Source organism: Amycolatopsis sp. NPDC005003 (genome assembly GCF_053600695.1).
Genome location: NZ_JBSGAI010000005.1, coordinates 280,774 through 326,525, shown reverse-complemented (window position 1 = coordinate 326,525; position 45,752 = coordinate 280,774). Strand labels below are relative to the sequence as shown.

The following is a 45,752-nucleotide window of genomic DNA, read 5'->3' as shown; positions in this document are numbered from 1 at the left end:
GCGTTCCTCATCGCTCAACATCAACGGTGGCAGCGTCGGGCTTGGCATCACCGCATCCTAAACGCTGGCCACGAAATTCAGACTCAGGACACTAGCCTGCCTGGGCCAGCAAGGCGGCGTGGTGGACCAACGCCGCCCGGAAGGACGCGTGGACGGTGGTGCCCAGCACCGGGTCGACCTCCACCACGTGCCCGGCCGACAGCAGCAGCACCGCGGGTTCGCTGAGGAGCACCACGCCGTTCTCGGCGCGCAGGTCCGCCGTGCCGAGCAGGCGCGGGAAGACGACGTCGGCGGGGAGGCCGTCGCAGGTGCGGAGGAATTCGCGGTGGTCGGCGGGCAGTTCGACGCCGAGCCGCAGCTCCGCCGAGCGGATCGCCGCCTCCGACGCCGGGGGTGGGAGGGTGGTCCGGCCGCGCAGCATCGGGGCGGCCCGCTCCTGCGCGGCCGCATTGCCGTGCGGGGGAGCGAGGTCCGGTCCAGCGCCGCCGCGCAGGCGCATGATCTCCCTGATCAGCTCCGGCCAGCCGCCCAGGTCGGGCGGGTACCGCTCGTGCAGCGCCGCGACCAGCGCGCCCGCGCAGACCGGCGCCCACTCGCGCAGGCCGAGCGGGTCCGCGCCCGCCGCCAGCGCCGGAGCCACCGCGCGGGTCGCGGCCAGCGTTGCCACGTCCGGGTTCGGCCCGGCCAGGCGAGCCCACAGCTCGAGATCCCCCTCGGCGAGCGCAGTGCGGACCCGGTCCGGGCGTGCCGGCGCCACCTGCTTGACCACCTCGGCGATCGGCCCCGGCGGGAGGACACCTTCGAGGTCGGACACCGGACGACGCAAGGAAGCCGCGTGCAGGCGTTCCTCAAGATCCAGATCGAGCGGGGGCAAGCCCTCCGCCCAATCCGGACGCGTCCCCCGGGCCTCGAAAAGCATCGCCCACGCGCGCGCCCGCACCGGGTCGGCGGCCAGCGCGGCCACCGGCCGTTCCGTCCGGGCCCGCCACTGCGTGACCAGCCGGTCGGCTTCGTCGAGGGCGCCGGTGGTCGCGAGCAGCAGGGCCGCGTAACCGATCTGGTCGTCGACGCGCGCCTCGGGCGCCGTCAGGACGTCGCGGACCGCCGCTTCGAGGTAGTCCTGCACCCCACCGACCCTAGCCGAGGGCCTGCTTCGCCCCCGGGTGCAGCGGGACCGGGTCGGTCTTCGTCGCCAGCTGCTTCGAAATCTCCTTCGCCGCCGGGTGCACCTTGGCCAGCTCCGCCTGCTTGTCGAAGATCAGCTTCGTGATCGCGCACGCGTTGCCCGCCGGGAAGTCCTCGCGCACCAGCAGCAGGTTCGGCACCACGACCGTCGGCACCTCCGCGGGCTGTCCGTACGCCGCCGCGGGGATCACCGCCTGGTCGTAGACCGGGTTGACCTTCTTCAGCGCCGGCAGCAACGGCGTGACGTCGAGGAACTTCACCTTGTCCTTCAACGCCGTGGTGATGTCGGTGATCTGCGCGGTCGGCAGCCCGCCGGACCAGACGAGCCCGTCGAGCGTCCCGGCCTTCATGCCGTCCGCGGTCTTGGCCAGGTCGAGCCGCTGCGCCTGGACGTCGGTGTCCGGCTTGAGCCCGGCCGCCTGCAGGAGGCGGTTCGCGATCACCTCGGTGCCGGACTTCGGCGAGCCCGTCGAGATCCGCTTGCCCTTCATGTCCTCGACGCTGTCGATCCCGGCGTCCGTGCGCACCAGCACCTGCGTCGAGTTCGGGTAGATCCGGGACAGCGCCTGGATCTTCTGCGGCTTGCCGTCGAAGGAACCCTTGCCGTTCACCGCGTCCGCCGCGGTGTCGGCCAGCGAGAACGCGACGTCGTAGTTGCCGGCCACCAGCTGCTGGATGTTCTGCACCGACGCGCCGGTTTCCGCGGCCGTCGCACGCAGCTTCGTGTTGCTGCTGACGAGCTGGGCGAGGCCGCCGCCCAGCACGTAGTACACGCCGCCGCTGTTGCCGGTGGCGATGGTGATCCGGCCCTCGCCCGCTTCGCACGATTGCGTCCCGCCGGGTGCGGCCTGGTCGGTCTGCTGCTTCCCGCCGCAGCCGGCAGCGGCCAGAGCGAGCACCGCGACGGCGGCGATTGCGCGTTTCATGCTGTCCTCCTCTTGATCACGGCGTGCGTTCCCAAGGCGGCGGCGCCGCACGCGGCACCGATCGCGATCGGCACCGGCTCCAGGTAGAGCAGGCAGAGGGCGGTGGGGACGAACAGCAGCCGCACCGGCAGGCCGACCGGCCCGAAGAGCCAGCCGCCGGTCACCACGGCCAGCGCGGCGACGGCGACCGCGGACACCGCCGTCACCCACAGCACGGTGAGCACGTCGGACTCCAGCAGCAGCGCGGCGCCGTTGTCGGTGAGCACGAAGGCGATCGGCACCAGGAACGCCGGGAGCGTGTACTTCCAGCACTGCCACATGGTGCCGAGCACCGAGCCGCCGGTGATCGCCGCCGACGCCACCGCGGCGAGCGCCGTCGGCGGCGTGACCTCCGACAGCACGGCGTAGTAGAAGATGAACATCGCGCGCTCGGCGTCGGCGACGCCGAGCGTCTCCAGCGCCGGGCCGATGACGACCCAGGCGATGATGAAGCTCGCGGTGACCGGCACGGCCAGCCCCAGCACGCCGACGGCGATCGCGGAGAGCAGCACGGTCAGGACGAGGATCAGCGTGCCGTTGTCGGTGAGCGCGCCGGCCAGTTCCACCAGTGCGTCGGCGAGTTCGAGACCCAGCCCGGTCTTGGTGATGGTCGAGGTGATCACGCCGGCCGCCGCGCACACCGCGATCACCGGCAGCGCGCCGCGGACGCCCGCCGACAGCGCGTCGACCATGTCCTTCGCCCACCCGCGCACGTCGTGGCGCCGGGCGAGCAACGCGAACAGCGCGGCGACGCCGGTGGCGTACACGACCGCGGCGAACGGCGGGATGTCCAAGGCGAGGAACACGACGATGATCGCCAGCGACAGGAAGTGATAACCGCCGCGCCGCAACAACTTCCCGGGATTCTCGTGCGGCACGTCGACGGCTTCGGCCTGGAAGCGCCGCGCGTCCGCCTCCATCGCGAACACGATGCCGAGGTAGTAGAGCAGCGTCGGGACGGTCGCCCAGATCAGCACCTTCAGGTACGACGTCTGCAGGTACTCCGCGATGATGAACGCCGCCGCGCCCAGCGTCGGCGGCGAGAGGATGGCGCCGATCCCGGACGCGGCGAGCAACCCGCCCGCGTTTTCCTTGGGGTACCGGGCTTTCTTCAGGATCGGCCAGGTGATCGAGCCCAGGCTGACCGCGGTGGCCGTGCCCGAACCCGACACCGTGCCGAGCAGGAAGCCCGACAGCACGGTGGTCCGGCCGGGCGCGGTCCGCGACCGGCGGAACGCGGCGAAGGAGATGTCCACGAAGAACTGCCCGGCGCCGGAGGCGTTGAGCACCGCGCCGTAGAGGGTGAACAGCACGATGTAGCTCGCCGCGACGTCCAGGGGAGTGCCGTAGAAGCCGCTGGCGTCGTTGAAGAGCGCGTTGACGATCTGGCTGAAGTCGATGCCCGCGTGGGCGATGCCCCAGTTCTGCGGGAGGAAGCCGCCGTAGTAGGCGTAGGCCAGGAAGAGCAGGCAGACGATCGGCAGCACCAGCCCGGTGGTGCGGCGGGTGGCTTCGAGGATCAGCACCAGCAGCAGGGCCCCGGCCACGATGTCCAGCGGGGACAGGATGCCCTGGCGATCGAGGAAGTCGTCGTAGCCGACGAGGACCGGGTACAGGCCGACGGCGAGGGCGAGGGTGGCGAACGCCCAGTCGACCCAGCCGGGGTCGTCGCGGCCGCCCAACCGCGGGCGGTAGCAGAGGAAGACCAGCGGGAGCGTCACGCCCAGGAAGAGCACGAGGTAGAACTGGTTGCCCTTGGCGAACGGGAAGAACACCTGCTTGAGCACCAGGACCGCGACCGCGAGGGCGACGAAGTAGACGACGCGGTCCGGAACGCGGGAGAGCTTCCGCGCCGGGCGTTCTTCGTCGTGCTCGGCGGCGATTTCGGCGGGGGAGTCGCGTTCCACCGGCTCGGTCGTCACCCGGTCACCGTACGGTGTCCCGGATCACACCGAAAGCGGCAAAAGGATCACTTCGGCTCACCGCGGTCGTGAGGGGTAATTCGGGTTCTAACCCGAATTACCCCTCACGACCGGCTGCGGGAGACGGCTCAGCCGTTGGCGGCGATGTCCGCGAGCACCGCGGCGATCGAGCGCACCGGGACGCCGGTGCCGCCCTTGCCGGTGTAGCCCCACGGGGAGCCGGTGTTGAACGACGGGCCCGCGATGTCGATGTGGACCCAGTCGAGGCCGTCGGCGACGAACTCGCGCAGGAAGATCCCGGCCGCGAGCATGCCGCCCCAGCGGTGGCCGGTCACGTTGGCCAGGTCGGCCAGCCGCGAGTCGAGGTCGGCGCGCAGTTCCTCCGGCAGCGGCATCGGCCAGCCGTTTTCGCCGGTGGCCTGCATGATCGCGGCGACCCGGTCGCGGAAGTCCTCCGACCCCATCACACCGGCCGTGCGGTTGCCGAGCGAGACGACCTGGGCGCCGGTCAGCGTCGAGGTCTCGATCAGGTAGTCCGGGTTCTCCTCGGCCGCGCGCACCATGGCGTCGACCAGGATCAGCCGGCCTTCGGCGTCGGTGTTGAGCACCTCGACGGTCTTGCCGCCGTACATGGTCAGCACGTCACCCGGGCGGTACGACGTCCCGGACGGCAGGTTCTCCGCCAGCGGGATGTGCGCGACGACCTCCAGGGGGTACTTCAGCTTCGCGGCCAGCACGACCGACGCGAGCACGCCGGCCGCACCGGACATGTCCGAGGTCATGTGGTCCATGTTCGCGGCAGGCTTGAGCGAGATGCCGCCCGAGTCGAAGGTGATGCCCTTGCCGACCAGCGCGACCTTCTTGGCCGCCTTGGCGGGCTTGTAGCCGATGCGCACCAGGCGCGGCGGGCGGGACGAGCCGCCGCCGACGCCGAGGATGCCGCCGAAGCCCTTGCGCTTCAACGCCTTCTCGTCCAGCACCTCGAACTCGAGGCCGTTGTCCTCGGCCAGCTTCTTCGCGCGATCGGCGAAGGAGGCCGGGTACAGGTCGTTCGGCGGGGTGTTGATCAGGTCGCGGGCGACGAGGACGGCCTCGGCGATGGTGCCGGCCGCCTTCAGCGTCGCCTTGTGCTCGCGGGCGGTGCCCTCGGCCGGGCTGGTGAAGTCCGCCTTCGCCAGCGGGGCGTCGCCCTTCTCCGAGCGGTAGGCGGTGAAGACGTAGGAGCCGAGGACGATGCCCTCGACGGCGGCCTGCAGGTCGAGCTCGGACAGCGTGACCAGCGCGCGGTCGGTGCCGGCCAGCGCGCGGCCGGCGGCGCCCGCGGCCCGGCGGACCTGCTCTGGGGTGACGGTGCCGCCCGCCTTGCCCAGGCCGACGGCGAGCACCACGCCGGCCGGGAGCTTGCCCAGTGTCGGGACCTTCACGACCTCTTCGGCCTTGCCGCTCGCCCCGAGCGTGGCCAGCAGGCCGGCGAGCCGGCCGTCGAACGCGGCGTCCACGGCGGCGGCGCCGGGGGCGAGCACGGGACCGTCCTCGCCCTGCAGGGTGCCGATGACGACAACGTCGGCGCGCGTCTTGGCCAGTGCCTCCCCGGTGTTGTCGGACAGGGCGAGCTTAGGCACGGTCACTTCTGGCTCCTCGCGCGTTCTCGTGTGGCACCGGGCACCGGCCCGGCCAGGATCGTGAGCCATGCTAATGACGACCTGACCACGGGTGAACAGAGGGCGAGGGAGGGCCGCGTGCGGCTGGGCGGTGGGCTGCTGGTGACGCTGGCGGCGGCAGCGGCGGGTGCGGGCTGGTGGCTGCTCGCCGGCCTGGTGCTGGCCGCGGTGGCCGCCGGCGTGACGGCGCGGGTGCCGGAACCGGGGGATGCCCTGGTGGACCGGGTCGTCGTCGCCGTGGCGAGGCTGTCGGAGGTGGCGGTCTACGCGATCGCGTTCGGCGCTTACGTCGTCCCGGCGCACCGCGAACTCACGGCCGCGGCGTTCGTGGTGGTGGTCGCCGGCGCCGGGTTCGCCGGCCTGAAGATCCCGACGATCGTCGTGCGGATCACCGGCGCGCTGCTGCTCGCCGCGGGGCTCGTGCTGGTTGCGGTGTGCGTGGCCGTGCCGCCGGTGGGGACGGCGGACGCCCTGCGGCCCCCGGACTTCGCGGGCGTGCTCGTCGCCGCGGTGGTCTTCCTCCCGTTCCTGCGCGCCTGGCGACGCGAGAACGCCGGGTGGCGGGCGCTGCTGCTCGGTGCGGTCGCCGTGCTGGTGGCCTTCGCCGCGCTCTACCAGCTCGGCGCGGTGCGGCTCGGGCTGTCGCTCACCTCGCTGCGGGACCTGCTGTCCGCCGCCGACGCGGACGCGCTGCAGCCGGTGCTCACGGTGGTCGCCGTGGTCGCCACCGTGGTGCCCGCGCTCGCTGCCGGAACCGAGGTCCGGGCGCGGCTCGGGGTGCCGGGGATCGCCGGGCTCGTCGTCGCCGCGGCGGCCGCCTGCCTGCTGCCGGTGCTGCCCGTGCTCGTCCTCGCGGGGCCGGCGGCCGTGTTCGAACTGCTACTGGGTGTACGCGCGCGCCGGTACAGTGGGGCGCGTGAGTGATCGACGCTGGCGGCCGGGGCAGACCGTGGTCGAACGGTTCCACCGCCCGGACGGCTCGATCGGCCAGGTGCACCCGCTGCGCGTCCTCGAAGACGACGGCCGCGTCCTGCTCGCCTGGCTCCCGGCGGGCACGCCGATCGTCGGCAGCAGGCTCGCCGACGGCCGCCTGATGCGCGACGCCCCCCTGGACCAGCGGTTCCGCATCCCGCGGGTGCCGGTTCCGGACTTCTGGCACGGCGCCTCGACGCTGCGCCGGATTCCCGAAGACGAGTGGTCTTCGGTCTGGTGGTTCTTCGACCTCGACGGCCGGTTCAAGAACTGGTACGTCAACCTGGAGATCCCGCTGGGCCGCACCGCGGGCGCGGTCGACCGGATCGACGGTGTGCTCGACGTCGTCGTCGAGCGCGACGGCAGCTGGCGCTGGGACGACGAGGACGAGGCCGAGGCCGCCCTCGAGGTCGGCCGCCTGACGCTCGAGCAGTTCGACCGGCTGCGCGCGGAGGGCGAGCGGATCGGCGCGCTGGCCGAACGCGGCGCCTACCCGTTCGACGGGACCGACACCGACTTCCGGCCGGACGCGGGCTGGCCGGCGCCGGAGCTGCCGGCCGGGCTCAACCCGCGGTCAGGAGAAGGATCAGCGCCAGCACGGCGTTGACGACCGCGAGGATGACGACCGACTTGGTCGGCAGCACCGGCGGGAACGCCTTGCCGTGGATCTTCCGCCACCACACGACGCCGAAGACCCCGCCGACCAGGCCGAGGAAGCCGCCGAACCCGCTGTCCAGCACGGCCCAGCCGACCATGCCGAGCAGGCCGACGCCGAAGGTCAGCAGCACCGCGGCGACGAACGTCTTGACGTCGGCGCCGGTGGTCTTGGGCCGGGGGACCGGCTCAGTGGAGTGGTAGGTCACGGCGTCATCCTAGAGCCGTTGCGCCGGGAGCGCGGGAAACCCCGGAACAGATGGACATCCGACTAACGCGCGTCCGAGCAAGCGGTATCGTCTAGCCATGACGACCACGACACAGTTCGCCCATCTCCCGCACCCGAGTCCTGCGAGCGCGGACCGTGTCGCGGAGGTACTCGAAGCGCCCGGGTTCGGGCTGTACTTCACCGACCACATGGTCACCGTCAAGTGGTCGAAGGCCGAAGGCTGGCACGAGGCCCAGGTCGGCCCCTACGCCCCCTTCACCCTCGACCCGGCGACGTCGGTGCTGCACTACGGCCAGGCCATCTTCGAGGGGCTCAAGGCGTACCGCCAGCCGGACGGCACGATCGCGTCGTTCCGCCCGGACGCCAACGCCGCGCGGTTCCGCCAGTCGGCCGAGCGGCTCGCCATGCCGCAGCTGCCCGAAGAGGTCTTCGTGGACTCGCTGCGGGAGCTCATCGCCGTCGACGGGCGGTGGGTGCCCACCCGGCAGGGTGATTCGCTGTACCTGCGGCCGTTCATGATATCGACGTCCACCGGGCTCGGCGTCAACAGCCCGGCCGCGGACTACGTGTACACGGTCATCGCCTCCCCGGCGGGCTCGTACTTCTCGGGCGGCGTGAAGCCGGTCAGCGTCTGGCTGTCCACCGAGTACGTCCGGGCGGCTCCCGGCGGCACCGGGGCGGCCAAGTGCGCGGGCAACTACGCGGCGTCGTTCGTGGCGCAGGCGCAGGCCGTCGAGAAGGGCTGCGACCAGGTGGTGTGGCTCGACGCGGTCGAGCGGCGCTGGGTCGAGGAGATGGGCGGGATGAACCTGTTCTTCGTCTTCGGCTCCGGCGAGAACACCCGGCTGGTGACCCCGGAGCTGACCGGTTCGCTGCTGCCCGGCGTCACCCGCAAGTCGCTGCTGCAGCTGGCTTCGCGGCTCGGGTACAAGATCGAAGAGCGCCGCATCTCCACCGACGAGTGGGAGAAGGCGGCGGCCTCCGGCGAGCTGACCGAGACGTTCGCCTGCGGCACCGCGGCGGTGATCACGCCGGTCGGGCACGTGAAGCACGCGGGTGGCGAGTTCACCATCGCCGACGGGCAGCCGGGTTCCCTCACGATGAAGCTGCGTGAAGAGCTGACCGGGATCCAGGAGGGCACCCGCCCCGACCCGGACCACTGGATGGTCAAGCTCGGTTGATGCTTCGGGAAAGCGGCCCCCGGTTTTGCCGGGGGCCGCTTTCGCCGTTCAGGACGCGGGCGCGGTGATCAGCGGGCCGGAGACGCCGGCCTGCTCGTGCGTGGCCGTTTCGGCGAGGACGCGGGCGGCCATCATCAGCAGCGGCAGGGCGGTCACCGCGCCGGTCCCTTCGCCGAGCCGGACGTCCAGCTCCAGCAGGGGGCCCAGGTCCAGGTGCTCCAGCGCCAGGGCGTGCGCCGGTTCGGCCGTCCGCTGGCCCGCCACCCACCAGCGGCGCGCGCCCGGGGCGAGGTCTTCGGCGACCAGCGCCGCGGCGCAGGCGACCAGGCCGTCGAGCACCACCGGCGTCCGGCGGACCGCGGCCTGGGCCAGGAACCCGGCCATCGCGGCGATGTCCGCGCCCGCCGTGGTGCGCAGCAGGTCGACCGGGTCGGCCAGCACCGCGCGCGCCCGGCGCAGGGCGTCGCGCACGGCGGCGGCCTTGCGCATCCACGCGTCGTCGTCGATGCCCGAGCCGCGGCCTACGACGGCGACCGGCTCGCTGCCGGTCAGGGCCGCCACCAGCACCGACGCCGGCGTGCTGTTGCCGATCCCGAGGTCGCCGGGGATGAGCAGGTCGGCCCCGCCGTCGACCTCGGCGTCGGCGATCGCGATCCCGGCGCGGATCGCCTTCTTCGCCTCGTCGGCGGTCAGCGCGTCTTCGACGTCGATCGAGCCGGAGCCGCGGCGGACCTTGAACTCGCCGATCGAGCGGGTCGCGGGCGCCTCGGTGTCGACGGCCAGGTCGACCACGCGGACGCTCGCGCCCGCGGCGGCGGCCAGCACGTTGATCGCGGCGCCGCCGGTGAGCATGGTGCCCAGCAGCTGCGCGGTGACCTCGGCGGGATAGGCGGAGACGCCCTTGGCGGCGATGCCGTGGTCACCGGCGAAGACGACCACGCGAGGCCGGGTGAACGGCCGCGGCGGGGACTGTCCCTGGCAGGCGGCGATCCACACACCCAGCTCTTCGAGCCGCCCGAGCGAACCGGCGGGCTTGACGAGCTTGTCGTGCAGGGCGATCGCCGCGGACCGGGCGTGGTCGTCGGGCGGGGTGATCTCGGGGAACTCGATGTTTTCCGGCTCCACACCAGGCCCTTCCTGCTTCCGTGGCAACGCTGTGGCCAACCTACCGGGAAGGGCGGGCCGGTAGTCTCGCGGCTCGTGGAGACGACGGCGGCCGCGGTGGTGCTGGCCAGTGGCGCGGGGACCCGCGTCGGCGCGAAGCTGAACAAGGTCTACCTGCCCCTGGCCGGGCGGCGGGTGGTGGCCTGGTCGCTCGACGCCTTCCGGAACGTCCCGGGCATCGGCGTGCTCGTGCTGGTGATCCGGCCGCAGGACCGCGAACTGGCCGAGGAGGTGGCCGGTGACGGCGTCGAGATCGTGCCCGGCGGCGACACCCGCCAGGCCTCCGAACTCAACGCCCTGCGCCACCTCGCCCCGAGAATTGCGGGCGGCCGGGTCGACGCCGTGCTGCTGCACGACGCGGCCCGGCCGCTGGTCCACCCCGAACTGGTCGGTGCGGTGTTGGCCCGGACACGCGAGGACGGGGGGGGCTGTGCCGGGCCTGGCCGCGGACGACGTCGTCGAGGTGGATGCCGGGCACCTGGTCGCCCAGGTGCCCGGCGCGATCCGCGTCCAGACGCCTCAGGGCTTCCGGGCCGGACCGCTGCTCGAGGCCTACGAGAAGGCCGAGCGCGAAGGCTTCGTGGGTACGGACACTTCGTCGTGCATGGAGCGGTTCTCCTCCCTGCCGATCCGCTGGGTCCCGGGGGCTCCCGAGAACCTCAAGATCACCTATCCCCACGACCTCGTCGTCGCGGAGCGGCTGCTGGCCCGCCGAGCCTGAAAACCGCTAGGCGCACGCGGGCGGGCCACCGCCGTCGTCTCCCTCCGTGGGCGTCCCGGTCGGCCGGATCGTGACGTCCTGCCGCAGTTCCGGCGGGATCCGGCAGTCCGGCTGTGGCCGGAGTGCCTGCAGCGGTGCGCCCGGGGTGCCGGGCTCCGCCAGGGTGAGCACCGCCCGCAGCGTCCACACCGGGGTGGCGTGGTACTGCCAGGTGACGACCCGCGGGCTGAACACGTCCGTGCCCGGGAAGGTCGGCACCCGGTAGGCGCTGGCCCGGTGTTCGTCGCGGAGGATGATGACGTCCGCGCAGGTCGGCCAGCGGTGTACGGCCGCGTAGATCTCCGGCGCCTCGCGGCCGCCGAAGAGGTGCAGCACCCATTTGCGGCGCCGGAGCTCCTCGAGGAGTTCCTCGAGGCCCGGGCCGCCGGAACCGGAGTGCGGTGTGGGCGGGGACACACTTTCGAGGGTAACTTGTGCACTAGAGCACGGTCCAGTGCGTGTACTAGTACACCTGGGTGGTTCTGAACAGGTCTTTGAGGGACACCCCCCGGCGTGCTAGAACACTTGTGCGTGATTTCCGGCGTGAGGAGCCGCCTTGCCCACCCTCGACCGCCCTGAGCCGCCGTACCTGCAGATCGCCGGCCGGATCCGTGACGACATCCTGTCCGGCCGGCTGCAGGAGGGCGACGCGGTGCCGTCCGCCCGCGAGATCGCGCGCACCTGGACCGTCGCCATGGCGACGGCCACCAAGGTGCTGGCCACGCTCCGCTCGCAAGGGCTGGTGCGGCCCGTGCGCGGCGTCGGCACGGTCGTCGACCGCGGCGGCCTGCACCGCACGGCCCGCGACCGCACCGCCGCCTCGGTGCGGACGGGCCGGATCTACCCGCCCGGGCACTACGCGGTGATCCGCTCGGCCGGCCTCGAGCCGGCGTCCGAGCGCGCCGCGGCCGCACTCGGCCTGGAGCAGGGCGCCCCGGTGATCCGGCGGCGGCGAACCACCTACGGCCCCGACTCGCGGCCGCTCTCGACGTCGACGTCGTGGTTCGACGGCGCGCTGTCGGCGAAGGCGCCGGCGCTGCTGGTGGCGGAGCGGATCGTCGAGGGCACCGCGGCCCACGCGGCCACCCGGCTGGGCACGAAGATCGCGACGACGCAGGAACGGCACGCGGCGGGCCGCGCGGACGAGGAGGAGGCGGCCGAGCTGGAGCTGCCCGCCGGGTCGCCGGTGCTGCTCGGCCGGAGCACCTTCCTGGCGGCCGACGGGACGGTCGTCGAGTACGGTGAGTCCGCCGCCTTGCCCGACCACTGGGTTTTCTACGAGTACACGACTGAGGACGGCGAATGAAGCACATCCACGCGGGCAAGGTCCGTGACCTGTACGAACTCGACGGCGGGGACATCCTGCTGGTCGCGTCCGACCGCGTCTCGGTCTACGACGTCTCGCTGCCGACGCCGATCCCGGACAAGGGCAAGCTGCTCAACCAGCTGTCGGCCTGGTGGTTCGACCGGATGACCGACGTCGTCCCGAACCACGTCGTGTCGACCACCGACGTGCCGGAGCAGTTCGCCGGCCGGGCGATGCGCTGCAAGCCGCTGAAGATGGTCCAGGTCGAGTGCATCGCGCGGGGCTACCTGGCAGGCCTCGGCCTGCGCGAGTACCAGCGCGACGGCAAGATCTCCGGCGTCGCGCTGCCGCCGGGCCTGGTCGAGGGCGACAAGCTGCCGGAGCCGATCTTCACGCCGACGACGAAGATCTCCGACACCGGCCACGACGAGTTCATGACCTTCGACGAGGTCCTGAACGAGATCGGCGAAGACACCGCGAAGCGGCTTCGCGAGCTGACGCTGGAGATTTACACGAAGGGCGCCGAACACGCGGCCGCCCAGGGCGTCATCATCGCCGACACGAAGCTGGAGTTCGGTTTCGACGCCGAGGGCACGCTGACCCTCGGCGACGAGGTCCTGACCTCGGACTCGTCGCGGTTCTGGCCGGCCGACGAATGGGAGCCGGGCCGCCCGCAGCACGCGTTCGACAAGCAGTTCGTCCGCGACTGGTCGCGGTCGACGGGCTGGGACCAGACCCCACCCGGGCCGGAGATCCCCGCGGAGATCGTCGAGCAGACGAGGCAGCGCTACACCGAGGTCTACGAGCGGATCACGGGGAAGACCTGGGTCCGTGGGTGAGTACGACCCGTACCGGCTGATCGACGACGTCGAAAGCCTGCTCGTCTCGCGCGGTCTCGCGCCTTCGCGCGTGCCCGGCCGCGGCGGCGACCGGCTGGCGGGGGCCGGCCGCCTGCTGCGCGGGTTCGGCCTGGAGCCCCGGATGGCCCCCGAGGACGCGTTCGACCTCGGGGTGCCGTTCCAGGGGCGGATCAACCAGGATTAAGGGCTCTTGGTCAGGCTGGCGTCGCGCTCGACGACGTCGCCGAGGACGTCGTCGATGGCGGTCAGCAGGTCGGCGTCGAGCTTCTTGCCGGCGGCCTTGACGTTCTCGTGCACCTGCTCCGGCCGCGAAGCCCCGATGATCGCGGAGGCGACGTTCGGGTTCTGCAGCACCCAGGCGACGGCCAGCTGGGCGAGGCTGAGGCCGGCCTGCCCGGCGAGCGGTTCGAGCTGGGCGACGCGCTTGAGGACGTCTTCGTCGAGGAAGCGGGCGACCATGTCGGCACCGCCCTTTTCGTCGGTGGCGCGCGAGCCTTCGGGGTAGGCCTGGCCGGGCTTGTACTTGCCGGTGAGCACGCCCTGCGCGATCGGCGACCAGACGATCTGGCTCAGGCCCTCGCGCTCGGAGGTGGGGATGACCTGCTCCTCGATGACCCGCCAGAGCATGTTGTACTGCGGCTGGTTCGACACGAGCGGGACGTGCAGCTCGCGGGCGAGGGCGGCGCCGCGGGAGATCTGTTCGGCGGTCCATTCGGAGACGCCGACGTAGAGCACCTTGCCCTGGCGCACGAGGTCGGCGAAGGCGACCATGGTCTCTTCGAGCGGGGTGTGCCGGTCGAACCGGTGCGCCTGGTAGAGGTCGACGTAGTCGGTGCCGAGCCGGCGGAGCGACGCGTGCGCCGACTCCATGATGTGCTTGCGGGACAGGCCCTTGTCGTTGGGGCCCTTGGGGCCGGTGGGCCAGAAGACCTTGGTGAAGATCTCGAGGCTTTCCCGGCGCTGGCCCTTGAGCCCCCGCCCGAGCACGGCCTCGGCCGCGGTATTGGCGTACGCATCGGCTGTGTCGAACGTGGTGATCCCGGCGTCGAGCGCGGCCTGGATGCAGGCGCGGGCCTGGTCCTCCTCGACCTGGGAACCGTGGGTGAGCCAGTTGCCGTACGAGATCTCACTGACGTTGAGGCCACTGCGGCCGAGACGACGAAACTCCATGGGCCGAGCTTAGGCGGTAATCGTTTGCTTGGCTAACGACCTGGCGTGACTCCGGCCACGTGGACAGCGAGAAGCCGGGTGGAGGCTCGCTCCACCCGGCTTCTCGGAAATCGCTCAGTTCGGGATCGGGTCCCCGGGCTTCAACCGCGGCTTCGGCATCCGCAGGCGCCGGATCTGGGAGGCCCGGACGAACGCGTACCAGCCGATCGACCGGCCGTTCACCGCTTCCTTCGGGAACTTCTCCCGCACCAGCTTCGCGATCTTCCGCCCGTTCACGAAGCCCTCGATCGCCATCACCAGCAGCATCGCCGTGCACAGCAGCGTGATGTACGACTGCACCTGGGGCAGCGGCACCAGCAGCGCCAGGAACACCACGATGGCCAGCGGCATGAACAGGCCGAGCAGGTTGCGCCGGCTGTCGACCAGGTCGCGGACGTACCGCTTGACCGGCCCCTTGTCGCGCGGGAGCAGGGCGCTGTCGTCGCCGCGCATCATCGCGTCGCGGCGGGCCTTGGCGGCCGCGCGGCGGTCTTCCTTGGTCTGGGGGTTGGCCTTGCGCAGTTCCTTGTTGCGCTTCATCGCCTCACGCATGGTGGTGGGCGGCGGCGCCACCGGGCCGCGGCGCTTCGCCTCTGCCTCGCGGCGCTTCGGCGTAGCCTTGCCCTTACCGGGCGTGTACGCCTTACCGGCGACGTCGACGGCTTCGGTCGTCTCCGGCTCGTCGGCGGCGGTGTCTGTGGTGCTTCGGCGCAGGAACCTCACCTCACCAGGGTATTGCAGGCGTCACGCCGCCGGTAACCAGGGCGATCCATGTGCGACGATGGTGGGGGAACAGATCGGACGTCCCCGGTGTTGAGTACGTCAGCACGAGGAGTATCCGCAGCGAGTTCGACTTTGATGAGGAGTGCCATGACGACCGCTGAGCACGCCGGCGCGACGCAGGCCGAGACCGCCGAGGAGACCCACGGCGTCACGTTGACCGACGCCGCGGCTTCCAAGGCGAAGGCCCTGCTCGAGCAGGAGGGCCGCGACGACATGCACCTGCGCATCGCCGTCCAGCCGGGTGGTTGCGCGGGCCTGCGCTACCAGCTGTTCTTCGACGAGCGCACGCTCGACGGTGACCTGTTCCGCGACTTCGGTGGCATCCGCGTCGCTGTCGACCGGATGAGCGCCCCGTACGTGTCGGAAGCCGTCATCGACTTCGTGGACACGATCGAGAAGCAGGGCTTCACGATCGACAACCCGAACGCCACCGGCTCCTGCGCCTGCGGCGACTCGTTCCACTGAGCCGTTCGCCGGAAGAGGCAGAACACGCGAGAAGGCCCCGTCTCCCGGAAGGGAGGCGGGGCCTTCTCCGTTTGCTGGGACCTACACGTACGCGTCGAGCTCGGCCACCTGGGCGTGGCACGCCTCGTCGACCTGCCACGGCTTGGCCGTGACGCGGGGCAGCGGCAGGCTCTCGGCCTGGAGCGTCGCCGGGATGAGCGCGCAGTCGGCGATCAGCTCGGACAGGGTCTCGGGTTCGGTGACGGCGTTCACGATTCGTAACGCTATTGATCCGCGCTCGACTGGAGAAGGAGTACCAGCCGGTAGTGTCGGCTGGGCACGCGCGAATTACCCGGATGGGGCACGACCCGGGGGTAACTTCGCGCCTTTTGCCGTGAGGTCGAACACGAAGGAGCAGCCGGTGGCAGACAGGGCCAGGATCGCGGTGTCCGGCAGTATCGCGACCGACCACCTCATGCATTTCCCGGGCAGGTTCGCCGAACAGCTGGTCGCCGAGCAGCTGCACCGGGTCTCGCTGAGCTTCCTCGCCGACGACCTGGTGGTCCGGCGCGGCGGCATCGGCGCGAACATCGCCTTCGGCCTCGGGGTGCTCGGCGTCCAGCCGGTCCTCGTGGGCGCCGTCGGTGCCGACTTCGCCGACTACCGCTCGTGGCTGGAGCGGCACGGCGTGGACACCTCGGGCGTGCACGTGTCCGAGGTCGCGCACACCGCGCGGTTCGTCTGCACCACCGACGAGGACCTCTGCCAGATCGCGACGTTCTACGCCGGCGCGATGGCCGAGTCCCGCAACATCGAGCTGCAGCCGATCGCCGAGCGCACCGGCGGGCTGGGCCTGGTGCTGATCAGCCCGGACGACCCGGAGGGCATGATCCGCCACGCCGAGGAGTGCCGGCAGCGCGGGTACGCCTTCGCGGTCGACCCGTCGCAGCAGCTGGCCCGGATGTCCGGCGAGCAGGCGCGCGCGTTCGTCGCCGGCGCGAAGTACCTGTTCAGCAACGACTACGAGTGGGAGCTGCTGCTCCAGAAGACCGGCTGGACCGAGGCCGACGTCCTCGAGCAGGTCGGCCTGCGGATCACGACGCTGGGGGAGAAGGGCGTCGAGATCGTCGGCGCCGACGGCGTCGCCCTGCAGATCGGCGCGGTCCCCGAGCGGGCGAAGGCCGACCCGACGGGCGTCGGCGACGGTTTCCGCGCGGGCTTCCTGGCCGGCCTCGACGGCGGCCTGAACGTGGAACGCGCCGCCCAGCTCGGCTCGCTGATCGCGGTGCTGGTCCTGGAGACGGTCGGCACCCAGGAGTGGACGTTCGACCGCGCGGAGGCCCTGGCCCGCATCGGCGAGGCGTTCGGCCCGGACGCGGCCGAGGAGATCTCGGCGGTCCTGCCCGCCGCCTGACGTACGCCCTCGTGAGTGGTAATTCGGGTTCTAACCCGAATTACCACTCACGAGAGCTGCGGCAGACTTCAGAGCTTGACCGGGTACACCGGCTCCGGGATCTCGGGCTTGATCCGGTGCTCGACGAAGATCCCGTGCCACAGCATGAACACGATCAGCGCCCACAGCTGGCGGCTGCGGTCCAGCTGGCCCGCCTTGTGCTCCTCCAGCAGCGCCAGGATCGCCTTCTTGTCCAGCAGCTCCTCGGTCTTCGAGTCGCTGATGATGCCCTTGGCCCAGTCGTACATCTCGTTGCGCAGCCACAGCCGGATCGGAACCGGGAAGCCGAGCTTGCGGCGGTTGAGCACGTGCGCCGGGATGATCTTGGCCAGGGCCTGGCGCAGCGCGTACTTCGTCGTCCCGTGGGCGAGCTTCTGGTCCAGCGGGATCGACGCCGCGACCTTGAACACCTCGGCGTCCAGGAACGGCACCCGCAGCTCCAGCGAGTTCGCCATGGTCACCTTGTCGGCCTTGACCAGGATGTCGCCGCGCAGCCACGTGTAGAGGTCGACGTGCTGCATGCGGGCCACCGGGTCCCAGCCGCGCGAGACGTCGTACCAAGGCGCCGTGACGTCCTTGAAGCCGACGCCCTCCTGGTAGGTGCGAAGAACGTTGCGCAGCTGGTCGTCGCGGAAGTTGCGGGCGTTGCCGTAGTAGCGGTCCTCCAGCGGGAGCGCGCCGCGGCGGAGCAGGTCCTTGCCGCGGGTGCCCTCGGGGATCTTCGTCGAGACCTTGCCGATGAGCTTCCGCATGCCGCCGGGGATCTTCTCGAACGGCGCCAGCGAGATCGGCTCGTTGTAGATCGTGTAGCCGCCGAACAGCTCGTCCGCGCCTTCGCCCGACAGCACCGCCTTGACGTGCTTGCGGGCCTCGCGGGCGATGAACCACAGCGGGACCAGCGCCGGGTCGGCCACCGGGTCGTCGAGGTACCAGACGATGAGCGGCAGCGCCTCCATCATCTCGTCCGCCGACACCGTGCGGACCACGTGCTTGACGCCGATCGCGGCGGCCGACTCGGCGGCGACGTCGACCTCGGAGTAGCCCTCGCGCTCGAACCCGGTGGTGAACGCGATCAGGTTCGGGTTGTGCTCCTTGGCCAGCGTGGCGGTGGCCGTGGAGTCGATGCCGCCGGAGAGGAACGCGCCGACCGTGACGTCCGGGTCGGAGATCATGTGCTTGCCGACCGAGTCGCGCATCACATCGGCGATCCGCTGGTACAGCTCCTCCGCCTCGGCGGGCCCGTTGACCGGCTTCGCGCCGAACTGCGGGTGGAAGTAGCGGGTGAACTTCACCTCACCGCCGGGCACGACCTCGAACGACGTCCCGGACTCCACGCGCCGGATCGCCGTGTGCAGCGACTCGGGCTCCGGCACGTACTGCAGCACCAGGTAGTGCTGGAGGGCCTTCCGGTCCAGCTCCTGGGCGACGCCGAGGACGTCCGACAGCTCCAGCAGGCTCTTCTTCTCGCTGGAGAACGCCACGCCGTCGGGGCCGGCCGAGTAGAACAGCGGCTTGATCCCGAACGGGTCGCGCGCGCCGAAGACCCGCTTCTCCTGCGAGTCCCAGATCATGAAGGCGAACATGCCGCGCAGGCGCTTGACCCAGTCCGCGCCGAGGTAGTGGAAGCCGGCGACGATCGCCTCGCCGTCACCCTCGGTCTCGAACTTGGCGCCGTGCTGCTCGGCGAGCTCCGCCCGCAGCTCCAGGTAGTTGTAGATCTCCCCGTTGAAGTTCATGGTGTAGCGGCCGGGCGCCTCGGGCGGGCCCCAGACCAGCGGCTGGTGCGCGTGCTCGACGTCGATGAAGGCGAGCCGGTTGAAGCCGTAGACGACCTCGGCGTCGGCCCAGGTGTCCTGCTCGTCGGGGCCGCGGTGCCGCTGGCAGCGCATGGCCGCGCCGACGGCGTCACGCGCGTTCGCCGCGCCGGTCTCGGTCGCGCAGATCAGTCCAAGCAGGCCGCACACGGGTACTCACACACCTTCGGGGTCTTCCGGGCTGGGGAAGGCCCCAGTATGCCGGGACGCTGGTGGCGAGTAACACGCGCGTCGTGGGTTACCCCTTGGTCAGCAGGATGGGCCAACTCGGCTAGAGTCCGGCTGTCACAAAGATCGGTCGTAGGAGGCTCTGGGTGAAAGGGCGAGGCGCAGTGGGACAACCCGAGCGCACCCTGGGGAAGCGCACCGTGCAGGTCGCCGCGCTGGCCGTGCTGGTCGCGCTGACCGCGACGGGCTGCTCCGGCGACGAGATCCTGCGGTTCGGCTGGCCGGTCGGTGTCACCGAGCAGGCGAACCAGATGCGGAACCTCTGGACCTGGACCGTGGTCGCGGCGCTGGTCGTCGGCGTCATCGTGTGGGCCCTGATCTTCTGGACCGCGACGTTCCACCGCAAGAAGAAGACGGCCGACGGCGAGCCGGAGGAGCTGCCCCGGCAGTTCCAGTACAACATCCCGCTCGAGCTGTTCACCGTCGTCGTCCCGACGATCATGGTCTGCGTCCTGTTCTTCTTCACCGCGACGACGGAGTCGAAGGTCCTCGAGAAGGTCCCCAACCCGGACGTCAAGGTCCAGGTCGTGGCGTTCCAGTGGAACTGGGAGTTCAAGTACGAGGACCCGTCCGCGAAGAAGGCGGACGGCCAGCAGGTCAGCACCGTCGGCTCGTCCGGCGAGATCCCGCTCCTGGTGCTCCCGGTCGGCAAGACCATCCAGTACGACCTGGTCTCCACCGACGTCATCCACTCCTTCTGGGTGCCGGAGTTCCACTTCAAGCGGGACGTCATGCCGAACCCGGAGAAGAACAACCAGGACAGCTCCTTCCAGAACAAGATCGACCGCGAAGGCTCCTTCGTCGGCCGGTGCGCGGAGCTGTGCGGCACCTACCACTCGGTGATGAACTTCGAGGTCCGCGCGCTGTCCGCCGACAAGTACGACCAGTACATCGGGCTGCGGAAGCAGACGAACCCGTCGACCGGCCAGGGGTACACGGCGGCCGAGGCGCTGGCGAAGATGAACTGCGGCGAGCTGTGCACCCCGCACGCGGTCACGACCCAGCCGTTCAACACCGACCGCACGGCGCGCACCGCGTCGAACTGACGCCGCCGAGACGGTGACATCCGGGGCTTCGCCCCGGGCCGGGGGCTCCGCCACCCGGGGCCCCCGAAGCGCACAATAGGAGTAGGACAGACCCATGAAGGTCGAAGCCCGCATCTTCTTCATCGTGGCGATCTTCGCCGTGTTCATGGCGGCCGTGTACTGGGTGTGGACCGCGCTGGCCGCGACCCACGGCGCCGAGCCGGTGGGCATCGTCGCGCTGTTCCTCACCGGTGGCCTGGCCTTCCTGGCCGGCAGCTACATGCAGTTCGTCGCCCGCCGCATCGAACCGCGCCCGGAGGACCGCGAAGACGCCGAGATCAGCGACGGCGCAGGCGAGCTGGGCTTCTTCAGCCCGGGCAGCTACTGGCCGATCGGCATGGCGGCCACCGCGGCGCTCGGTGCCGTGGCGTTGGCGTTCTTCCACATCTGGCTGCTGGTCATCGCCTTGGTCGCGCTGCTCATCACGATCGGCGGCCTGGTGTTCGAGTACCACACGGGCCCGTCGCACGACTGAGTTTTCACCTTCGGACCGGCCGCCGCGTACCTGCGTGGCGGCCGGTTTCGTGTTCAGCCGCGGAACGCCGTCCGGTACGACGACGGGCTCGTGCCCCGCAGCCGGCTGAACTGGTGCCGCAGGGCGGCGGCCGAGGCGTAGCCGCACGCCGTCGCGATGTCCTCCACCGACAGGCCGCCCTCCTCCAGCAGGGCCTGGGCGCGGTCCAGCCGCCGCTCGGTCAGCCAGCGGTGCGGGGTGGTGCCCGTCGCCGCCGAGAAGCGGCGCAGGAAGGTCCGCTCGCCCAAGCCGCTGCGGCGGGCCAGCTCCGCCACCGTGAACGGCTGGTCCAGCCGCCGCTCCACCCACTCCAGGGCCTCCGCGACCACGGCGTCGTCGCCCGCCGCGGTGGCCGGGACGGGCGCCTGGACGAACTGCGCCTGGCCGCCCGCGCGGTGCGGGGCCGCCACCATCCGCCGGGCCAGCGCGGTGGCCGCGGCGACGCCGCGCAGCCGGCGGACCAGGTGCAGGCACAGGTCCACGGCCGCGACGGTGCCCGCGCTGGTCAGGATGCCGCCGTCGTCGGCGTAGAGCGCCTGCGGGTCCACCTCCGCGGCCGGGAACCGCTGCCGGAACTCCGCCTCGTACACCCAGTGGACCGTGCAGCGGCGGCCGTCGAGCAGCCCCGCGTAACCCAGCGAGAACACGCCCGCGCAGAACCCCGCCACCCACGCGCCCCGCCCGGCCGCGTCGCGCAGGACGTCCAGGACCGGTTCCGGCGGCGGCGCGGTCCGCGGCGCGCACGTCGGCACGATCAGCAGGTCCGCCGACGTCGCGAAGTCCATGTCCCGCAGGCGGGACAGCCCGAACCCGGACCAGCTCTCCACCTCGGCCCCGCCCGGCGAGCAGACGGCGAAGTCCCAGCCCTCGATACCGTCGGCGCTGCGGTCGGTGCCGAACACCTCGCACGCGACACCCAGCTCGAACGGCGAAACGCGGTCGGCGAGCACCACGGCGACCCGGTTGACGTCCATGGCGGCCAGTGTGTCACAAGTTTTGCGGCCGTTGTCATCTCTGACACTGGTCGATGGTCGCCGGCGCGACGAACCTGGTCGGCATGATGAATTCGGAAACCCGCCCGCTGCTCCAGTGGTCCGCGGCGATGGCGATGTCCGGCACGATCGGCGCCGTCGTCCTCGAGAGCGGCGCGGCCGCCCCCGCCGTCGCCTTCGCCCGCTGCTTCGTCGGCGGTGCGCTGCTCGTGCTCTGGTGCCTCTCCCGCGGCTGGCTGCAGGCCTGGCGGCCGTCGCGCCGCGACCTCGGCCTCGCCGTGCTGGGCGGGCTGTTCCTGATCGGCAACTGGGTGCTGCTGTTCGCCTCGTACGCGCTGTCGTCGATCTCGGTCAGCACGGTCGTCTACCACACCCAGCCGCTGATCCTGGTCGGCCTGGCCGCGGCCTTCCTCGGCGAGAAGGTCGCCAAGAGCCACCTGGCCCGGGCCGGGATCGCGTTCGGTGGGGTGGCGTTGATCTCGCTGTCCGCCCACGGCGAGGACGGCAAGCCGGTGCAGCTCGCGGGCATCGCGCTGGCGCTCGGCGCGGCGCTCCTCTACGCCGGAGCGTCCTTCGTCGCGAAGCAGCTGAAGCACATCCGGCCGCACCTGCTGGCCGCCGTGCAGACGACCGTCGGCGCGCTGGTGCTGGCGCCCGCGCTGCTGATCACGCCGCTGCCGTCGACGACGTCGGGACTGCTCTGGCTGGTGCTGCTGGGCACGGTGCACACGGCCCTGATGTACGTGCTGATCTACGCGAGCATCGGCAAGCTGCCGACCACGACGGTGGCGCTGCTGTCCTACGTCTACCCGGTGGTCGCGGTGCTGGTGGACATCGCGTTCTACGGCCACCGCCCGAGCTGGCTCGAAGGGCTGGGCATGCTCGCGGTCCTGGCCGCCGCGCTGGCACCCCAGCGCGGCCGCAAACCGACCCCGGTACCCCGCCGCCTCACGCCCGAACCGGCCTGCCGGTCGTGATCAGAACCGTAACTCGCGTGATCAGGGACGTAACTGACGTGATCGGGGCCGGAACTCGCGAGTTCCGGCCCCGATCACGCGAGTTCCGGCTTCGATCACGCGAGTTCCGGGTTGGCGCACGTGAGGTTCGGTCAGCTGAAGGCGATCCAGCGGTCCAGCAAGGCCGCCGCGGCTCCCGAGTCGATGGCATCCGCCGCTCGCGTCAGACCCGCCCGGAGGTCGTCCTCCAGGGACGCCGAGAAGCCCGTGAAGGCGGTCAGCGCGGCTGCCGCGTTGAGGAGGACGGCGTCGCGGACCGGGCCCGGCTTGCCGCCCACCAGGTCGCGGACCACCTCGGCGTTCGCCGCCGCGTCGCCGCCGCGCAGGTCCTCCGCCGTCGCGCGGGCGATGCCCACCGATGCCGGGTCGAAGCTGCGCTCGGTGACCGTGCCTTCGGAAACCACCCACACGGTCGACGTCGTCGTCGTGGTGATCTCGTCGAGGCCGTCGTCGCCGCGGACCACCAGGGCGCGCGTGCCGCGGCGGGCGAACGTCTCCGCCAGCACCCTCGTCTTGTCCGCGTACGCGCAGCCGATCAGCGCCGCGCCCGGCTGGGCCGGGTTGGTCAGCGGGCCGAGCAGGTTGAACGTCGTCGGGATGCCGAGCTCGCTGCGCACCGGGCCCGCGTGCCGCAGCGCCGGGTGGAACGCCGAGGCCAGGAAGAACCCGATGCCGACCTCGGTGAGGCTGCGCTGGACGTCCTCCGGCGGCAGGCTGATCGTGACGCCGAGCGCCTCGAGGACGTCCGCCGCGCCGGACTTCGACGACGCGCTGCGGTTGCCGTGCTTGGCCACCGGCGCACCCGCCGCCGCGGTGACGATCGTCGCCATCGTCGAGATGTTCACCGAGTTGGAGCCGTCGCCGCCGGTGCCGACGATGTCGACCGCCGGGCGGTCCAGCTCGACCCGCCGGGCGTGCGCCAGCATCGTGGCCGCCATGCCGGCGATCTCCTCGGGCGTCTCGCCCTTGGCGCGCAGCGCGACCGCGAACCCGGCGATCCGGGCCGGGCTCGCCGCGCCGCTCATGATCTGGTCCATCGCCCACGCCGTGTCCTCCGCGGACAGGTCGACGCCGGCGACGAGCTGCTTGAGCAGGGGTGGCCAGGTGCGGGGGACCGGGGCGGTCACCGGGCTCAGCCGTTCACGGCGGGGACCCGCCGCGCGCGCAGCACGTCGGCGACGGTCTCCGCGGCGGTCAGCGGGTCCAGCGGGTGCACCAGCACGGCGTCCGCCTGCGACCAGGTGGCCAGCCACCGGTCGTCCTTGCGCCGCACCGCGACCACGATAGGGGGACAGTCGGCGATTTCACTCTTCAGCTGCCGGCACAGGCCGATGCCGCCGGTCGGCTGCGCTTCGCCGTCGAGGATCGCCAGGTCGACGTTGCCTTCGTCCACCTCGGACAGCACGTCGGCGATGCCGGCCGCCTCGACGTAGTCCACGCGCGCCAGATCCGCGGCGGGCCGGCGGCCGACGGCGTTCACGATCGCCTCGCGCACCTCCGGCTTGTGGCTGAACACCAGGACCCGCATCGACCGCTCGCTCATTGAGCACGCCTCCGTCTGTATCGCCGCACGACTCGCACGCCGATCGTATCGGCCGAGACCGACATCACGCGGTCGGCTCCGGCTGTTGCGCGTCCCAGCCGAGCGCGTCGCCGCCCAATCGCTGCGCCAGACCCGCCATCCGCGACCGTTCCTGGGCGCAGTGCAGCGCGTCGAGCACCTGGACGCGCACCGCGAGCACCCGCGCCTGCCCCTCCGAAGAAGCCTGTTCCCGCAGCTCATAGCCGTCCTGCGCGAGGATCGACGCCGCCTCTTCCACCCGGTCCGGCGGCAGCAGGAGGTGGTGCCGCAGAACGGCCGGTGCCGTGCTGACCCAGTCGGGTGAAGCGGCGAGCACGGCGGAGTCCGCGACGACCGGGTCGAAGGCCTCGGCGACGATCTTCAGGCCGGGCGCGTCAAGCGTCAGACCGGGCGTTTCCCGCTTCTTGACCAGGTCAAGCAGGCGGTCGAGTAAACCCATGAGTAGCTCTCACCTTCCCGGGCATCCGGTGTGATCGGTTACGCAGACGACCCGCCGTGGACCCACCCGGCGGAGCGGTGGTGCGAGAGGACATAATGCGACGCGTGACAACGGCAGCTCCCACCATCAGTCAGCGGGTCCACTCGCTGAACCGGCCGAACATGGTCAGTGTCGGCACCATCGTGTGGCTTTCCAGCGAGCTGATGTTCTTCGCCGGACTGTTCGCGATGTTCTTCACCGTCAAGGCGCAGAACTCCACCGGTGCGTGGCCGCCGCCGCTGCACGGCGAGGAGTTCAAGCTCAACGTGGCGTACGCGATCCCGTTCACGGTGATCCTCGTGCTGTCCTCGCTGACCTGCCAGTTCGGCGTGTTCGCCGCGGAGCGCGGCGACGTCTACGGGCTGCGCCGCTGGTACATCATCACGTTGATCATGGGCGCCATCTTCGTCGGCGGCCAGGCCAACGAGTACCACAACCTGGTCGAAGAGGGGATGACGATCCCGTCCGGCCCGTTCGGCACGGTCTTCTACCTCGCGACCGGGTTCCACGGCCTGCACGTCATCGGCGGGCTCATCGCCTTCGTGTACCTGCTCATCCGCACGAAACTGAGCAAGTTCACGCCCGCCCAGGCCACGTCGGCGATCGTCGTGTCCTACTACTGGCACTTCGTCGACATCGTGTGGGTCGGCCTCTTCGGTGTGATCTACCTCCTCCCGTAGGTCCGCCCAGCCGCCACCACCATCACCATCGGCCTGAACTGACAGCAAGGGTTGCCGCAAGATGACCACCAGCACCAAAACCTCGGAGCGCCGGTACCGCGCGCGGTCGAAGCTGCGGAGGCGGTTCGCCGGCCTGCTCGCGCTCGGCATCGCGCTGGTGGGCGCCGGCGCCGGCTACGCCCTGCTCGTGCCGGAGCCGCAGACCGCGCAGGCCCAGGGCACGCCGGCGCAGCTGCGCCTCGGCGAGCAGGTCTACAACAACACCTGCATCGCCTGCCACGGCGCGAACCTCGAGGGCGTGCAGGACCGCGGGCCGAGCCTGATCGGCATCGGCGACGCTGCGGTGTACTTCCAGACTTCCTCGGGCCGCATGCCCGCCGCGCGCCAGGAGGCGCAGGTCGAGCGGAAGCCGCCGAAGCTGACCGAGGCCGAGATCGACGCGGTCGGCGCCTACATCCAGGCGCACGGCGGCGGCGTCCAGCGTCCCGCGGAGAAGGGCGAGGCCCTGCGCGGCGACGACCCGGCCCGCGGTGGCGAGCTGTTCCGCCTCAACTGCGCTTCGTGCCACAACTTCACCGGCCGCGGCGGCGCGCTGTCCGCCGGCAAGTACGCGCCGAACCTGGACCCGGCCAGCGAAGAGCAGATCTACACGGCCATGCTCACCGGCCCGCAGAACATGCCGAAGTTCTCCGACCGGCAGCTGTCGCCGGAGGAGAAGAAGGACATCGTCGCCTACGTGAAGTCGGTGTCGGACGGCAACAATGACCCGGGTGGTAACGGCCTCGGCGGGGTCGGCCCCGCTTCGGAGGGCGTCATCGCCTTTATCGTCGGGATCGCCGCGCTGATCGGCGTGACGTTGTGGATTGGATCGAAGGCATGAGTGCCGAGGGGCCGAAGCCGCCGACGGAGGCGGAGCTGGCTGAGATGGACCGGGACCAGCTGGTCAAGCTGGGCGGGCAGCTCGACGGGGTCGAGATCGTCGAGTACCCGACCCCGTGGCCCGTGGAGGGCACCCGCGCGGAGCGCCGCGCCGAGCGCCTGGTCGCGTTCTGGTTCGGCCTGTCCGCGCTGGCCGGGATCGGGTTCGTCGTTTCGCTGATCTGGTGGCCGTGGCAGTACGAGGCGCCCGACAACGAGAGCGCCCACTTCTGGTACAGCCTGTACACCCCGATGCTGGGCCTCACGCTCGGCCTGGCCATCCTCGGCCTCGGCATCGGCGTGATCCTGTACACGAAGAAGTTCGTGCCCGCCGAGGTCGCGGTGCAGCAGCGCAGCGACAACCAGGGTGAGGGGTCGTCCGAGGTCGACCGCCAGACGATCCTGGCGCACCTGGCCGACGCCGGGAACCGCAGCACCATCGCCCGCCGGTCGCTGATCAAGCGCTCGGCGATCGCCGGTGCGGGTGCGCTGGGCCTCGCGGCCGCGGCGCTGCCCGTCGCGTCCTTCATCAAGAACCCGTGGAAGGACAGCGAGTCCCGCGACTCGCTGTGGCACACCGGCTGGCAGCCGAACTTCCCCGGCGAGAAGGTCTACATGCGCCGCGCGACCGGCAAGCCGGTCGAGGTGGAGCACGGCAAGCAGACCGAGATCTCGCTGGTCAAGGCCGAGGACCTCGACGCGGGCGCGATGGAGACGGTGTTCCCGTTCCGCGAGTCCGAGCGCAACGACGCGGAGGCGCTGGCCAAGGCGCTGACCCGGGTCGACAACCCGGTCATGCTGATCCGCCTGCGCCCGACCGACGCCGCCAAGGTGGTCAAGCGGGAGGGCCAGGAGGACTTCAACTTCGGCGACTACTACGCGTACACGAAGATCTGCAGCCACGTCGGCTGCCCGACCTCCCTGTACGAGCAGCGGACCAACCGCATCCTGTGCCCGTGCCACCAGTCGCAGTTCGATGCCCTCCACTACGCCAAGCCGATCTTCGGCCCGGCGACGCGGCCGCTGGCCCAGCTACCGATCACGGTGGACGAAGAGGGATACTTGATCGCGCGAGGCGACTTCATCGAGGCCATCGGTCCGGCCTTTTGGGAGCGTAAGTCATGAGTTCACTCACCACGCCGACCAAGGGGTCGAGCCCGGTCGAGAAGGCGTTGGGCGACGCCGCGAACAACGCCGACCAGCGGTATCACCTGGCCAAGGGCCTGCGGCACCAGATGAACAAGGTGTTCCCGACCCACTGGTCGTTCCTGCTGGGCGAGATCGCGCTCTACAGCTTCATCATCCTGCTGCTCACCGGTGTGTACCTGACGCTGTTCTTCGACCCCTCCATGCAGGAGGTCGTCTACCACGGCAGCTTCAAGAACATGCAGGGCCTGGAGATGTCGCAGGCGTTCCGCACGACGCTGGACATCTCGTTCGACGTCCGCGGCGGCCTGTTCATGCGGCAGCTGCACCACTGGGCCGCGCTGATCTTCGTCGCGTCCATGGCCGTCCACATGCTCCGCATCTTCTTCACCGGCGCGTTCCGGCGGCCGCGTGAGGCGAACTGGGTGATCGGCGGGCTGCTGCTGATCCTGGGCTGCTTCGAGGGCTTCTTCGGCTACTCGCTGCCGGACGACCTGCTCTCCGGTACCGGTATCCGCGCGACGCTGTCGGGCATCGTGCTCTCGGTGCCGGTGGCCGGTACCTGGATCCACTGGGCGCTCTTCGGCGGGGAGTTCCCCGGCGACCAGATCATCCCGCGGCTGTACACGCTGCACATCCTGCTGATCCCGGGCATCATGCTGGCCCTGGTCGGGGCGCACCTGGCGCTGGTCTGGTACCAGAAGCACACCCAGTTCCCGGGGGTGCGGCGCAAGGAGACCAACGTCGTCGGGGTGCGGATCATGCCGTACTTCGCGCTCAAGGGCGGGGCGTTCTTCACCCTGGTCGTGGGTGTGCTGGCGCTGATGTCGGGCCTGTTCCAGATCAACCCGGTGTGGAACTTCGGCCCGTACAACCCGGCGCAGGTTTCGGCGGGTTCGCAGCCCGACTGGTACATGGCCTGGGCCGACGGCATGCTCCGGATCTGGCCGGCGTGGGAGGTCTACCTCGGGAACTACACGATCCCGGCGGTGTTCTTCCCCGGCGCGGTCGGCATGCCGATCCTCTTCGGCCTGCTGCTGGGCTACCCGTTCATCGAGCGGAAGCTGTCCAAGGACACCGCGCACCACAACCTGCTCCAGCGGCCGCGTGACGCACCGGTCCGCACCGCGCTGGGCGCGATGGCGCTGGGCTTCTTCATGGTCATCGAGCTGTCCGGCTTCAACGACATCATCGCCGACCAGTTCGACATCTCCCTGAACGCGACGACGTGGGCGGGCCGCATCGGCGTGCTGATCGTGCCGCCGCTGGCCTACTACTTCACCTACCGCATCTGCCTCGGCCTGCAGCGGGCCGACCGCGAGGTGCTGGAACACGGTGTCGAGACGGGCATCATCAAGCGGCTGCCGCACGGTGAGTTCATCGAGATCCACCAGCCGCTGGCGGGCGTCGACAGCCACGGCCACGCGATCGCGCTCGAGTACCAGGGCGCGTCGGTGCCGAAGAAGATGAACAAGCTGGGTTCGGCCGGGCACGCCGTGCCGGGCACGTTCTGGTCGCCGGACCCGGCCGAGGAGACGGCGGCGCTGGAGCGGGCCAACGGCAACGGCCACTCCGGTGGCGAAAACGGCCAGCACGGCCAGCACGGCGAGTTCGACTCCGCCGAGACGGCGTCGGCCGCGAAGCAGTCGGACCACTAGGTCCACGAACGACGAAGGGCCACCTCCGCGCGGAGGTGGCCCTTCGTCGTTCCTACATCCGGTCCCGGAGCCGGGTGATGGTCTTTCCGGCCCTGGAGACGCGGGTCTCGGGCTTCTTGGCCTCGGCGACCCACTGGACGTACTCACGACGATGCGAGGGCGGCAGGGCCTCGAACAGCGCCGCGGCGTCCGGTGCGGCCGCGAGGGCCTCGGCCAGCTCCGCGGGGACCTCGCTCAATCTTCGACGCCGATCGAGAAGGCCGATTCGGTGTCGGCGCGGCTGTAGGACCGGAACGCGATGTGCGTGACGGTGTTCAGCACGCCGGGCACCTTCCCGATCTTGCCGGGGATCAGGTCGGCCAGCCCTTCGTGCGTGGACACCTGCACCGTGGCGATGAGGTCGACGTCCCCGGCGCAGGAGTAGACCTCGCCGACCCCCTCGATGTCGGCGATCGCCTGCGCCGCGTCCGGGATCGCGTCCGCCTCTGCCTGGATCAACACGATCGCGGTGATCACCTGGGTCCTCCAAGACTCGTCTGCGGGTGTCGCCCGCGATCCTAGCTACGCCTGGAAGGCCGGATGGCGTACCCGGACGGTCGGCCGCGAACCGACCCTCCAGGTACGCGGGCCGACTCCTCAGGTACGCCAACCGACCTTCCGGGTGCGCGAGCCGACCTTCCGGGTGCGCGAGCCGACCTTTCGGGTGCGCGAGCCGACCTTTCGGGTGCGCGAGCCGACCTTTCGGGTGCGCGAGCCGACTCCCCAGGTACGCCAACCGACCCTCCAGGTACGCGGGCCGACTCCCCAGGTACGCCAACCGACCCTCCGGGTGCGCGAGCCGACCTTTCGGGTGCGTCAGCCGACGTGCTCGAGCGAGTGGGCGTCCGCGACCAGGTCCAGCCACCCCCGCCAGCCCGCGACCGCCGTCGGTTCGGCCCACGGGCGGGTCGTCCGCACCAACCGGACCCCGGGCCGGGCCAGCCAGCGCAACAGCACCCCCACCTCCTCCGGCGGCGCGCCGTGCAGCGGCCCCGGCTCCGGCAGCACCGTCTCCGCCGACGCCACCAGCGCCTCCACCACCGTCATCGGCGGCACCCCGCGCCGCGCCACGCCCGCCGAGGCCAAGCGTCCGTAGCGGATCACCGACAGCTCCCAGCCCCCGCTGCCGTCCGGGGCCGCCGCGATCAGCTCGCCGATCGAGGCCAGGGAGGCCTGCCGGTGCGCCCGTCCCAACGCGCGGATCAGGCCAGCCAGCTCGTCGCGGTGCCGGGCCGCCTGCTCGTAGTGCCGGCCCGCCGCCAGCCGTTCCACGTGCGCCGCCGCCGTGTGCAGGGGGCCGCCGTCCAGGCCCGCGATCAGCCCGGACACCGACTCGACCGCCGGGGTGTACGCCTCCACGCTCTGCCGTCCCGCGCACGGCGCTCCGCAGCGGCCCAGCTCCGCCAGCACGCACGGGGTCCCGTTCGCCGACCGGGGCGAGATGCGCTGCGTGCACGTGCGCAGCCCCGATGCCCCGGCCAGCGTGTCCGCCGTCGTGCGGGCGTCCGCCTGGTTGCGGAACGGGCCCAGCACCCCCGGCCGGGGCAGGCGGACCACCGACAGCCGGGGGAACGCCTCCTCCGTCAGCCCGATCCACCAGCCCTGGTGCCGGTTCTTCGACCGCCGGTTGTACGCTGGCCGGTGCGCCGCGATCAGCCGCAGCTCGCGGACCTCCGCCTCCAGCGCGTGCGCGCACACCACGTGGTCGACGCGCTCGGCCAGCGCCACCATCTCGCGGATCCGGCTGCGGTTCTCCGACCCGGTGAAGTACGTCCGCACCCGCCGCCGCAGGTCCTTCGCCGTGCCGACGTACAGGACTTCGTCCTTCGGGCCCTTGAACAGGTAGACGCCCGGTGCCGACGGCAGGTCCGCCGCCAGGTGCCGCTTCGCCCGCTGGGCGACGGTCACCTCCGGCAGGTACCCCATCAGCTCCTCGAGCGAGTGCACGCCCAGGTTGCCGACCCGCTCCAGCAGGCCGTGCAGGACGTCCACGGTCGCCCGCGCGTCGTCCAGCGCCCGGTGGGTCGGCCGCGTCCGGGCTCCGAACAGCAGCGCCAGCGCCGTCAGGTTGTACCGCCCGACCTCGTCACGCGGCACCACCCGGCGCGCCAGCCGGACCGTGCAGACCACCGTCGGCTTCGGCCACACGTACCCGTGCCCCTCGCACGCCGCCCGCATGTGGGACGTGTCGAAGCCGGAGTTGTGCGCCACCAGCACCGCACCCCCGATGAACTCCAGGAACGCCGGCAGCACCTCCTCGATCGGCGGCGCGTCGTAGACCATGGCCTGCGTGATCCCGGTCAGTGAGACGATCTGCGGCGGGATCGGCGTGCCCGGGTTCACCAGCGTCGCGAACTCGCCCAGCACCTCGCCCCCGCGCACCTTCACCGCCCCGATCTCGGTGATCCCCGACGGCCCCGGCGGGGCCCCGGTGGTTTCGAGGTCGAAGACGACGAAAGTGGTGTCCCGCAAGGGAGTTCCGAGCTCGTCGAAGGCGAGCTGAGCCTGGACCGAACGCATGGGCGGGACTCTAGGGGCGACCACCGACAGTTTCCGCGCGCCGCCGGTCCGTGTGGTGCGCGGCGCGGGATGCGGAGGCGGGGCCTACCCTGGACCAATGCACCCGCAGCCGCTCGTGCCGGAGCCGCCGGAGGACCCCCAGGGTCCCTCGGGCGTGGCGTCGCGCCCCGAGCCGGCCGAGGAGCTCGCTGACCAGGCCGGACATCCCGAGCCCGCCGCCTGGCCGGGGCTGCCCGAACCGGTGCGCGACCGCATCGCCGAGCTCGCCGCGGCCGCCGTCGCCAAGCTGCCCGCCACCGACGTGCCCCGCCAGCTGCGGCCGGTCGCCAAGTTCGCCCCGGCCAAGCGCGCCAAGCTCGGCGGCGCCGCGCTGCTGGCGGCTCTCGGCGACTCCTCCCAGTTCCGGACCGCCGTCATCGAGTGGCTGCGCGAGCACCGCACCGACGCCCTCGACCCGAACGCCACCGACTCCGTCGCCGCGGCGGCCGCCGCCGTCCTGCTCGGCGAGTCGGGTGCGGCCGGGCGCGTCCGGCTGGTCGCCCGGAACGCCGAGGAAAACGCGCTGCGCGCCGAACGCGACGCCGCGCTCGCCCGCAGCCAGCGGCTCGAAACCGAGCTCGCCCAGGTCCGCGCCGAACTCGCCGAAGCGAAGCTGGCGGCCGAGAACGCCCGGGGCGAGCGCGAGGGCGAAGTCGAGAAGCTCCTGAAGCGCCTTCGCGAGCAAGGCGTCCAGCTGCGCCAGGCCAGGGACGCGGCCGACGCGGCGTCCGCGGAGGCCGAACGCGGTTCCGCCGCGCGCGACGACGAAATCGCCGCCCTCACCACCCAGCTGGAGCGCGAACGCCAGCGCGTCGCCGCCGAACGCGCCCGCGCCGAACGCGCGGCCGCCGACGCCGAGATCGCCCGGCAGTCCGCGCGCGAGGCCCGGCAGGCCGACGAGGTGCGGCTCGCCCTGCTCATCGACACCATCGACGGCGCCGTCACCGGCCTCCGCCGCGAGCTCGCCCTCGGCGCGCGCGGCGCCCGCCCGGCGGACATGGTCCGCGGCGCCAGTTCCGGCACCGGCCAGGGCGGCAAGATCGCCGACGTCTCCACTCTGGACCGCTACCTGGCGCTGCCCAACGTGCACCTGATCGTCGACGGCTACAACGTCACCAAGACCGGTTACCCGGAGCTCGCCCTCGCCGACCAGCGCGACCGGCTGATCCACCAGCTGTCCGCGCTGGCCGCCCGCACGTCCGCCGAGGTCACCGTGGTGTTCGACGGGGCCGGCGTGCTGTCGGTCCCCGCCTCGGTGCCCCGCGGGGTGCGGGTGCTGTTCTCCGACCGCGGGGTGCTCGCCGACGACGTCATCCGCAACCTCGTCGCGGCCGAGCCCGCCGGGCGGCCCATGGTCGTGGCGACGTCCGACCGGGCGGTCGCGGACTCCGTGCGGGGTCGCGGGGCCCACCCCGCGCCGTCATCGGTGCTGGTCAGCCGCCTTTCAAGGGTCTGACCCACCGAAATTGTCGGTGGTGGCGCCTACCGTCGTCCTCAGTCAGTTCCGACGTGAGGAGGACCACATGGGCGACACCCCCGAGCTGTCCGAAGTGGACGTCTCGCACATCGCCGTTTCGGACATCGAGAACCTGGTGGTCGATTGCGACCGCTGCGCCGTGCGCGGCATCTCCTGCCACGACTGCGTGGTGAGCGTGCTGCTCGGCGCGCCACCCGCGGTGGTGTGGGACGCCGACGAGCGGCGGGCGATCGACGCGCTGGCCGAAGCCGGGATGGTGCCACACCTGCGGCTGGTCGAAGACCCGATCCGGCGCACCGCCTGATTTCCACCGTTTCGTGACGGCGCGCCGAATGGTCGATTGAATCGGTGAACGGTCGGTAGTCGAAAAGCGCGCCGGAGAAACCCCAGCGTGTAACGCCCATCACAGGTTTCCTCCCGCCCTGGTCCGATGGTGTTCAGCGGCGTCACGCAGCGTTTTCGGCGAAGAGGTGGTGGACGTGGTGGCGCTCTTTTCGTAACCTGTCCGAGATCTCGTGGCCCCCGGCCGTCTGAAGAGGCGGCGACGCGGGATCGCCGCCGGACGCAGCTTTGTCGGGAAGCTGGGAACCGGAACCACCACCGCGTGCTTCACCTGTTGCGGCTCGTGCATGGCAAAAGCGCACGGCTCGGCGCGTGGTGGGTGGGACAAGCGGTGAAGAGGAACTCCCCGACCTCTTCGCGCCCCGGTCCCCGTCGGCGGCCGAGACGCAAAGGAGACCCGCGCGACCGTGCAGTCGCATTCCCTCAGGCGCGTGGTTTCAGGTGCCCTCGCCGCGGCCTCGGTGATCACCCTCGTCACCGTGGCCCAGCCGACGGCCACCGCCGCCCCCGTCCCCGTTCTCCAGACCCCGCCCACCGGCTCCGACGCCCTCGCCAAGTACCGCGACCTGGCGGCCCAGGCCGAGAAGCTCAACGAAGACCTGCTTTCGGCTCAGGACGACCTGAAGAAGAAGCAGGGTGAGCTCGACAAGGCCACCGGTGACGTCAACGCGGCGAAGCAGCAGGCCGCCGCGGCGTCCGAGAGCCAGAAGAAGTACCAGACCGAGGTCGACAAGTTCGCCGGCGCGTCGTTCACCAGCGGTGTCCAGCTGAACAAGCTGTCGGCGCTGCTGGCGGGCACGTCCACCCAGGACTTCCTCGACCGCTCCTCGGCCCTCGAGGTCATCGCGACCGGCAAGAACGCCGCGATGGGCAACCTCACCGGCGCCGTCCAGCAGGCCACCGACGCGGCCGCCAAGGCCAGCGACGCCGCGAAGCGCGCGCAGGACGCGCGGGACACCGCGGCCAAGCTGACCGAGGACATCAAGGCCAAGCAGAAGACGCTGAACGACCAGATCGACCAGCTCGAAGCGGCCAACAAGAACCTGAGCACCGCGGACAAGAACGCCCAGAAGGACCGCGGCGGCACCCCGCCCGCCAACATCCAGGCGCCCACCGCGGCCGCGCAGGCGGCGGTGAACGCGGCGCTGAGCAAGCTCGGCAGCCCGTACAAGTACGGCGCCACCGGGCCGGGCACCTTCGACTGCTCGGGCCTGACGTCGTGGGCCTACGGGCAGGCCAACGTGGACATCCCGCGGACCAGCCGCGAGCAGTCCACCTTCGGCGCCGCGGTGCCGCGGGACCAGCTCCAGCCGGGCGACCTGGTGTTCTTCTACTCGCCTGTTTCGCACGTCGGCATGTACATCGGCGACGGCAAGATGGTCCACGCGCCCGACACCGGTGACGTCGTGAAGATCTCGCCGCTGCAGAGCCAGTACTCGGGGGCGCGCCGCCCGACGGCGTGAACCCGGCAGCAGGGAAGGGGCGGTACCGCACACGCGGTGCCGCCCCTTCGTCGTTAGCCTCTGGGGTGTGCTCAAGACCCTGCTCGTGACCAACGACTTCCCGCCGCGGCCCGGGGGGATCCAGAACTACCTGAACTCCCTCGCCACCCGGCTGCCGTCGGACGACCTGGTCGTCTACGCGCCGTCGTGGGAGTCGCGGACGGGGTCGCACGAGGAGTTCGACGCCGAGGCGCCGTTCGAGGTCGTCCGGCACCCGACGTCGCTGATGCTGCCGACGCCGGACGTGCTCCGCCGGGCGAAGCAGATCATGCGGGCGCGGGACTGCGAAGCCGTCTGGTTCGGGGCCGCGGCGCCGCTCGCGCTGCTGGGGCACCCGCTGCGCCGCGCCGGCGCGCGCCGCGTCGTGGCGTCGACGCACGGCCACGAGGTCGGCTGGTCCATGCTCCCGGGCTCGCGGCAGGCGCTGCGGCGGATCGGCGACACCACCGACGTCGTCACCTACGTCAGCCGGTACACCCGCGCCCGCTTCGCCGCGGCGTTCGGCGCGATGGCCGGGCTGGAGCTGCTGCCGTCCGGGGTGGACACCGGGGTGTACCGGCCGGATCCGGCCGGGCGGGCGGAGATCCGCGCCCGGCACGGCCTCGGCGACCGGCCGACCGTCGTCTGCGTGTCGCGGCTGGTCCCCCGCAAGGGCCAGGACCAGCTGATCCGCGCGCTGCCGTCGATCCGCGAGCGCGTCCCGGACGCGGCGCTGCTCATCGTCGGCGGCGGCCCGTACCGCAGGAAGCTCGCCGAGCTGGTCACCGGGCTGGGCCTGGAGCGGGACGTCGTGCTCACCGGGTCGGTGCCGTGGGCCGAGCTGCCGGCGCACTACGCCGCGGGCGACGTCTTCGCGATGCCCGCGCGCACCCGCGGCAAGGGGCTCGACGTCGAGGGGCTCGGCATCGTCTACCTGGAAGCCTCGGCGACCGGGCTGCCGGTGGTCGCCGGCAACTCGGGCGGGGCGCCCGAGGCGGTGCTCGACGAGGTCACCGGGCACGTCGTCGAGGGCCGGGACGTCGTCCAGCTGAGCGAGACACTGGCGAGCCTGCTGGCCGACCCGGTGCGCGCGCGCCGGATGGGCGAGGCCGGCCGGGAGTGGGTGACGGCGAACTGGCGCTGGGACGTCATGGCGCGGCGGCTGTCCGGCCTGCTGGACGGCGATCCGGTGGCCGTCGTCCGCTAAGGCGTGTAGAGCGCCGGGTGGCGGGGATCGTCGACGCGCACGACGACGTCGGCGAGCGAGCCCGGGTCCGCTTCTTCCTCGTAGCGCTCGTAGGCCGGGACCGCCCAGCCGTCCGGCACGCGGCGGCGCAGGGCGGCGGGGGAGAGCCACAGGTGCACGGCCAGGTCGAAGGCGAGCCCGGCGCCGAGCAGCAGTTCGCCGTCGAGGAGCAAGACGCCGCCTTCGGGCAGCGGCACCCGTTCGGCGCGGGTCGCCCGGTCGCGCTCGGCGTCCCACAGCGACGGCAGGACCTCGCCGGACCCCTTGAGCGGCTCCAGGACTTCGCGGCGGAGGGCGCCGAGGTCGAGCCAGTCGGTGTAGCGGGCGTCGGGGTTGGTGCGGCCGTGCTCGAAGCGCAGCGACGCGGGACGCAGGAAGTCGCGGGCCGACACGCGCAGGGTCGGGCGGCCGCGCAGGCGCAGCGGATCGACCAGGGCGTCGGCGAGTTCCGCGGTCTCCGTGGCGCCCGCCGCGCCGTCGACGGCCACCGCGATCCGCGGCCCGGTGAGCGCGTCGATGCGATCGGTGAGTTCTTCGGCGAGGACGGCGGGGGAGATCGGGCGGTAGCGCACGGGTTCCCATCCTCCACCCGGGCCGGCCGCCGGTTTTGTCGTACCCCGGTGCGAGGATGAGGACATGACTTCTTCAACGGGGAAGACGGCCGATGCCGGGTGGAACATCGGCGTCTCGCGGACCTTGCCGTACCCGGCCGAGGCCGTGTGGGACTTCCTGGTCAGCCGGGAGGGCGTCGCGATCTGGCTCGGCCCCGGCGTCGAGCTGCCCGAGGAACCGGGCGCGGAGTACGAAACGGCGAACGGCACGGTCGGCGAGATCCGCAGCTTCGTCGGCGGCGACCGCGTGCGGCTCACCTGGCGGCCGAGCGACTGGGACCACGACTCGACCGTGCAGGTGCGGCTGAGCGGTTCGGGCGCGAAGACGACGCTGCGGTTCCACCAGGAATGGCTTGCGGGCGCGGAAGAGCGCGAGGAACAGCGGGCATACTGGCAGGACGTGACCGAGCGCGTCGTGGCGGCACTGGCCGAGCGCTGACGCGGTGAGCCCTGGGGGCTGAGATGACGACCGGCGAAATCGTCGAGGTAGCGGAGGACTTCGCCCAGGACGCGCACGTGTTCTCCGAGATGCTGCGCGGCGGCGGCCCGGTCCGCCGGGTGCGGCTGCCACCGCGGGGGCTGCCGGCCTACGTGGTCACGGGGTTCGCGGACGCGCGGGCGCTGCTGTCGGATCCGCGGCTGAGGAAGAACAGCCAGGGGATCCGCGAGCTGTTCGCGGCGAAGCTGCCGCCGGAGGCCCTGCAGAACGGCCTGGGGCAGGACCTGAGCTGGCACATGTTGAACTCGGACCCGCCGGACCACACGCGGCTGCGGAAGCTGGTGAACAAGGCGTTCACCGGGCGGACGGTGGCGCGGCTGCGGCCGCGGGTCGAGGAGATCACCGCGGAGCTGCTCGACGCGCTGGCCGGGCAGGAGCGGGCGGACCTGGTGGCGTCGTTCGCCGCGCCGCTGCCGATCACGGTGATCTGCGAGCTGCTCGGGGTGCGCGAGGAGGACCGCGCGGAGTTTTCCGGCTGGTCCAAGACGCTGCTGAACGCGGCGGTGCGCCCGGAGCAGATCCAGGCCGCGGCGGCGAGCATGTTCGCGTACCTGACGGACCTGATCGCCCAGAAGCGCGCCGAGCCGGCCGAGGACCTGCTGTCGGACCTGGTGCACGCCACCGACGACGGCGACTCGCTGTCCGAGCCCGAGCTGGTCTCGATGGCGTTCCTGCTGCTGGTGGCGGGCCACGAGACGACGGTCAACCTGATCGCGAACGGTGTGCTCGCGCTGCTGCGCGAGCCGGAGCAGCTGGCCCGGCTGCGCGCGGAGCCGGCGCTGCTGCCGGGCGCGGTGGAGGAGTTCCTGCGCTTCGACGGCCCGATCCACCTGGCGACGCTGCGGTTCACGGCGGAGCCGGTGGAGGTGGCCGGGGTGACGATCCCGGAGGGCGAGTTCGTGCTGGTTTCGCTGCTCGGCGCCAATCGCGACGCCGAGCGGTACCCGGAGCCGGACAAGCTGGACGTCACGCGCGCGGCCGGCGGGCACCTGGCGTTCGGGCACGGCATCCACTACTGCGTGGGGGCGCCGCTCGCCCGGCTCGAGGCGGAGATCGCGATCGGCGGTCTGCTGGCGCGGTACCCCGAGCTGGCCTTGGACGCGAAGCCGGATGAGCTCGTCTACCGGACGAGCTCGCTGGTCCACGGGCTGGAGGTGCTGCCGGTCCGGTTGTGAGGCCCGGGAGCCGGGCCGGGGCGAGCCGAGTCGTAGGCTCCGCCTTCCTTCCCGCCACCACCCTCGACGGAGGCGCTTCGCGCCACTGTTTTAATTCGAGGATGGACTCCGCCGGCCTGCTCGCCCTCGATGCCCAGCACGTCTGGCACCCCTACGCGCCCATGCCCGCGAAGGTGCCGTCCCTGCTGGTCACCGAAGCGAGCGGCGTCCGGCTCACCCTCGCCGACGGCCGCGAGCTCGTCGACGGCATGTCCTCGTGGTGGTCCGCCGTCCACGGCTACCGGCACCCCGTGCTCGATGCCGCCCTCACCGCCCAAGCCGGGCGGATGAGCCACGTCATGTTCGGCGGCCTCACCCACGAACCGGCCATCACCCTCGCCAAGACCCTTGTGGACCTCAGCCCCGACGGTCTCGAGCACGTCTTCCTCTGCGACTCCGGTTCCGTTTCGGTCGAAGTCGCGGTCAAGATGTGCCTGCAGTACCAACGCTCCCGCGGGCGGACCGGGAAGCACAAGCTGCTCACCTGGCGCGGCGGCTACCACGGCGACACCTTCACCCCGATGAGCGTCTGCGACCCCGAAGGCGGCATGCACTCGCTCTGGCGGGGTGTCCTGCCCGAACAGATCTTCGTGCCCGCACCACCGTCCGGTTTCGACACCCCGCCCGACCAGTCCTATGTGGACATACTGGCCGCGGAAATCGAGCGGCACCGGGACGAACTCGCCGCGGTGATCGTCGAACCCGTCGTGCAGGGCGCCGGCGGGATGCGCTTCCACCACCCCGCCTACCTGCGGGCCCTCCGGGAAATCACCGAAGCGCACGACGTCCTCCTCGTCTTCGACGAGATCGCGACCGGCTTCGGCCGCACCGGAGAGCTGTTCGCCGCCGGGCACGCCGGTGTCACGCCCGACGTCATGTGCGTCGGCAAGGCGCTCACCGGCGGCTACCTGAGCATGGCCGCCGCCCTGTGCACCCCGGCCGTCGCCGCCGGGATCGCCCGAGGCGAACTGCCCGTCCTCGCGCACGGCCCGACCTTCATGGGCAACCCGCTCGCGTCCGCCGTCGCCAACGCCTCGCTCGGCCTGCTCGCCGACGGCAGCTGGCGCCACGACGTCACCCGGATCGAGAAGGCCCTCCTCGACGGGCTGGCCCCGGCGCGCGACCTGCCCGCCGTCACCGACGTGCGGGTGCTGGGCGGGATCGGCGTGCTGCAGCTCGACCACCCCGTCGACATGGCCGTCGCCACCGACGTCGTCACCGCGAACGGCGCTTGGCTGCGGCCGTTCCGGGACCTCGTCTACGCCATGCCGCCCTACGTTTCGACTGACGACGACCTCGCCGTGATCACCCGGGCGATGCTTGCGGTCGCCGAAAAGGCCTGAATTCAGCACATCGGGTGTGACCACCGGCACACCGAGACCCGAAGGTCCCTCACCGTCGCGCTGCGTGGCAACGCCGGTTCGAAACCACGCGAACGGTCGAGGCGGTAAGTGTGAAGGAGCCCGGAAACCCGGTCCGTCCTGTGCCCGGACGAACGCGAGAAATGCTTGCGTAGCGGACTTTTCGCGCGGTTTCGGCGATCCTGCCCCCATGATCGAGATCGTTCGTGGCGAACACGACACCGGACCCCCGAAGCGCTCCGCCCACTGGCTTCAGCAGCGGCGGGAGAACCTCAAGCACGATTTCCTCGCGTCGATCGTCGTCTTCCTCGTCGCCGTCCCCCTGTCCCTCGGCGTGGCCTTCGCCGCCGGGGCACCGCTGCTCTCCGGCCTGATCTCCGCCGTCGTCGGCGGGCTGGTCGCGAGCCTCTTCGGCGGATCGCCGCTGCAGGTCAGCGGGCCGTCCGCCGCCCTCACGATGGTGGTGGCCGACACGATCGCCACCCACGGCTGGCCCACCACCTGCGCGATCACCGTCGCCGCGGGCCTGCTCCAGATCCTCTTCGGCCTCACCCGGGCCGCCCGCGCCGCGCTCGCCGTCTCCCCGGCGATCGTGCACGGCCTGCTCGCCGGCATCGGCGTCACGCTCGTGCTCGGCCAGCTGCACGTCGTCCTCGGCGGCTCGGCGCAGGGCTCCGCGGTCGCCAACGTCCTCGCGCTGCCGGGGCGGATCGCCGCCCACCACGACCAGGCGGTGCTGATCGGCGTCGTCACCCTCGGCGTCCTGCTGGCCTGGCCGCGGCTGCCGAAGGCCGTCCGCCGCGTGCCCGCGCCGCTGGCCGCCGTCGCGCTGGCCACCGGCCTGTCCGTCGCGACCGGGATGACCCTCCCGCGCGTCGACCTCCCCGCCGGCCTGCCCGCCCTGCACCTCGTGCCGCGGCTGCCGGACGGCGGCTGGAGCGGCTTCGCCGTCGCCGCGGTCACCATCGCGCTCATCGCCGGCCTGGAGAGCCTGCTGTCCGCGGTCTCGGTCGACAAGCTGCGCGGCGGCCCGCGCACCGACCTCGACCGCGAACTGATCGGGCAGGGCGCGGCGAACGTCGCCGCCGGCGCGCTCGGCGGGTTCCCCGTCACCGGCGTCATCGTGCGCAGCATGACCAACTTCGAAGCCGGCGCGCGCACCCGGGCGTCGGCGATCCTGCACTGCGCCTGGATCCTCGCCGCCTGCCTGCTGCTCACCGGCGGGCTGCGGCTGATCCCCCTTGCCGCGCTGGCCGCGCTGCTGGTGTACGTCGGGACGAAGCTGGTGAACCTGCACGGGCTCAAGGAAGTCCGGCGCCACGGCGACCTGCCGGTGTACGCCGTCACCCTGGCCGGTGCGGTGGCCGTCAACCTGCTCACCGGCGTCGCGGCGGGGATCCTGCTCGCACTGGCGATGATGCTGCGGCGGATGATCTTCTCCGGGATCCACGTCGAAACGGACGGCGACCGCCACCGCGTCGTCATCGAAGGCGCGCTGACGTTCCTGTCCGTGCCGCGGCTGACCCGCGTGCTCGCCGACGTGCCCCCGCACGCCGAGGTCACCCTCGAGCTGCTCGTCGACTACCTCGACCACGCCGCGTTCGACTGCCTGCGCGGCTGGCAGCAAGCGCACGCCGGGCCGGTCACGGTCGACGAGATCGGCCACCCGTGGTTCGAACGCGGCCGCGCGGGGGAGCCGACCGTGCGCCGCAGCGTCGCCGCGCGCGTGGTGCCCCGCTGGCTTGCGCCGTGGTCGCAGTGGCAGGCCGAGCACGTCGTGCTGCCCGCCCAGCGCACCGCCAGCTCGCTGCTGTGCCGGGGCGCTTCGGAGTTCCAGCGCCGCACCGCGCCGCTGCTGCGCGAGACGTGGGACGGCCTGGCGCACGGCCAGCAGCCGCACACGCTGTTCATCACCTGCGGCGACGCGCGGATCGTGCCGAACCTGATCACCACCAGCGGGCCGGGTGACCTGTTCACGGTGCGGAACATCGGCAACCTCGTGCCGCCGTCCGACGACACCGACACCTCGGTCGGGGCGGCGATCGAGTACGCCGTCGGCGTGCTGGAGGTGGCCGAGATCGTGGTGTGCGGGCACTCCGGCTGCGGCGCGATGAAGGCGCTGCTCGGCCGGGCGCCGGACGGGCTCGACCAGCTTGGCAGCTGGCTGCGCCACGGCGAAGCGACCCTACGCCGTCGCAGCCGCGAAGCGCCGCTGCTGCTCGGCGGCGAGCGGCCGGCCGCCGAAGCCGACCAGCTCGCGCTGCAGAACGTGGTGCAGCAGCTGGAAACCCTGCGCGGCTACCCGGTCGTCGCCGCGGCTTTGGAGCGGGGTGCGTTGCGGCTCACCGGGATGTACTTCGACGTCGGCGCCGCCCAGGTGTCGCTGCTGGACGATGCCGCGCGCGGGTTCGTCCCCGCGGGGGCGCTGGAGCACTGATTCACCGGCCGGAGGCCGCTTCCGGGGCACCCACCGTGCTTCGGAAGCGGCCTTCGCCGTGCTCGGGCCCCGCCGCACCACGCAGTGCCTCGAGGAAGCGCTTTCAGTGGATCGAGAGTTAGATCACTCTCCGCGTCCAGTCGGCTACGACGGTTGCCCGGCTGGTGGTCGCTCGCCCTCCGTTTGGGGTCACGAAAGCCTTATATGGCAACGAATTTATCTGTCAAGCGACAGGTCGGCGGCGTGTTACTGTCGCGTTAACGGGATGTCCGATTTGTGACAAAAGGGTGAAATATCGCCAGTTCTTCACTCGATCGGGTGGCACATAGCGGACATTTCACTCGATTTCCGGTTGCATGGTGATCATGAGACCCCTCGCCGTGCTCCGACACGACCTGCCGGCCTCACTGGTCGTCTTCCTCGTAGCTGTCCCCCTGTCCCTCGGCATCGCCCTCGCTTCGGGTGCCCCGGTCGCCGCCGGGCTGGTCGCCGCCGTCGTCGGTGGCATCGTCGCGGGCGCGCTCGGCGGCTCCGCGCTCCAAGTCAGCGGGCCGGCCGCCGGCCTGACCGTGGTCATGGCCGAAACCATCCAGACGTTCGGGTGGGCCGTCACCTGCGCGATCACCGTCGCCGCCGGCGCGTGCCAGATCCTGCTGGGGCTGAGCCGCATCGCGCGGGCCGCGCTGGCCATCTCGCCGGCGATCGTGCACGGCATGCTGGCCGGCATCGGCGTCACGATCGTGCTCGGCCAGCTGCACGTCATCCTCGGCGGCAAGGCCCAGAGCTCGGCCGTCGAGAACGTCGCCGAGCTGCCCGCCCAGATCGTCGCCCACCACGACTCGGCCGCCATCGTCGGCCTGATCACCATCGGCCTGCTGCTGATCTGGCCGAAGCTGCCCGCAGCGGTCCGCAAGGTCCCGGGGCCGCTCGCCGCGATCGCGGTGGCCACGGTGGTGTCGGTCGCGTTCGGGATGACGCTGCCGCGCGTGGAACTGCCGGGCGACCTGCTGAACGTCCACCTCGTCCCGCAGCTGCCGGACGGCTGGGGCGGGTTCGCGCTCGCCGTGGTCACGATCGCGCTGATCGCGTCGGTGGAGAGCCTGCTCTCGGCGGTCGCGGTGGACCGCATGCACACCGGGCCGCGCGCCAACCTCGACCGCGAACTCGTCGGCCAGGGCACCGCCAACATGATCTCCGGCGCGCTGGGCGGCCTGCCCGTCACCGGCGTCATCGTCCGCAGCTCCACCAACGTCGCCGCCGGGGCCAGGTCCCGGGCGTCGGCGGTGCTGCACGGCGTCTGGGTGCTGCTGTTCGTCGTCCTGCTCGCCGGGCTGATCGAGAGCATCCCCCTGGCCGCGCTGGCCGGGCTGCTGGTGCACGTCGGCGCGAAACTGGTCAACCCCGGGCACATGAAGACCGTGCTGGCCCACGGCGATCTGCCGGTGTACCTGCTGACCCTCGGCGGCGTCGTGGTGTTCGACCTGCTCACCGGCGTGCTGGCGGGCATCGGCCTGGCAGTGGTGCTGATGCTGCGCCGCACGGTCTGGTCCGGTATCCACGTCGAACGCGAAGGCGACGACTGGCGCGTCGTCGTCGAAGGCGTCCTGACGTTCCTGTCGGTGCCGCGGCTGTCGAAGGTGCTCGGGACCGTCCCGGGCGGCGTCACCGTGCGGCTGGAGCTGGTCGTCGACTACCTCGACCACGCGGCGTTCGAAAGCCTGCACACCTGGCAGCAGGCGCACGAGCGCGCCGGCGGCACGGTGGAGGTCGACGAGGTCGGCCACCCGTGGTTCGGCAACGGCAAGGACGGCCGTCCGACCCGCCACCGCTCCGCGGCTCGGGCGGTGCCGCGCTGGCTCGCGCCCTGGTCGGAGTGGCAGGCGGCGGAGGGCGTCGAGATCCCGGCCCAGCAGACCCGCCGCGGCGCCACGGAGTTCCACCGCCGCGCGGCGCCGCTGCTGAAGGACACCCTGTCCGGCCTCGCCGACGGCCAGCGGCCCCGCACGCTGTTCATCACGTGCGGCGACTCGCGGATCGTGCCGAACCTGATCACCACCAGCGGGCCGGGCGACCTGTTCACCATCCGCAACATCGGCAACCTGGTGCCGCCGGGCCAGGCGGACGCGTCGATGAACGCGTCGATCGAGTACGCGGTGGGTGTCCTCGGGGTGTCGGAGATCGTCGTCTGCGGCCATTCCTCCTGCGGTGCGATGGCGGCGCTGGCCGACGGTCCGCCGCCGGGGCCGCTGTCGGCCTGGCTGCGCCACGCGGAGCCGAGCGCGCACCGGCTGGGCTCGGCCACCCTCGACGGCGCGGTCCCGGACCGCGAGGGCGACCGGCTGGCGCTGCACAACGTGCTGCAGCAGCTGGAGCACCTGCGTGAGTACCCGGCCGTGGCGGCGGCCGAGTCGGCCGGGAAGCTGCAGCTGACGGGGATGTACTTCCACGTCGGCGACGCCCAGGTGTACCTGTTCGACGCGGCCGAGCGGACGTTCCGCCCGGCCGGGGCGCCGGTGGCGGTGCCGGGCGCCTGAGCCACCGGGCTGAGCCGGGTCCGCGGGCCGCGGACCCGGCTCAGCCCGCGCGCGACGGGACGCCGCCGGCGGCGCTGACCACGGCCCGCGTGCGCGCCCCGCCCCGGAGTCACTATGTTGATGGTCCGTGAGCATGCTGGTGATGACGGGGACCGGGACCGGGGTCGGCAAGACGATCACCACGGCGGCGATCGCGGCCCTGGCGGCAGCCGGGGGACAGCGGGTGGCCGTGCTCAAGCCCGCCCAGACCGGGGTGCGGCCCGACGAGCCCGGAGACCTCCAAGACGTCGTCCGCCTCGCCGGGCCGGACGTCACCACGCGCGAGCTGCGCCGCTACCCGGATCCGCTCTCCCCGGAAGCCGCCGCCCGGCGCAGCGGGCTGCCCACGCTCGACCCCGGGGAAATCGCGCAGGCCGCGTCCGACCTCGACACCGGGCACGACCTCACCCTCATCGAGGGCGCCGGCGGGCTCCTGGTGCGCTTCGACAGCTCCGGCGCGAGCCTCGCCGACGTCGCGTGGTCGCTCGGCTCGCTCGTGATCATCGTGGCCGAGGCCGGTCTCGGCACGCTCAACGCCACCGCGCTCACCGCCGAGGTCGCGAGCAAGCGCGGGCTCACCGTCGCCGGCGTGATCATCGGCGCCTGGCCGGCCGATCCGGACCTCGCCGCGCTGTCCAACCTCGAAGACCTGCCGGTCGCGGCGGGGGCGCCGTTGCTCGGCGTGCTGCCCGCGGACATCGGCCAGGCCTCCCGCGAGGACTTCCTGGCCGCGGCGAGGGCCGGGCTCTCGCCGTGGTTCGGGGGCGAATTCGACCCGGAGCTTTTCGCCGGTTGCGCTTCCGCCGGGAAGTGACCTGCATCGCTGTCCCCTCGCCGCCGCTTCGTGCACGATGAGGGACGTTTGCCGCACCACCTCGATCAAGGAGCCACCGTGACCGCAGTCCCGGACACCGACGTCCTCGCCTTGGCGCGCGAGCAGGTCCTCGAAAGTGGCGTCGGCCTCGGCGAACAGCAGGTCCTCGACGTGCTGCGGCTGCCCGACGACCGGCTGCCCGACCTGCTCGCCCTGGCGCACGAGGTGCGGATGCGCTGG

The 45,752-nt window shown here is 71.7% G+C and carries 45 protein-coding genes and 1 pseudogene (1 of these 46 running past the window's edge); 27 read left to right on the top strand and 19 right to left on the bottom strand.

Annotated features, from left to right (window positions below; genetic code table 11):
• Positions 1-91: 91 nt before the first annotated feature.
• The 4 genes from ACWED2_RS08905 to ACWED2_RS08890 form a co-directional block, all read right to left on the bottom strand.
• Positions 92-1,126, bottom strand: a complete 1,035-nt coding sequence (locus ACWED2_RS08905; RefSeq protein ID WP_449689861.1) for an SMI1/KNR4 family protein — start codon at positions 1,124-1,126, stop codon at positions 92-94.
• A gap of 10 nt (positions 1,127-1,136) precedes the next feature.
• Positions 1,137-2,111, bottom strand: a complete 975-nt coding sequence (locus ACWED2_RS08900) for a TAXI family TRAP transporter solute-binding subunit (protein WP_449689860.1) — start codon at positions 2,109-2,111, stop codon at positions 1,137-1,139.
• Positions 2,108-4,072 carry a TRAP transporter permease gene (locus ACWED2_RS08895; protein WP_449689859.1) on the bottom strand — a complete coding sequence of 655 codons (1,965 nt, stop codon included), beginning with the start codon at positions 4,070-4,072 and terminating at the stop codon, positions 2,108-2,110. The genes ACWED2_RS08900 and ACWED2_RS08895 overlap by 4 nt, the downstream gene beginning before the upstream one ends.
• 128 nt (positions 4,073-4,200) lie before the next feature.
• Positions 4,201-5,700, bottom strand: coding sequence for a leucyl aminopeptidase (locus ACWED2_RS08890; RefSeq protein ID WP_449689858.1), 1,500 nt, complete (start codon positions 5,698-5,700; stop codon positions 4,201-4,203).
• 111 nt (positions 5,701-5,811) lie between these two features.
• On the opposite strand from ACWED2_RS08890, the gene ACWED2_RS08885 reads away from it, so the two are divergent.
• Positions 5,812-6,657: a hypothetical protein gene (locus ACWED2_RS08885; RefSeq protein WP_449689857.1), complete on the top strand. Its 846-nt coding sequence runs from the start codon at positions 5,812-5,814 to the stop codon at positions 6,655-6,657.
• Positions 6,650-7,312: a DUF402 domain-containing protein gene (locus ACWED2_RS08880; RefSeq protein WP_449689856.1), complete on the top strand. Its 663-nt coding sequence runs from the start codon at positions 6,650-6,652 to the stop codon at positions 7,310-7,312. The genes ACWED2_RS08885 and ACWED2_RS08880 overlap by 8 nt, the downstream gene beginning before the upstream one ends.
• On the opposite strand, the gene ACWED2_RS08875 is transcribed toward ACWED2_RS08880, so the two are convergent.
• Positions 7,269-7,568 carry a hypothetical protein gene (locus tag ACWED2_RS08875; protein ID WP_449689855.1) on the bottom strand — a complete coding sequence of 100 codons (300 nt, stop codon included), beginning with the start codon at positions 7,566-7,568 and terminating at the stop codon, positions 7,269-7,271. The two genes, ACWED2_RS08880 and ACWED2_RS08875, sit on opposite strands and share 44 nt — an antisense overlap.
• A gap of 97 nt (positions 7,569-7,665) precedes the next feature.
• Here ACWED2_RS08875 and ACWED2_RS08870 point away from each other — a divergent pair, with 97 nt between their 5' ends.
• Positions 7,666-8,769: a branched-chain amino acid aminotransferase gene (locus tag ACWED2_RS08870; RefSeq protein ID WP_449689854.1), complete on the top strand. Its 1,104-nt coding sequence runs from the start codon at positions 7,666-7,668 to the stop codon at positions 8,767-8,769.
• 48 nt (positions 8,770-8,817) lie between these two features.
• Here the strand turns inward: ACWED2_RS08870 and cobT are convergent, their stop codons facing one another.
• Positions 8,818-9,894, bottom strand: a complete 1,077-nt coding sequence (gene cobT / locus ACWED2_RS08865) for a nicotinate-nucleotide--dimethylbenzimidazole phosphoribosyltransferase (protein WP_449689853.1) — start codon at positions 9,892-9,894, stop codon at positions 8,818-8,820.
• Between the two features lie 75 nt (positions 9,895-9,969).
• On the opposite strand from cobT, the pseudogene ACWED2_RS08860 reads away from it, so the two are divergent.
• Positions 9,970-10,654, top strand: a pseudogene (locus ACWED2_RS08860) (IspD/TarI family cytidylyltransferase).
• Positions 10,655-10,660: 6 nt separating this feature from the next.
• Here ACWED2_RS08860 and ACWED2_RS08855 read toward each other — a convergent pair.
• The gene (locus tag ACWED2_RS08855) at positions 10,661-11,110 is read right to left on the bottom strand and encodes a hypothetical protein (RefSeq protein ID WP_449689852.1); all 450 of its coding nucleotides are present in this window, start codon (positions 11,108-11,110) and stop codon (positions 10,661-10,663) included.
• 139 nt (positions 11,111-11,249) lie between these two features.
• Between ACWED2_RS08855 and ACWED2_RS08850 the strand changes: the two genes are divergently transcribed.
• Genes ACWED2_RS08850 through ACWED2_RS08840 form a run of 3 tightly spaced genes read left to right on the top strand, consistent with a single transcriptional unit; the run spans position 11,250 to position 13,043 of the window.
• The gene (locus ACWED2_RS08850) at positions 11,250-11,999 is read left to right on the top strand and encodes a GntR family transcriptional regulator (protein ID WP_449689851.1); all 750 of its coding nucleotides are present in this window, start codon (positions 11,250-11,252) and stop codon (positions 11,997-11,999) included.
• Complete coding sequence (locus ACWED2_RS08845; RefSeq protein WP_449689850.1) at positions 11,996-12,838, top strand: phosphoribosylaminoimidazolesuccinocarboxamide synthase; 843 nt, start codon at positions 11,996-11,998, stop codon at positions 12,836-12,838. The genes ACWED2_RS08850 and ACWED2_RS08845 overlap by 4 nt, the downstream gene beginning before the upstream one ends.
• Complete coding sequence (locus ACWED2_RS08840; protein WP_449689849.1) at positions 12,831-13,043, top strand: hypothetical protein; 213 nt, start codon at positions 12,831-12,833, stop codon at positions 13,041-13,043. The genes ACWED2_RS08845 and ACWED2_RS08840 overlap by 8 nt, the downstream gene beginning before the upstream one ends.
• Here the strand turns inward: ACWED2_RS08840 and ACWED2_RS08835 are convergent.
• A complete protein-coding gene (locus tag ACWED2_RS08835; protein WP_449689848.1) occupies positions 13,040-14,029 on the bottom strand; it encodes an aldo/keto reductase family protein in 990 nt (329 codons plus the stop codon). The two genes, ACWED2_RS08840 and ACWED2_RS08835, sit on opposite strands and share 4 nt — an antisense overlap.
• A gap of 114 nt (positions 14,030-14,143) precedes the next feature.
• Complete coding sequence (locus tag ACWED2_RS08830) at positions 14,144-14,791, bottom strand: DUF3043 domain-containing protein (RefSeq protein ID WP_091307193.1); 648 nt, start codon at positions 14,789-14,791, stop codon at positions 14,144-14,146.
• 147 nt (positions 14,792-14,938) lie between these two features.
• Here ACWED2_RS08830 and ACWED2_RS08825 point away from each other — a divergent pair, with 147 nt between their 5' ends.
• A complete protein-coding gene (locus ACWED2_RS08825; RefSeq protein WP_449689847.1) occupies positions 14,939-15,316 on the top strand; it encodes a HesB/IscA family protein in 378 nt (125 codons plus the stop codon).
• An 81-nt stretch (positions 15,317-15,397) separates the two neighbouring features.
• Here the strand turns inward: ACWED2_RS08825 and ACWED2_RS08820 are convergent, their stop codons facing one another.
• Positions 15,398-15,568: a hypothetical protein gene (locus ACWED2_RS08820; RefSeq protein WP_020644663.1), complete on the bottom strand. Its 171-nt coding sequence runs from the start codon at positions 15,566-15,568 to the stop codon at positions 15,398-15,400.
• A 148-nt stretch (positions 15,569-15,716) separates the two neighbouring features.
• Between ACWED2_RS08820 and ACWED2_RS08815 the strand changes: the two genes are divergently transcribed.
• Complete coding sequence (locus ACWED2_RS08815; RefSeq protein WP_449689846.1) at positions 15,717-16,709, top strand: carbohydrate kinase family protein; 993 nt, start codon at positions 15,717-15,719, stop codon at positions 16,707-16,709.
• 68 nt (positions 16,710-16,777) lie between these two features.
• Here ACWED2_RS08815 and asnB read toward each other — a convergent pair whose 3' ends face one another.
• Positions 16,778-18,712 carry an asparagine synthase (glutamine-hydrolyzing) gene (gene asnB, locus ACWED2_RS08810; RefSeq protein WP_449689845.1) on the bottom strand — a complete coding sequence of 645 codons (1,935 nt, stop codon included), beginning with the start codon at positions 18,710-18,712 and terminating at the stop codon, positions 16,778-16,780.
• 182 nt (positions 18,713-18,894) lie between these two features.
• Between asnB and ctaC the strand changes: the two genes are divergently transcribed.
• Together ctaC and ACWED2_RS08800 are read left to right on the top strand one after the other, a co-directional pair.
• A complete protein-coding gene (gene ctaC / locus ACWED2_RS08805; protein ID WP_449689844.1) occupies positions 18,895-19,836 on the top strand; it encodes an aa3-type cytochrome oxidase subunit II in 942 nt (313 codons plus the stop codon).
• Between the two features lie 94 nt (positions 19,837-19,930).
• Positions 19,931-20,350, top strand: a complete 420-nt coding sequence (locus ACWED2_RS08800) for a cytochrome c oxidase subunit 4 (RefSeq protein WP_449689843.1) — start codon at positions 19,931-19,933, stop codon at positions 20,348-20,350.
• Positions 20,351-20,403: 53 nt separating this feature from the next.
• Here the strand turns inward: ACWED2_RS08800 and ACWED2_RS08795 are convergent, their stop codons facing one another.
• On the bottom strand, positions 20,404-21,363 hold the full coding sequence (locus tag ACWED2_RS08795) for a GlxA family transcriptional regulator (protein ID WP_449689842.1): 960 nt from the start codon (positions 21,361-21,363) through the stop codon (positions 20,404-20,406).
• 83 nt (positions 21,364-21,446) lie between these two features.
• Between ACWED2_RS08795 and ACWED2_RS08790 the strand changes: the two genes are divergently transcribed.
• Positions 21,447-22,358 carry a DMT family transporter gene (locus ACWED2_RS08790; protein WP_449689841.1) on the top strand — a complete coding sequence of 304 codons (912 nt, stop codon included), beginning with the start codon at positions 21,447-21,449 and terminating at the stop codon, positions 22,356-22,358.
• 131 nt (positions 22,359-22,489) lie between these two features.
• Here ACWED2_RS08790 and trpD read toward each other — a convergent pair whose 3' ends face one another.
• The 3 genes from trpD to ACWED2_RS08775 form a co-directional block, all read right to left on the bottom strand.
• The gene (gene trpD / locus ACWED2_RS08785) at positions 22,490-23,524 is read right to left on the bottom strand and encodes an anthranilate phosphoribosyltransferase (RefSeq protein WP_449689840.1); all 1,035 of its coding nucleotides are present in this window, start codon (positions 23,522-23,524) and stop codon (positions 22,490-22,492) included.
• Between the two features lie 5 nt (positions 23,525-23,529).
• Complete coding sequence (locus tag ACWED2_RS08780; RefSeq protein WP_449689839.1) at positions 23,530-23,940, bottom strand: hypothetical protein; 411 nt, start codon at positions 23,938-23,940, stop codon at positions 23,530-23,532.
• Between the two features lie 64 nt (positions 23,941-24,004).
• Complete coding sequence (locus ACWED2_RS08775; protein ID WP_449689838.1) at positions 24,005-24,418, bottom strand: hypothetical protein; 414 nt, start codon at positions 24,416-24,418, stop codon at positions 24,005-24,007.
• A 95-nt stretch (positions 24,419-24,513) separates the two neighbouring features.
• On the opposite strand from ACWED2_RS08775, the gene ctaE reads away from it, so the two are divergent.
• The 4 genes from ctaE to qcrB all read left to right on the top strand — a co-directional run bounded on the left by ctaE (position 24,514) and on the right by qcrB (position 28,859).
• On the top strand, positions 24,514-25,137 hold the full coding sequence (gene ctaE, locus ACWED2_RS08770; protein ID WP_410609087.1) for an aa3-type cytochrome oxidase subunit III: 624 nt from the start codon (positions 24,514-24,516) through the stop codon (positions 25,135-25,137).
• Between the two features lie 61 nt (positions 25,138-25,198).
• Complete coding sequence (qcrC, locus tag ACWED2_RS08765) at positions 25,199-26,017, top strand: cytochrome bc1 complex diheme cytochrome c subunit (protein ID WP_449689837.1); 819 nt, start codon at positions 25,199-25,201, stop codon at positions 26,015-26,017.
• Positions 26,014-27,180 (top strand): cytochrome bc1 complex Rieske iron-sulfur subunit, encoded by a 1,167-nt coding sequence (qcrA, locus tag ACWED2_RS08760; protein WP_449689836.1) that lies wholly within the window; start codon positions 26,014-26,016, stop codon positions 27,178-27,180. The genes qcrC and qcrA overlap by 4 nt, the downstream gene beginning before the upstream one ends.
• Positions 27,177-28,859 carry a cytochrome bc1 complex cytochrome b subunit gene (qcrB, locus tag ACWED2_RS08755; protein ID WP_449689835.1) on the top strand — a complete coding sequence of 561 codons (1,683 nt, stop codon included), beginning with the start codon at positions 27,177-27,179 and terminating at the stop codon, positions 28,857-28,859. Before qcrA ends, qcrB begins: the two co-directional genes overlap by 4 nt.
• Before the next feature lie 52 nt (positions 28,860-28,911).
• Here qcrB and ACWED2_RS08750 read toward each other — a convergent pair whose 3' ends face one another.
• The 3 genes from ACWED2_RS08750 to ACWED2_RS08740 all read right to left on the bottom strand — a co-directional run bounded on the left by ACWED2_RS08750 (position 28,912) and on the right by ACWED2_RS08740 (position 31,418).
• Positions 28,912-29,097, bottom strand: a complete 186-nt coding sequence (locus ACWED2_RS08750) for a YdeI/OmpD-associated family protein (RefSeq protein WP_449689834.1) — start codon at positions 29,095-29,097, stop codon at positions 28,912-28,914.
• Complete coding sequence (locus ACWED2_RS08745; RefSeq protein WP_086848133.1) at positions 29,094-29,375, bottom strand: Lrp/AsnC family transcriptional regulator; 282 nt, start codon at positions 29,373-29,375, stop codon at positions 29,094-29,096. Before ACWED2_RS08745 ends, ACWED2_RS08750 begins: the two co-directional genes overlap by 4 nt.
• Positions 29,376-29,714: 339 nt before the next feature.
• Positions 29,715-31,418, bottom strand: coding sequence for a DEDD exonuclease domain-containing protein (locus ACWED2_RS08740; RefSeq protein ID WP_449689833.1), 1,704 nt, complete (start codon positions 31,416-31,418; stop codon positions 29,715-29,717).
• Between the two features lie 97 nt (positions 31,419-31,515).
• Here ACWED2_RS08740 and ACWED2_RS08735 point away from each other — a divergent pair, with 97 nt between their 5' ends.
• The 4 genes from ACWED2_RS08735 (at position 31,516) to ACWED2_RS08720 (ending at position 35,964) form a co-directional block, all read left to right on the top strand.
• The gene (locus ACWED2_RS08735) at positions 31,516-32,913 is read left to right on the top strand and encodes an NYN domain-containing protein (protein WP_449689832.1); all 1,398 of its coding nucleotides are present in this window, start codon (positions 31,516-31,518) and stop codon (positions 32,911-32,913) included.
• A gap of 67 nt (positions 32,914-32,980) precedes the next feature.
• Positions 32,981-33,238, top strand: a complete 258-nt coding sequence (locus ACWED2_RS08730; protein WP_449689831.1) for a hypothetical protein — start codon at positions 32,981-32,983, stop codon at positions 33,236-33,238.
• Between the two features lie 445 nt (positions 33,239-33,683).
• Positions 33,684-34,739 carry a C40 family peptidase gene (locus ACWED2_RS08725; protein WP_449689830.1) on the top strand — a complete coding sequence of 352 codons (1,056 nt, stop codon included), beginning with the start codon at positions 33,684-33,686 and terminating at the stop codon, positions 34,737-34,739.
• 67 nt (positions 34,740-34,806) lie between these two features.
• A complete protein-coding gene (locus ACWED2_RS08720) occupies positions 34,807-35,964 on the top strand; it encodes a glycosyltransferase family 4 protein (RefSeq protein ID WP_449689829.1) in 1,158 nt (385 codons plus the stop codon).
• On the opposite strand, the gene ACWED2_RS08715 is transcribed toward ACWED2_RS08720, so the two are convergent.
• Entirely contained in the window at positions 35,961-36,575 is a 615-nt protein-coding gene (locus ACWED2_RS08715) for a uridine kinase (RefSeq protein WP_449689828.1), read from the bottom strand. The two genes, ACWED2_RS08720 and ACWED2_RS08715, sit on opposite strands and share 4 nt — an antisense overlap.
• Positions 36,576-36,639: 64 nt before the next feature.
• Between ACWED2_RS08715 and ACWED2_RS08710 the strand changes: the two genes are divergently transcribed.
• From ACWED2_RS08710 to bioB, 7 genes are all read left to right on the top strand, one after another.
• Positions 36,640-37,053: an SRPBCC family protein gene (locus ACWED2_RS08710; protein ID WP_449689827.1), complete on the top strand. Its 414-nt coding sequence runs from the start codon at positions 36,640-36,642 to the stop codon at positions 37,051-37,053.
• Between the two features lie 23 nt (positions 37,054-37,076).
• Positions 37,077-38,288 (top strand): cytochrome P450 family protein, encoded by a 1,212-nt coding sequence (locus ACWED2_RS08705; protein WP_449689826.1) that lies wholly within the window; start codon positions 37,077-37,079, stop codon positions 38,286-38,288.
• Between the two features lie 101 nt (positions 38,289-38,389).
• On the top strand, positions 38,390-39,670 hold the full coding sequence (locus ACWED2_RS08700) for an adenosylmethionine--8-amino-7-oxononanoate transaminase (RefSeq protein ID WP_449689825.1): 1,281 nt from the start codon (positions 38,390-38,392) through the stop codon (positions 39,668-39,670).
• Between the two features lie 208 nt (positions 39,671-39,878).
• Complete coding sequence (locus tag ACWED2_RS08695; protein ID WP_449689824.1) at positions 39,879-42,125, top strand: bifunctional SulP family inorganic anion transporter/carbonic anhydrase; 2,247 nt, start codon at positions 39,879-39,881, stop codon at positions 42,123-42,125.
• A 356-nt stretch (positions 42,126-42,481) separates the two neighbouring features.
• Positions 42,482-44,659 (top strand): SulP family inorganic anion transporter, encoded by a 2,178-nt coding sequence (locus tag ACWED2_RS08690; protein WP_449689823.1) that lies wholly within the window; start codon positions 42,482-42,484, stop codon positions 44,657-44,659.
• Positions 44,660-44,792: 133 nt separating this feature from the next.
• Positions 44,793-45,512, top strand: coding sequence for a dethiobiotin synthase (gene bioD / locus ACWED2_RS08685; RefSeq protein WP_449689874.1), 720 nt, complete (start codon positions 44,793-44,795; stop codon positions 45,510-45,512).
• A 78-nt stretch (positions 45,513-45,590) separates the two neighbouring features.
• On the top strand, positions 45,591-45,752 hold the start of the coding sequence (bioB, locus tag ACWED2_RS08680) for a biotin synthase BioB (RefSeq protein ID WP_449689822.1). Its footprint extends 852 nt past the window's final position; 162 of the gene's 1,014 nt are visible here — the first part of the coding sequence; its start codon is at positions 45,591-45,593; the stop codon falls past the right edge of the window.

Bases quoted from the DNA above. Each gene is read 5' to 3' on its own strand.
- ACWED2_RS08735 (WP_449689832.1), top strand. From the start codon at position 31,516: ATGCACCCGCAGCCGCTCGTGCCGGAGCCGCCGGAGGACCCCCAGGGT.
- ctaE (WP_410609087.1), top strand. From the start codon at position 24,514: ATGCGACGCGTGACAACGGCAGCTCCCACCATCAGTCAGCGGGTCCAC.
- ACWED2_RS08775 (WP_449689838.1), bottom strand. From the start codon at position 24,418: ATGGGTTTACTCGACCGCCTGCTTGACCTGGTCAAGAAGCGGGAAACG.
- ACWED2_RS08825 (WP_449689847.1), top strand. From the start codon at position 14,939: ATGACGACCGCTGAGCACGCCGGCGCGACGCAGGCCGAGACCGCCGAG.
- ACWED2_RS08900 (WP_449689860.1), bottom strand. From the start codon at position 2,111: ATGAAACGCGCAATCGCCGCCGTCGCGGTGCTCGCTCTGGCCGCTGCC.
- ACWED2_RS08780 (WP_449689839.1), bottom strand. From the start codon at position 23,940: ATGAGCGAGCGGTCGATGCGGGTCCTGGTGTTCAGCCACAAGCCGGAG.
- bioD (WP_449689874.1), top strand. From the start codon at position 44,793: ATGCTGGTGATGACGGGGACCGGGACCGGGGTCGGCAAGACGATCACC.
- qcrB (WP_449689835.1), top strand. From the start codon at position 27,177: ATGAGTTCACTCACCACGCCGACCAAGGGGTCGAGCCCGGTCGAGAAG.
- ACWED2_RS08695 (WP_449689824.1), top strand. From the start codon at position 39,879: ATGATCGAGATCGTTCGTGGCGAACACGACACCGGACCCCCGAAGCGC.
- ACWED2_RS08790 (WP_449689841.1), top strand. From the start codon at position 21,447: ATGATGAATTCGGAAACCCGCCCGCTGCTCCAGTGGTCCGCGGCGATG.
- qcrC (WP_449689837.1), top strand. From the start codon at position 25,199: ATGACCACCAGCACCAAAACCTCGGAGCGCCGGTACCGCGCGCGGTCG.
- ACWED2_RS08700 (WP_449689825.1), top strand. From the start codon at position 38,390: ATGGACTCCGCCGGCCTGCTCGCCCTCGATGCCCAGCACGTCTGGCAC.
- ACWED2_RS08845 (WP_449689850.1), top strand. From the start codon at position 11,996: ATGAAGCACATCCACGCGGGCAAGGTCCGTGACCTGTACGAACTCGAC.
- ACWED2_RS08740 (WP_449689833.1), bottom strand. From the start codon at position 31,418: ATGCGTTCGGTCCAGGCTCAGCTCGCCTTCGACGAGCTCGGAACTCCC.
- ACWED2_RS08835 (WP_449689848.1), bottom strand. From the start codon at position 14,029: ATGGAGTTTCGTCGTCTCGGCCGCAGTGGCCTCAACGTCAGTGAGATC.
- ACWED2_RS08730 (WP_449689831.1), top strand. From the start codon at position 32,981: ATGGGCGACACCCCCGAGCTGTCCGAAGTGGACGTCTCGCACATCGCC.
- ACWED2_RS08705 (WP_449689826.1), top strand. From the start codon at position 37,077: ATGACGACCGGCGAAATCGTCGAGGTAGCGGAGGACTTCGCCCAGGAC.
- ACWED2_RS08870 (WP_449689854.1), top strand. From the start codon at position 7,666: ATGACGACCACGACACAGTTCGCCCATCTCCCGCACCCGAGTCCTGCG.
- ACWED2_RS08710 (WP_449689827.1), top strand. From the start codon at position 36,640: ATGACTTCTTCAACGGGGAAGACGGCCGATGCCGGGTGGAACATCGGC.
- ACWED2_RS08795 (WP_449689842.1), bottom strand. From the start codon at position 21,363: ATGGACGTCAACCGGGTCGCCGTGGTGCTCGCCGACCGCGTTTCGCCG.
- qcrA (WP_449689836.1), top strand. From the start codon at position 26,014: ATGAGTGCCGAGGGGCCGAAGCCGCCGACGGAGGCGGAGCTGGCTGAG.
- ACWED2_RS08690 (WP_449689823.1), top strand. From the start codon at position 42,482: ATGGTGATCATGAGACCCCTCGCCGTGCTCCGACACGACCTGCCGGCC.
- ACWED2_RS08800 (WP_449689843.1), top strand. From the start codon at position 19,931: ATGAAGGTCGAAGCCCGCATCTTCTTCATCGTGGCGATCTTCGCCGTG.